Annotated in this window: 49 protein-coding genes (1 of these 49 cut by a window edge); 15 read left to right on the top strand and 34 right to left on the bottom strand. The window is 74.9% G+C overall.

Features of this window, described 5'->3' with window-relative positions:
• Nucleotides 1–27: 27 nt before the first annotated feature.
• The 3 genes from AC2TEW_RS04085 to AC2TEW_RS04075 form a co-directional block, all read right to left on the bottom strand.
• A complete protein-coding gene (locus AC2TEW_RS04085) occupies nt 28–243 on the bottom strand; it encodes a hypothetical protein (protein WP_033821493.1) in 216 nt (71 codons plus the stop codon).
• Nucleotides 244–820: 577 nt separating this feature from the next.
• Nucleotides 821–1,630 (bottom strand): ABC transporter permease, encoded by an 810-nt coding sequence (locus AC2TEW_RS04080; protein WP_484621884.1) that lies wholly within the window; start codon nt 1,628–1,630, stop codon nt 821–823.
• A gap of 3 nt (nt 1,631–1,633) precedes the next feature.
• A complete protein-coding gene (locus AC2TEW_RS04075) occupies nt 1,634–2,617 on the bottom strand; it encodes an ABC transporter ATP-binding protein (RefSeq protein WP_484621883.1) in 984 nt (327 codons plus the stop codon).
• 490 nt (nt 2,618–3,107) lie between these two features.
• On the opposite strand from AC2TEW_RS04075, the gene AC2TEW_RS04070 reads away from it, so the two are divergent.
• Together AC2TEW_RS04070 and AC2TEW_RS04065 are read left to right on the top strand one after the other, a co-directional pair.
• Complete coding sequence (locus AC2TEW_RS04070) at nt 3,108–4,274, top strand: 4-hydroxybenzoate 3-monooxygenase (RefSeq protein WP_484622053.1); 1,167 nt, start codon at nt 3,108–3,110, stop codon at nt 4,272–4,274.
• A gap of 67 nt (nt 4,275–4,341) precedes the next feature.
• Nucleotides 4,342–6,075 (top strand): methyltransferase, encoded by a 1,734-nt coding sequence (locus AC2TEW_RS04065; protein WP_484621882.1) that lies wholly within the window; start codon nt 4,342–4,344, stop codon nt 6,073–6,075.
• 225 nt (nt 6,076–6,300) lie between these two features.
• Here AC2TEW_RS04065 and AC2TEW_RS04060 read toward each other — a convergent pair whose 3' ends face one another.
• Both AC2TEW_RS04060 and AC2TEW_RS04055 read right to left on the bottom strand, forming a co-directional pair.
• Nucleotides 6,301–7,011: a response regulator gene (locus AC2TEW_RS04060; RefSeq protein WP_484621881.1), complete on the bottom strand. Its 711-nt coding sequence runs from the start codon at nt 7,009–7,011 to the stop codon at nt 6,301–6,303.
• Nucleotides 7,008–8,393 (bottom strand): sensor histidine kinase, encoded by a 1,386-nt coding sequence (locus AC2TEW_RS04055; protein ID WP_484621880.1) that lies wholly within the window; start codon nt 8,391–8,393, stop codon nt 7,008–7,010. Before AC2TEW_RS04055 ends, AC2TEW_RS04060 begins: the two co-directional genes overlap by 4 nt.
• A 331-nt stretch (nt 8,394–8,724) precedes the next feature.
• On the opposite strand from AC2TEW_RS04055, the gene AC2TEW_RS04050 reads away from it, so the two are divergent.
• Nucleotides 8,725–10,935: an MMPL family transporter gene (locus AC2TEW_RS04050; RefSeq protein WP_484621879.1), complete on the top strand. Its 2,211-nt coding sequence runs from the start codon at nt 8,725–8,727 to the stop codon at nt 10,933–10,935.
• 106 nt (nt 10,936–11,041) lie between these two features.
• Here the strand turns inward: AC2TEW_RS04050 and AC2TEW_RS04045 are convergent, their stop codons facing one another.
• Nucleotides 11,042–11,461 carry a hypothetical protein gene (locus AC2TEW_RS04045; RefSeq protein ID WP_484621878.1) on the bottom strand — a complete coding sequence of 140 codons (420 nt, stop codon included), beginning with the start codon at nt 11,459–11,461 and terminating at the stop codon, nt 11,042–11,044.
• 308 nt (nt 11,462–11,769) lie between these two features.
• Here AC2TEW_RS04045 and AC2TEW_RS04040 point away from each other — a divergent pair, with 308 nt between their 5' ends.
• Nucleotides 11,770–12,255 carry a hypothetical protein gene (locus tag AC2TEW_RS04040; protein ID WP_484621877.1) on the top strand — a complete coding sequence of 162 codons (486 nt, stop codon included), beginning with the start codon at nt 11,770–11,772 and terminating at the stop codon, nt 12,253–12,255.
• Nucleotides 12,256–12,449: 194 nt separating this feature from the next.
• Here the strand turns inward: AC2TEW_RS04040 and AC2TEW_RS04035 are convergent, their stop codons facing one another.
• The 4 genes from AC2TEW_RS04035 to AC2TEW_RS04020 are packed head-to-tail and all read right to left on the bottom strand — an operon-like array spanning nt 12,450 to nt 14,939.
• A complete protein-coding gene (locus tag AC2TEW_RS04035) occupies nt 12,450–13,199 on the bottom strand; it encodes an SDR family NAD(P)-dependent oxidoreductase (RefSeq protein ID WP_484621876.1) in 750 nt (249 codons plus the stop codon).
• A gap of 14 nt (nt 13,200–13,213) precedes the next feature.
• On the bottom strand, nt 13,214–13,351 hold the full coding sequence (locus tag AC2TEW_RS04030; RefSeq protein ID WP_484621875.1) for a hypothetical protein: 138 nt from the start codon (nt 13,349–13,351) through the stop codon (nt 13,214–13,216).
• Nucleotides 13,348–14,328, bottom strand: coding sequence for a sporulation-delaying protein SdpB family protein (locus AC2TEW_RS04025; RefSeq protein ID WP_484621874.1), 981 nt, complete (start codon nt 14,326–14,328; stop codon nt 13,348–13,350). Before AC2TEW_RS04025 ends, AC2TEW_RS04030 begins: the two co-directional genes overlap by 4 nt.
• 32 nt (nt 14,329–14,360) lie before the next feature.
• A complete protein-coding gene (locus AC2TEW_RS04020) occupies nt 14,361–14,939 on the bottom strand; it encodes a hypothetical protein (RefSeq protein WP_484621873.1) in 579 nt (192 codons plus the stop codon).
• 177 nt (nt 14,940–15,116) lie between these two features.
• Between AC2TEW_RS04020 and AC2TEW_RS04015 the strand changes: the two genes are divergently transcribed.
• A complete protein-coding gene (locus AC2TEW_RS04015; RefSeq protein ID WP_484621872.1) occupies nt 15,117–18,302 on the top strand; it encodes an AfsR/SARP family transcriptional regulator in 3,186 nt (1,061 codons plus the stop codon).
• A 75-nt stretch (nt 18,303–18,377) separates the two neighbouring features.
• On the opposite strand, the gene AC2TEW_RS04010 is transcribed toward AC2TEW_RS04015, so the two are convergent.
• The 15 genes from AC2TEW_RS04010 to AC2TEW_RS03940 form a co-directional block, all read right to left on the bottom strand.
• Complete coding sequence (locus AC2TEW_RS04010) at nt 18,378–19,823, bottom strand: amidase family protein (RefSeq protein ID WP_484621871.1); 1,446 nt, start codon at nt 19,821–19,823, stop codon at nt 18,378–18,380.
• Nucleotides 19,816–21,507 (bottom strand): HAL/PAL/TAL family ammonia-lyase, encoded by a 1,692-nt coding sequence (locus AC2TEW_RS04005; protein ID WP_484621870.1) that lies wholly within the window; start codon nt 21,505–21,507, stop codon nt 19,816–19,818. The genes AC2TEW_RS04010 and AC2TEW_RS04005 overlap by 8 nt, the downstream gene beginning before the upstream one ends.
• Nucleotides 21,504–22,664 (bottom strand): 3-deoxy-7-phosphoheptulonate synthase, encoded by a 1,161-nt coding sequence (locus AC2TEW_RS04000; protein ID WP_484621869.1) that lies wholly within the window; start codon nt 22,662–22,664, stop codon nt 21,504–21,506. Before AC2TEW_RS04000 ends, AC2TEW_RS04005 begins: the two co-directional genes overlap by 4 nt.
• 28 nt (nt 22,665–22,692) lie before the next feature.
• Nucleotides 22,693–23,994, bottom strand: a complete 1,302-nt coding sequence (locus AC2TEW_RS03995) for an ATP-grasp domain-containing protein (protein WP_484621868.1) — start codon at nt 23,992–23,994, stop codon at nt 22,693–22,695.
• A 3-nt stretch (nt 23,995–23,997) separates the two neighbouring features.
• Nucleotides 23,998–25,296: an MFS transporter gene (locus AC2TEW_RS03990; RefSeq protein ID WP_484621867.1), complete on the bottom strand. Its 1,299-nt coding sequence runs from the start codon at nt 25,294–25,296 to the stop codon at nt 23,998–24,000.
• Entirely contained in the window at nt 25,289–26,611 is a 1,323-nt protein-coding gene (locus tag AC2TEW_RS03985) for an ATP-grasp domain-containing protein (protein ID WP_484621866.1), read from the bottom strand. The genes AC2TEW_RS03990 and AC2TEW_RS03985 overlap by 8 nt, the downstream gene beginning before the upstream one ends.
• Nucleotides 26,608–27,957, bottom strand: coding sequence for an amidase (locus AC2TEW_RS03980; RefSeq protein ID WP_484621865.1), 1,350 nt, complete (start codon nt 27,955–27,957; stop codon nt 26,608–26,610). Before AC2TEW_RS03980 ends, AC2TEW_RS03985 begins: the two co-directional genes overlap by 4 nt.
• A complete protein-coding gene (locus AC2TEW_RS03975) occupies nt 27,957–29,144 on the bottom strand; it encodes a phenylacetate--CoA ligase family protein (protein ID WP_484621864.1) in 1,188 nt (395 codons plus the stop codon). Before AC2TEW_RS03975 ends, AC2TEW_RS03980 begins: the two co-directional genes overlap by 1 nt.
• A complete protein-coding gene (locus AC2TEW_RS03970) occupies nt 29,141–30,100 on the bottom strand; it encodes an acyl-CoA synthetase family protein (RefSeq protein ID WP_484621863.1) in 960 nt (319 codons plus the stop codon). The genes AC2TEW_RS03975 and AC2TEW_RS03970 overlap by 4 nt, the downstream gene beginning before the upstream one ends.
• Nucleotides 30,097–30,396: an acyl carrier protein gene (locus tag AC2TEW_RS03965; protein WP_484621862.1), complete on the bottom strand. Its 300-nt coding sequence runs from the start codon at nt 30,394–30,396 to the stop codon at nt 30,097–30,099. The genes AC2TEW_RS03970 and AC2TEW_RS03965 overlap by 4 nt, the downstream gene beginning before the upstream one ends.
• On the bottom strand, nt 30,393–30,791 hold the full coding sequence (locus AC2TEW_RS03960) for a hypothetical protein (RefSeq protein ID WP_484621861.1): 399 nt from the start codon (nt 30,789–30,791) through the stop codon (nt 30,393–30,395). Before AC2TEW_RS03960 ends, AC2TEW_RS03965 begins: the two co-directional genes overlap by 4 nt.
• A 28-nt stretch (nt 30,792–30,819) precedes the next feature.
• Nucleotides 30,820–32,553: a prenyltransferase/squalene oxidase repeat-containing protein gene (locus AC2TEW_RS03955; RefSeq protein WP_484621860.1), complete on the bottom strand. Its 1,734-nt coding sequence runs from the start codon at nt 32,551–32,553 to the stop codon at nt 30,820–30,822.
• Nucleotides 32,550–33,863 carry a phenylacetate--CoA ligase family protein gene (locus AC2TEW_RS03950; RefSeq protein ID WP_484621859.1) on the bottom strand — a complete coding sequence of 438 codons (1,314 nt, stop codon included), beginning with the start codon at nt 33,861–33,863 and terminating at the stop codon, nt 32,550–32,552. Before AC2TEW_RS03950 ends, AC2TEW_RS03955 begins: the two co-directional genes overlap by 4 nt.
• Nucleotides 33,860–35,254, bottom strand: coding sequence for a KamA family radical SAM protein (locus tag AC2TEW_RS03945; protein ID WP_484621858.1), 1,395 nt, complete (start codon nt 35,252–35,254; stop codon nt 33,860–33,862). Before AC2TEW_RS03945 ends, AC2TEW_RS03950 begins: the two co-directional genes overlap by 4 nt.
• A 149-nt stretch (nt 35,255–35,403) precedes the next feature.
• Nucleotides 35,404–36,867 (bottom strand): APC family permease, encoded by a 1,464-nt coding sequence (locus AC2TEW_RS03940; RefSeq protein ID WP_484621857.1) that lies wholly within the window; start codon nt 36,865–36,867, stop codon nt 35,404–35,406.
• A 374-nt stretch (nt 36,868–37,241) separates the two neighbouring features.
• Between AC2TEW_RS03940 and AC2TEW_RS03935 the strand changes: the two genes are divergently transcribed.
• On the top strand, nt 37,242–39,383 hold the full coding sequence (locus AC2TEW_RS03935; RefSeq protein WP_484621856.1) for an alpha-galactosidase: 2,142 nt from the start codon (nt 37,242–37,244) through the stop codon (nt 39,381–39,383).
• A 70-nt stretch (nt 39,384–39,453) separates the two neighbouring features.
• Here the strand turns inward: AC2TEW_RS03935 and AC2TEW_RS03930 are convergent, their stop codons facing one another.
• Nucleotides 39,454–40,344, bottom strand: a complete 891-nt coding sequence (locus AC2TEW_RS03930; RefSeq protein ID WP_484621855.1) for a Rossmann-fold NAD(P)-binding domain-containing protein — start codon at nt 40,342–40,344, stop codon at nt 39,454–39,456.
• Nucleotides 40,345–40,446: 102 nt separating this feature from the next.
• Here AC2TEW_RS03930 and AC2TEW_RS03925 point away from each other — a divergent pair, with 102 nt between their 5' ends.
• From AC2TEW_RS03925 to AC2TEW_RS03915, 3 genes are all read left to right on the top strand, one after another.
• Complete coding sequence (locus tag AC2TEW_RS03925) at nt 40,447–41,358, top strand: LysR family transcriptional regulator (protein ID WP_484621854.1); 912 nt, start codon at nt 40,447–40,449, stop codon at nt 41,356–41,358.
• Between the two features lie 132 nt (nt 41,359–41,490).
• A complete protein-coding gene (locus AC2TEW_RS03920; protein WP_484621853.1) occupies nt 41,491–42,726 on the top strand; it encodes an NAD(P)/FAD-dependent oxidoreductase in 1,236 nt (411 codons plus the stop codon).
• Nucleotides 42,723–43,643, top strand: coding sequence for an RNA polymerase sigma-70 factor (locus AC2TEW_RS03915; RefSeq protein WP_484621852.1), 921 nt, complete (start codon nt 42,723–42,725; stop codon nt 43,641–43,643). The genes AC2TEW_RS03920 and AC2TEW_RS03915 overlap by 4 nt, the downstream gene beginning before the upstream one ends.
• Before the next feature lie 40 nt (nt 43,644–43,683).
• Here AC2TEW_RS03915 and AC2TEW_RS03910 read toward each other — a convergent pair whose 3' ends face one another.
• The 3 genes from AC2TEW_RS03910 to AC2TEW_RS03900 form a co-directional block, all read right to left on the bottom strand.
• Nucleotides 43,684–44,565: a hypothetical protein gene (locus AC2TEW_RS03910; RefSeq protein ID WP_484621851.1), complete on the bottom strand. Its 882-nt coding sequence runs from the start codon at nt 44,563–44,565 to the stop codon at nt 43,684–43,686.
• Between the two features lie 238 nt (nt 44,566–44,803).
• A complete protein-coding gene (locus tag AC2TEW_RS03905; protein WP_484621850.1) occupies nt 44,804–45,685 on the bottom strand; it encodes an SDR family NAD(P)-dependent oxidoreductase in 882 nt (293 codons plus the stop codon).
• 183 nt (nt 45,686–45,868) lie between these two features.
• Nucleotides 45,869–46,447 (bottom strand): TetR/AcrR family transcriptional regulator, encoded by a 579-nt coding sequence (locus AC2TEW_RS03900; protein WP_484621849.1) that lies wholly within the window; start codon nt 46,445–46,447, stop codon nt 45,869–45,871.
• 186 nt (nt 46,448–46,633) lie between these two features.
• On the opposite strand from AC2TEW_RS03900, the gene AC2TEW_RS03895 reads away from it, so the two are divergent.
• A complete protein-coding gene (locus AC2TEW_RS03895) occupies nt 46,634–47,398 on the top strand; it encodes a VOC family protein (protein WP_484621848.1) in 765 nt (254 codons plus the stop codon).
• A gap of 20 nt (nt 47,399–47,418) precedes the next feature.
• Here AC2TEW_RS03895 and AC2TEW_RS03890 read toward each other — a convergent pair whose 3' ends face one another.
• Nucleotides 47,419–48,153, bottom strand: coding sequence for a hypothetical protein (locus AC2TEW_RS03890; RefSeq protein ID WP_484621847.1), 735 nt, complete (start codon nt 48,151–48,153; stop codon nt 47,419–47,421).
• A 333-nt stretch (nt 48,154–48,486) separates the two neighbouring features.
• On the opposite strand from AC2TEW_RS03890, the gene AC2TEW_RS03885 reads away from it, so the two are divergent.
• The 3 genes from AC2TEW_RS03885 to AC2TEW_RS03875 all read left to right on the top strand — a co-directional run bounded on the left by AC2TEW_RS03885 (nt 48,487) and on the right by AC2TEW_RS03875 (nt 50,487).
• Nucleotides 48,487–49,203 carry a DUF1275 family protein gene (locus AC2TEW_RS03885; RefSeq protein WP_484621846.1) on the top strand — a complete coding sequence of 239 codons (717 nt, stop codon included), beginning with the start codon at nt 48,487–48,489 and terminating at the stop codon, nt 49,201–49,203.
• Nucleotides 49,204–49,207: 4 nt separating this feature from the next.
• Nucleotides 49,208–49,522, top strand: coding sequence for a hypothetical protein (locus tag AC2TEW_RS03880; protein ID WP_484621845.1), 315 nt, complete (start codon nt 49,208–49,210; stop codon nt 49,520–49,522).
• 101 nt (nt 49,523–49,623) lie between these two features.
• Entirely contained in the window at nt 49,624–50,487 is an 864-nt protein-coding gene (locus AC2TEW_RS03875) for a tetratricopeptide repeat protein (RefSeq protein ID WP_484621844.1), read from the top strand.
• A gap of 284 nt (nt 50,488–50,771) precedes the next feature.
• Here the strand turns inward: AC2TEW_RS03875 and AC2TEW_RS03870 are convergent, their stop codons facing one another.
• Nucleotides 50,772–52,019, bottom strand: coding sequence for an ankyrin and HEAT repeat domain-containing protein (locus AC2TEW_RS03870; RefSeq protein ID WP_484621843.1), 1,248 nt, complete (start codon nt 52,017–52,019; stop codon nt 50,772–50,774).
• 234 nt (nt 52,020–52,253) lie between these two features.
• Here AC2TEW_RS03870 and AC2TEW_RS03865 point away from each other — a divergent pair, with 234 nt between their 5' ends.
• Complete coding sequence (locus AC2TEW_RS03865; RefSeq protein WP_484621842.1) at nt 52,254–52,937, top strand: hypothetical protein; 684 nt, start codon at nt 52,254–52,256, stop codon at nt 52,935–52,937.
• Nucleotides 52,938–53,176: 239 nt separating this feature from the next.
• Here the strand turns inward: AC2TEW_RS03865 and AC2TEW_RS03860 are convergent, their stop codons facing one another.
• From AC2TEW_RS03860 to AC2TEW_RS03850, 3 genes are all read right to left on the bottom strand, one after another.
• Complete coding sequence (locus AC2TEW_RS03860; protein WP_484621841.1) at nt 53,177–54,106, bottom strand: DUF6891 domain-containing protein; 930 nt, start codon at nt 54,104–54,106, stop codon at nt 53,177–53,179.
• A gap of 66 nt (nt 54,107–54,172) precedes the next feature.
• Nucleotides 54,173–54,625, bottom strand: coding sequence for a DUF2871 domain-containing protein (locus AC2TEW_RS03855; protein ID WP_484621840.1), 453 nt, complete (start codon nt 54,623–54,625; stop codon nt 54,173–54,175).
• 151 nt (nt 54,626–54,776) lie between these two features.
• Nucleotides 54,777–56,546 carry an RICIN domain-containing protein gene (locus AC2TEW_RS03850; RefSeq protein WP_484621839.1) on the bottom strand — a complete coding sequence of 590 codons (1,770 nt, stop codon included), beginning with the start codon at nt 56,544–56,546 and terminating at the stop codon, nt 54,777–54,779.
• Between the two features lie 289 nt (nt 56,547–56,835).
• Between AC2TEW_RS03850 and AC2TEW_RS03845 the strand changes: the two genes are divergently transcribed.
• Nucleotides 56,836–57,309 carry the start of a YdcF family protein gene (locus AC2TEW_RS03845; protein WP_484621838.1) on the top strand. 534 nt of this gene lie beyond the right edge of the window, so only the first 474 of its 1,008 coding nucleotides appear in the window; the start codon lies at nt 56,836–56,838; its stop codon lies off the right edge, out of view.

Genomic DNA, 57,309 nt, shown 5'->3' with positions numbered 1-57,309 from the left:
TCACCGGGTGGTACTGACGGCCCGGTGTCACTGGCTGATGTTGATGACCTGCTTCGCCTCGGAGTTCGCCAGCGAGTCGCGGGAGTGGTCGTTGACCGCGAGCGAGTTGTTCTCGGCGTGCACCGTCGCGGTGTGCTTGGTGACGGTGGTGGTCTTGTGCAGGTTGAAGCTGAAGCGGCTCAGCGCCTCGCGCTTCGGGAGCAGCTCGGCGGTCTCGGACTGGAGCTGCGACAGGTTGATCATTTCTATTCTCTTCCTTCGTGGCATTCGGGATGAGGCCGATTCGCTGGCGCGTTGCCGGCCCCGCCAGGCGGCTGCCTGACGGGGCGAGACATTACGACCATGCCGCGACGGAATGCAAGGAACCGACTACGCTGCGTAGCCAATTCTCGTGATCAGGCCCCCGCTATGCGCCGGAATTCGGCATCGGAACGCAGCGGAATTGAGTCGACAGGCCTTTCGAACGCGCGCTTCTTCGTATCCGAGGCTTTTCCCCGCGGCGAACTTCGGGAACATCACCCGGTCGGAGCAGGGTTCGACCGGGCATTCGACCGGACGGCCCGCGCATTCGGGCCGTTTCGAATACCTCTCCCCCGCCGGGGTGATAGCGTGCTCACCCTCTCGCGGCGCCGCGGGCGCCACCGGTTATCCCCGGACCGCTCGTCGGCCGACCGTGGACCCGCCCGTGGGCGGGGTACGGCGGCCCGGCCGGCCGCGTCCGGGGTGTCCCGTGCGCTGAACAACGACCGGTCGGCGCCGAGGACACTGGCGGCGCCCGGGAATCCGACGGCGCCTCGCGGCAGCAGCACGCTCCGCGGCGTTACACGTCGCGGCGCGAGACCGCCACGTAGGCGGCCGCGAGGAGTGCGGCCGTCAGGCCCGCCAGGAAGCCGAGCTGCTGCCAGCCGTTCACGTCCGGGTCGAGCCCGTTGCCGAACAGCGAGGCCGAGATGCTCACCGGGGAGTAGGTGATCAGGAACCGGCCCACGGTGTCCCCGGCGAAGAGCCCGAGGATGGTCGGCAGCAGGACGAAGCCGAGCATCGCGCTGATGGCGCCGGCGCTGTGCCGCAGCAGAGCACCGACGGCCAGCGCCATCAGTCCGATGACGGCCAGGTAGAGACCGCCGCCGAGGACGGTGCGCAGGATGGCTTCGGCGGGCTGGGCGCCGGCCCGGCCGCCGAGCACGGCGAGCGCGACGAGGGCGAAGGCGCCGATCGCCGCGGTGCCGAGGGCCAGCGCGAGCGCGGCGAAGACCAAGGCCTTGGCGGTGAGGATCCGGGCCCGCTGCGGGCAGGCGGTCAGCGTGCTGCGGATCATTCCGGTGCCGTACTCGGAGCTGATGGTGAGGACGCCCAGCGTGATGACCGGGATCTGGCCGACCATGAACCCGCCGAGGCCGAGCCCGAGGATGTCGTCGCCGGGACGGGTGTTGTCCTGCGAGAAGGTGACGGCCAGTGCCCCGACGCCGGCGACCAGGGCGAACATCACGCCCAGGGACCAGACGGTGGACCGCAGGCTGCGGATCTTCGTCCACTCGGAGGCCAGGGCGTGGCCGAGGCGGGCGGGCCGGACCGGTACGGGCGAGGTGAACCGCCGGGCCGCGGGGTCGGGTCGGGTGGTGCTGGACACGGATCAGACCTCGCTCGGGTGACGGTGGGGGTGGTGACGGTCGGGGTGGTGACGGTCGGGGTGGGGGTCGGCGGCCGGGCCGGAGCGGTACTCCACCGCGTGCTGGGTCAGTCGCATGTAGGCCTCCTCCAACGAGGCGTGGTGCGGGGAGAGTTCGTACAGCCGGACGCCGTGCAGGTGCGCCAGGTCGCTGATCCGGGGCAGGTCGAGGCCGGTGACCTTGAGCGCGCCGTCCCGCTCCGGCTCGGTACCCGCACCCGCGTCGGCCAGCGCCCGGGCGAGCAGGTCCCGCCCGGCGCCGTCGGGGGTGCGGACCCGGGCGTAGCCGGCCGAGTGGTGGGTGATGAAGTCGCCGACGGGCATGTCCGCGAGGAGCCGGCCCTGGCCGATCACGATCAGGTGGTCGGCGGTGATCGCCATCTCGCTCATCAGGTGCGAGGAGACGAACACCGTCCGGCCGTCGGCCGCCAGTGCGCGCATCAGGGTGCGGACCCAGTGGATGCCCTCCGGGTCGAGGCCGTTGACGGGTTCGTCGAAGAGCAGCACCTCGGGATCGCCGAGCAGCGCGGCGGCGATCCCGAGCCGCTGGCCCATGCCCAGCGAGAAGCCCTTGGTGCGGCGCCGGGCCACCTCGGCCAGGCCGACGATGTCCAGCACCTCCGACACCCGCCGCCGCGGCACGCCCGCCAACTGCGCGATGCAGAGCAGGTGGTGGTACGCGTCGCGGCCGCCGTGCACCGCTCGGGCGTCGAGCAGGGCGCCGACCGTGCGGGCGGCGTTCGGCAGTTCGCGGTACGGCTGTCCGTCGATGGTGACGGTTCCGGAGGTCGGCGTGTCCAGGCCCAGGATCATCCGCATGGTGGTCGACTTGCCGGACCCGTTCGGCCCGAGGAAGCCGGTGACGACTCCGGGCCGCACCTGGAAGGACAGTTGGTCGACGGCGGTGGTGGAGCCGTACCGTTTGGTGAGGCCGCGCGCCTCGATCATGGAGGACGTCCCTGCTGTGGTCGATATGGCCCGCCGGTGCCCGGGTCCGGGGTGGTACGGGCTCCCGCGGGGGCCCGTACCGGTGCGTACGGGTCCGTCCGCGAAGACGATCATGGCCTCGCGGCGGTTGCACCGTGCGGCCCGGCAGCGGCGGACCGGGGCCCGGCGGCCCGCACCCGACCGCGTCAACCCCGGTCCGTGCCGTCATCCTCCGGAGTAGGAAGCCGGGGCGGTGCCGTTCGGGGAGCGGCGCGGCCACCGGCCCCGGACCGGCACATCGTGGTCGTACGATCCCCTCCCCCGGCGGCTGCGCCCGGCATCGGCCCCGCCGCCGGGCCGGCGCACCGGGCGTGCGACGGGGGCGCCCGCCGACTCCTTCCGGCGCGCGCGTACGGGTGAACGCCGGGACCCGCGGCCGGTCACCACTGCCTATGATCCACTTCTTGTGACGGAGAGTCAGATCGATCAAGTGGCAGTCGACACCACCGAGGTGGTGATCCTGGGGGCCGGACCGGCCGGGCTCGTGCTCGGGAACCTGCTGCAGGCCGCCGGGGTCGGGTGCGTGGTGCTGGAACGGGCCGGCCGGGAGCAGCTGCGGGCCCGGCAGCGAGCCGGGTTCCTCGCCGCGAACACGGTGCGGATCCTCGACCGGCACGGTCTCGCCGACGGCCTGCACCGGCGCGGGCGCACCCACGCCACCTGCGAGTTCCGCACCGAGGACGGCCGGTTCCGGCTGGACTACGGCGAGCTGGGCCGCCGGGAGCCGCACACCGTCCATCCGCAGCACCTGCTGGTGGACGATCTGTTGACGGTCTACCGGGCCCGGGGCGGCCAGGTGCGTTTCGGCACCGAGGCAGTGGCCGTGCAGGGCATGGACGGCGCCCGGCCCACCGTCACCGTGCGCGACGCCGACGGGCGCCCCGGCCGCTGGCAGGGCCGGTACGTCGCCGGCTGCGACGGCCGGCACGGCGCCGCCCGGCGCTCGCTGCCCCCGGGCGCGGTCCGCAACCACCACCTGGACCACGGTGTCTCCTGGCTCGGGCTGCTCGCCGAGGCACCGCCGAGTCTGGACGCCGTCGGCTACGCGGTGCACGGGCGGGGCTTCGCCGGACACATGGCGCGGACCCCCGATCTCACCCGCTACTACCTGCAGTGCGAGCACGGCAGTTCGCCCGGCGACCGCACCGACGAGCAGATCTGGGACGAGCTGGCGCTGCGGATGCGCGCCGCGGAGTACGGTCCGCTGCGCCGGGGCCGCTTCGTCGAGCGCTCGGTGGTCCGCCTGGAGTCCGACGTCCTCGAGCCCCTGCGGCACGGCGCGCTCTTCCTGGCCGGCGACGCCGCGAGCCTGATCAGCCCGTCCGCGGCCAAGGGCGCCAACCTCGCCGTCCTGGAGGCCGAACTCCTCGGCCTGGCCCTGGTCGACGACCTGCGGCACGGCTCCCCGGAGGGCCTGGACCGGTACTCGGCGCGGTGCCTGGACCACATCTGGCGCGCGCAGGAGTTCTCGCGCTGGATGGTCCGGCTGCTGCACGCGGCCCCGGCCGCGGACGGCGGGCCGCCGTTCCAGGAGCAGCTGCGCCGTTCCCGTCTCGCCTCGCTGCGCACGTCGCGCAGCTGCCAGGACTGGTTCGCCGAGCAGTACGTCGGCGTCTGACCCCCGTTCCGTCCGCACACCGAACCCGAACCCCCCTTGGACCCGAACCCCTTTGGAGGAGACCGCGATGACCGCGCCGAGCCAGACGGCCGCCAGCACGCTCCCGGACGCCGCCCGCTTACGCGGGACGGTCGAGTTCGTCCGGGAGCAGGACGCCGCCACCCTGTTGCCGCTGCTGCTGCCCGGACTGGACGCCCTGGAGCTGCGGGCCCTGGCGGACCGCTGCCGCTTCTCGCACGCCGCGCTGCTGGTCTTCCCGTCGGGGCCGGAGGAGCTGCGGGACCTGCTGGCCGGCTGCGGGCTGGCCGGGGACGTGCCACCGCGGCCGAGCGTGGTGGTCCGCGACCGGCTGGCCGCGCGGCACCGGCGCGACGCCGCCGGGCTCGAGGTGCAGATCCTGCGCCCGCCCGTGACCGGGCGGGACGGGGAGCGGCGGACGGTGGAGCTGTTCACGCTGGTCGTGCCGCCGGGCTCGGAGCTAGCCGCGCTCGCCGGCCACGAACGCGCCCGGGAGCACGAGGCGCACCTGGCCTTCGAGGTCGACCGGCCGGACCCGCTGGTCCTGCGCGGCATGTGTGCGCTGTTCGCCCGGCACGGTGCGGTGGCCGACGGCGGCGGGTACAACCCGCACGAGGACGGCACGGTGTTCTACTTCACTGCGCCCGCCGGGGCGAAGGCCGGGTACCGGCGGATGGAGCTGTACGCGCCCGGTGACCACCGGGACGTCCTCGCCGCCCACCTGGCGGAGCACCGCACCCGCCGGTCTGCCGAAACGCTCCTGCGCCTGATGACCGGGGCGTGGACCACGCAGGCGCTGGCCGTCTTCGCCGAGTTGCGGGTGCCGGACGCGATGGACCCGGAGGCGGTCACCGACACCGGGACGCTGGCGCGCTCCGTCGGCGCGGACCCGGAGAGCCTGACGACGCTGCTGCGCTACCTCGCGATGCTGGGCGTGGTGGCGGGCGAGCGGGACGGCTTCCGGCTCACCGGGCTCGGCGCGCTGCTGCGGGCCGACGCCCCGGAGTCCATGCGGCCGCTGGCGCTGATGTACGGCGGCCCGTTCTACCGGTCGTTCGGCGCGCTCGGGCACACCGTGCGGACCGGGGAGGCCGCGTTCGACCACCTCTTCGGCGAGAACCACTTCGACCACTTCGCCCGCGACCCCGAACTCGCCGACCTGTTCGACCGGGCGATGGCGGCCGGCGCCCGGATGTTCGAACCGCTCGCCGCCCACCCGGTTATCACGGCCGCGGCCGACCGGCCCGGGCCCGCCACCGTCGTCGACGTCGCGGGCGGCAACGGGGCCCTGCTCGGCCGGATCCTCACCGCGCACCCGCGGCTGCACGGTGTCCTGCTCGAACGTCCGCACGTCGTCGAGGCCGCCCGCCGGTCCCTCGACGCCGCCGGGTTCGGCGGGCGGTGCAACTACCGGGCGGGCGACTTCGCGGCCGTACCGCCCGGCGGCGACGTGTACATCCTGTCCCGGATCCTGCACGACTGGGACGACGAGCGGTGCCGCGAGATCCTGCGGCACTGCGCCCGGGCCATGCCCGCCGGCGCCGACCTGCTGATCGTCGAACGGGTCCTGCCCGCCGACGACTCGGTCTCGCTGGCGACCGCCTGGGACCTCCACATGCGGTGCAACGTCGGTGGCCGCGAACGGCGCGCCGACCACTACGGCCGCCTCCTCGCCGACGCCGGGCTCGCCCTGGTGGGCTGCGCGCCGCTGCCGCTGGAGGGCAGCGTGCTGCACGCGCGCAAGGCCGGACCGGTGCCCGCACCGGCCCGGCCCGGGCGGTAGGCCCCCGTCGGGTGGATCCGGCCGGACCGGCGTGCGGCTCCCCCGGCGTGCGGCCGGGAGGTACCCCCGGGCGCCCGTCCGGGCGTGCGCCCGAGTCGGCCTCGTCCTGGACGTACTCGGGCGATCCGGGCGCGCGTCCAGGCGGGATGATCCGTCGTCGGGGGCCCGGCAGGATCCGCCGGACGGGCCCGGGCGGGCGCCGCCGCCCCCGGTCCCGGACCGGCCCTAGCGGCCGGGCCGGGGCGCGGCGGCCGCGGAGCCGGCGGTGACCAGTCCCGATTCATAGGCGGCGATGACCGCCTGGGCCCGGTCGCGGACCGCCAGCTTGTCGAAGATGCCGGTGATGTGGTTCTTGACGGTGGAGGCGCTGATGTCCAGCGCGCGGGCGATCCCGGCGTTGTCCAGGCCGGTGGCCATCAGCCGCCACACCTCGATCTCGCGGGGCGTGAGCCCGTCCACGCCGGTCAGGACGGGCGGCGCGCCGCGGGGTGCCCGGACGTAGGTGGAGATCAGCCGGGTCAGCAGGCGCGGTGCGACGACCGCCTCCCCGGCGTGGACGGTGCGGATCGCCGCGCCGAGCTCCTCCGGGGAGCTGTCCTTGGGCAGGAAGCCGTACGCCCCGGCGCGCAGCGCGCCGACCACGTACTCGTCGAGGTCGAAGGTACTCAGCGCCAGCACCCGGCAGCCCGGTACGGCCTCGGCGAGCTGTTCGGTCGCGCCGACGCCGTCCAGCACGGGCATCCGGATGTCCATCACCACCACGTCGGGCCGCAGCCGACGGGCCAGCGCGACGGCCTGCGCGCCGTCCCCGGCCTCGCCCACCACCTCGAAGGCCGGGTCGGGCGACAGGATGAGTGACAGGCCGCGCCGGACCAGCGGCTGGTCGTCGGCGATCAGCACCCTGATCCCCGGTGGTGTCGTCCCGGTCGCGCTCACCGGCGGGCCCCTTCGTACTCGACGTCGGTCTCGATAGCGGTCTCGACACCGGACCCGACGGCCGCCACGCCCGGCACGCCCGCCACGCCCGTCTCGCCCGCCTCGGCCGCCTCCGCCGCCTCGGCCGTCTCCTCGGCGCCGAGCGGCAGTTCGGCCGTCACGGCGAAGCCTCCGCCGGGCCGCGGACCGGCCCGGAGTGTGCCGCCGTGCAGGGCGACCCGCTCGCGCATCCCGATCAGGCCGTACCCGCCGGGGCCGGTCGCCGCCGCGTCCTGCGCGGGTGCGCCGCCACCGTCGTCCTGCACCTCGACGGTGACGCGGTCGGCGCGGTAGGTCAGCCGGACGCGGGTGGGGGCGCCGCCGGCGTACTTGCGGGCGTTGGTGAGGGCTTCCTGGACGATCCGGAACACCGTGAGGCCGAGGGTCGGCGGCAGCGGGCGCGGCGGCCCGTCGACGGTGAACCCGGTCGGCAGTCCGGCCTGCCGGGATTCGGCCACCAGCCGGTCGAGGTCCTCGGCGCCGGGCTGGGGCCGCGCGGGTTCGGTCTCCGGTTCGTCGCCCGCCCGCAGCACGTCGAGGAGCTGGCGCATCTCACGCAGCGCGAGCCGCCCGGAGGACTCCAGGGTGACCAGGGCCTCGCGGACCACCTCCGGCCGGGCGAGGTTGGCCCGGGCACCGCCGGCCATCAGCTGCATGGTGGTGATGTGATGGGCCACGATGTCGTGCAACTCCCGTGCGATGCGGCGTCGTTCGTCGGCGACGGCGCGGTCGGCGAGGAGCCTGCGGTTGGCGGCGACCTCGCGCTGCCAGCGGTTCACCCCCAGCGCGGCGGCCACCACGAGCGCCGTGGACAGCGGCGTGGACACGGCGAGCTGCCAGGGCGGCGTCCGCCCGGCGCACTGGCTCGCCAGCGTCACCGCCGCCGTCGCGGCGGCCGCGACCGCCGTCACCCTGCCGGGGCGGGACCGGGCGACCGAGTACAGCGCGACGATGAGGACGGCGCCGAAGTGGGTGGGCAGCGCGACGGCCCGGGTGGCCGCCGCGTCGAGTGCCACCACGCCGGCGAGGGCCGCCACCGGGTGGCTCCGCCGGGCCAGCAGCGGCACGGCCGCGAGCGCGACCAGGAGGAAGCCGGTCACGCTCGCCGGCTGCCGGCCGTCCGGGTCGGTGAGGAGCACGTACCCGAGCAGGTCGAGCGCGCAGGCCCCGGCGGTCACCAGCGAGTCGCCGCGCGACCACTGCCGTACGGCGCCGCCACCGGGCACGACGTGCGGGCTGCCGGACGGGTCCGCTCCCCCGATGCCCGCGACGCCGGTGTCCGGCCCTCCGGTGTCCGGCCTTCCGATGTCCGGCCCTCCGGCCGCGGTCCGTCTGCCGGCCATGGTCCTGCCCCCCTCATCGCGTCGGCTCGTCGTGTCGAGTTGTCTTGTCGACTTGTCGTGTCGGCGGGCCCGTCCGGGTCCCGCCCCGGGACAGGGTTGCACATCGGCCGAGGTCGCAGCGGTGGTGGCCGCGGTCGGCAGCCGTTCGGCGGGGGTCCGGCAGGTGCCGGACCAGGAGCAGGGTCCTGGTCCGGCGCGGGGGGAGGACCCTGGGCCCCGGTCCGGATCATCCGCTGCCCCGACGCCCGCCGGCCACCCGCGGTGATGGTCTGGGAACCGGCCGGGAACCCCCGGCCGGCCCGCTCCCGACACCGTCCGCCGGAGGACACCCGTGATCCGCGCCCTGACCCGATACTCGACCGGCCACCCCTGGAAGGTCATCGCCCTCTGGGCGGTGCTGGGGTTCGCGCTGGCCGGCCTGGCCCCGACGCTGATCGCCCGCGTCACCGAACACCAGACCGGGAACTTCCTGCCCCGCGGCTACGACTCGGCGGCCGCGCTTCGGATCGCCGAGGAGCGGTTCGGGGTGGATCCCGATGCCACCACCGTGACGGTGCTGGTCGCCCGCTCCGACGGCCGGGCGCTCGGCGCGGCCGACCGGGCGGTGGTCGAGGCGGGGGCCGCGGAGCTGGCGCGGCGCCGGGTAGTGATGCCCCGTGAGGACGACATGCCGAGCTTCCTGGTCCCGGACCGCTCCCAGACGCCCCGGGTGGCGCCGGCGATGACGGCGCCCGACCGGAGCTTCGAACTGCTCTCGGTCCAGCTGGCCGGCAGCCCCGCCGACCCGGGCGTCCAGGGCGTCTACCGGACGTTCCGGGACGGCGCCCGGGCGTACTTCGCCGAGGCGGGGATGCGCACCGGGTTCACCGGCCCGCTCGCCGACACGGTCGACAGCACCGACGACAACCGGACCGCCGCCATCGTCGGCGGCGCCCTGGTGACCGGCTTGATCGTGCTGCTGAACGTGCTGGTGTTCCGCAGCGTCCTGGCCGCCGTGCTGCCGCTGCTCGCGGTCGCGATGATCGGCGGGGTCGCGGGCGGCGCCGTCGCGGGCGCCGCGATGCTGACCGGGCGCAAGCTCGACCCGGGCACCCCGGGGCTGATCAACGTGGTCCTGCTCGGCATCGGCATCGACTACCTGCTGTTCCTGCTGTTCCGCTTCCGCGAGCAGCTGCGCGCCCGGCCCGAGCAGCCCGCCCGGGAGGCCGCCGCGCAGGTCGCACGGCGGGTGGGCACCGCGATCACCTCCGCCGCGCTGACCATCGTGGCCGCGTTCGCCACCCTGGGCCTGGCGACCTTCGGGCAGTTCCGCTCGCTGGGGCCCGCCATCGCCGTCGCGGTGCTGGTGATGCTGCTCGGCAGCCTCACCCTGTTCCCCGCGCTGCTCGCGGCGGCCGGACGCAAGATGTTCTGGCCGTCCCGCTCGCTGCGCCGCGAGGTCCGCGACGGCCGGGCCGCCCGCCTCGGGGAGCTGGTCACCCGCCGGCCGGTGGCCGCGGTCGCCGCCTCGCTCGCCCTGCTCGGCGTGCTCACGGCCGGGCTGACCGGCATCCGGATGGACTACGGCCAGGGCGGCTCCGGCGGGCGGACCGCCGCGGCGGCGACCGCCGCCGAGATCTCCCGCTCGCTGCCCGCCGGGGTGTCGGACCCGACCGGTGTTCTGCTCACCGCCACCGACGGCGCCGAGCTGACCGCCGCCCGGCTCGAGGGCCTGTCCCGGGCGCTGCGGGAGGTCGAGGGGGTGGGCCAGGTCGCACCGGCCGTGCTGAGCGGGGACCACCGGGCCGCCCGGATCGACGTCTACCCGACCGCCGACCCGCAGAGCCCGCAGGCCCGGGACCTGGTCACCGGGCCGATCCGGGCCGCGGTCGCCCGGTCCACGCCCGCCGGGGTGGCCGGTCACGTGGGCGGGACGGCGGCGGTCCTCGCCGACGTGTCGACCGCCGTCGACCACGACCTGGCCGTCGTCCTCCCGGTCGCGGCCGCGCTGATCGGGCTGATCCTGCTGCTGCTCCTGCGCAGCCTGCTCGCGCCGGTGGTGCTGCTGCTGTCCGTCGGGCTCGGCTTCGCCGCCACCCTCGGGGCGGCCACCCTGCTGTTCCAGCACGCGCTGGGCCGGCCGGGGGTGAGTTTCACGCTGCCGCTGGTGCTGTTCCTGTTCGTGGTGGCGCTGGGCACGGACTACAACATCCTGATCACCGACCGGATCCGGGAGGAGATGCGGCGCCCGGGTCCGGCCCGCGTGGCGGTGGCCCGGGCGGTCCGCCACACCGCACCGGCGGTCGCGACGGCCGGGCTGGTACTGGCCGGGTCGTTCGCGACGCTGGCCACCAACCCCGGCAGTGAGCAGGTCGCGTTCGCGATGACGCTCGGCATCCTGCTCTCGGCGCTGGTCCTGTCGCTGGTGCTGGTCCCGGCGCTGGCCGCGCTGCTCGGCCGGGGCCTGTGGTGGCCGGTCCGCCCGCGGCCCGCGGTGGGCGACGCCGCGGCGGGGCGTACGGCCGCGTCCGGCGCGGAGCCCGGCCGGGTGACCGTGTCCTGAGGCCGGCCGGGCCGGGTGACCGCGCGCGCCGGACGGGTGGCTCCCGTCCGGCGCGCCTCGGCTACCTCGGCTACCTCGGCGGCCTCGGCGGCCTGGTGACGACGGGTCAGCAGACGATGGTGATCGAGAACGGCCGGTCGCTGTCGACGGCCGCACTGCCGGCGCTGGACGGTGTCGCGGTGCGGATGAAGAGCGTGTTGGAGCTCACCTTGCCGACCAGGATGGACGAGCTGCCCGGGCCGGGGTCGCTGCCGCCGTTGGTGTTGACGGTGCCCAGCAGGGCGCATTCGCCCAGGTTGGCCGTGGTGGTGATGTTGTAGCGGCCGTTGCCGAAGTGGCTGACGCCGGTGACGCCCGAGCCGCCGAGCAGTGTCCCGGTGGCGCTGACCTTGGCCCAGGCCGTGGTGGTGGCCGTGATGCCCGTCGGCGCCTGCGGGGCGGCGGACGCGGACGACACGGCGAGCGTGCCGCCGATCGCGAGCGCCACCGCGGCGGCCGCGAGGGCCGGCTTCCTGAATCCGTTCACGGTTGTCTCCCTGCCGAAGAAGGACTCGGTACGGGTGAACCCGCCCCGGGCAGGGGCTCACCGGGCAGAAGCCTCCCCTGTCGCGGCCGCTCGCGGGAGACCGTACGGCTCGGACACCGCAGGACAACGGACCGCCGGGCCGCGGCCCGTGGCCCGGTTGGGGGATTTCCCCTCCCACTTCTTGGCAGGTACGCATCATTTCCAGCCGCGTGGGGTAGCGCGGCCCGAACCCCGCAGCGGACACCGTGGCGCACAGGTGACGGCCGATCGGCCGTCCCGCCCCGGGGCCCGCGTGGCAGACTCCCCGGGTGACCAGTGCGATCCCCGTGACCCCTGTGACTCCGGCCGTTCGTCCCACCGTCCGCAGCCCGGCCGAGCGGATGCTCGGCTACGCACGGGTGAAGGAGGCCCGCGGTGCGGACGTTGCTCCGCGGCGGCTGCACGAGCTCGCCGTGGACGAGGTACGTCCGGTCCGGGTCTGGGCCGCGCGCAGCCGGGCGGCAACGCCGGAGGTGCTCGCCGTGCTCGCCGTGGACGAGGACTCGGCGGTGCGGTGGGGCGTTCTGCTGAACCTGCGCTGCGACGACACCGTCCTGCGGCTGCTCACGCAGCGGGAGCGGCTGGAGTGGGGCGGGCGGAGCATGACGGTCCGCCGGTACACCGTCCACCATCCCGGCGCGTCCACGGCGTTGCGGCGCGAACTGACCGCGGAGGGCGCGTGCGCATGCCCGGGCCAGTGCAGCGTCGAGGTGTGGCGGACCGTCCTCGACCGCGAGGCGTCCACGTCCTCCTGAGGCACGTCCGGGAGTTCGCGGCGGATCGGCGCGCCCGGGTGGGGGCACCTCGTGGCCGGAGGGCGGGGAGCCCGGCGCGCCCACCGGCCCTCGCACCCGGGGACCCGCCGTCGGCGGTGACGGCGGACCCGGGCGGCGGCCCGGCCCCCGCGGTGGGGGGCGGCGGGCCGCCGCGGGGGTGCGTCGGCGGGGCGTCAGCCGCGGCCGAGGAGGGCGCCGCCGTTGATCTGGAGGATCTGGCCGGTGACGAACCCGGCCTCGGGCGAGGCCAGGTAGCCGGTCATGGCGGCGATCTCGGCGGCCTGCCCGGCCTTGCCGACCAGGGTCTGGGAGATCCGGGCCGCGTGGCCGGCCGGGGTCATCCGGTCGCCGAAGAACTCGGTGGCCTCGATGTAGCCGGGCGCGATGATGTTGGCGGTGATGCCCGCGGCGCCCAGCGCGGTGGCCTGTTCGGCGTTCCACGGGTGGAGCGCCGCCTTCGCGCCGCCGTACGTCCCCGGTCCGCGCAGGGCGGCGATCGAGGACAGCGTGATGATCCGGGCGCCCGGCCGGGTGAGCTGCGGGAGCAGCGCCTCGGTGAGCAGGACCGTCGGCAGGACGTTGCCCTCGAAGTTGGCCCGCCACTGCTCGGCGTACCCCGCCAGGGTGTCGGGCTGGTCGAGGCCGTAGAAGCCGCCGGCGTTGTTGACCAGGACGTCCACGGTGCGGCCGCCTTCGGCCAGCTGGGCGGCGACCTGTTCGACCTGCTGCGGGTCGCTGAGGTCGGCGGCCCGGTGGGTGAGCCGTTTGGCGTCGAGTTCCGCGTTGATCGCGTCGGCCGCCGCCGCGAGGGTTTCCTCGCGGCGGCCGAGGATCAGGACGTCGTCGCCGGCCTGGGCGAAGTGTTCGGCGACCGCCCGGCCGATGCCGCTGCCGCCGCCGGATACCACTACGAGTCGGGACATCCCGGCTCTCCTTCCTAGCAGGGCCCGATCGAGGGGCACGGGTCCGAGGCCTGCTGCCGGTGCACGACCGGCTGCGAGGAGCCGGGCTGGGACACGATGGTGACGGTCGCCACCAGCGCGATGACCACCATCACGAGCCTGGTCGGGTTCATTCCGCTGATTCCCCTTGTATCCGCATCTGTTCACTGCTCCGGTCGAGTGTGGGTCGGACCGCCGCGCGAGCGGTCCTCGACCGGTCCTCAGTGTGCCCGCCGGTTACATCGGTTGTGCATCGGCGCTCCGCGGCGGCGGCCAGCACCAGTGCGATCATGGTCAGGCCGAACCCGAACAGGCCCATCAGGGCGATGATTCCGGCGTGCAGCGCGACGGCTCCGGGGACGGCGGCCCGGCGGGCGGCGGCGGGCAGCAGCATGCCGGCGGCGAGGGCGAGTTCGAGCGCGATGACCGACCAGCCCAGCAGCCGGACCGACCAGCCGTGGTCGACCAGCGGGTCGGTGAACGGGCGCAGGGCCGCCGGGGCGCCCCAGTAGTGGCTGTGCAGGGTGTAGTACATCGCGGCGCCCTGGCGCCACACGGGGTCGAGCAGTTTGGAGAGGCCGGCCTGTCCGTAGATGATCAGGATCTGGGCGCGGAGCAGGAGATGGGCCGCGTAGCCGGCGCCGCGCCACTGCGGCGGGAGGGTGCCGGGGGTGCGCCGCCAGTGCCAGCGGCGGGTGTCGCCGAGCAGGATCACGGCCAGCAGCAGGGTGGCGATCCGGGCGGCCATGTCGCCGCCGTCGGCGAGGCCGGTGGCGGTGGTGAGGCTGAACGTCAGGTACCAGTGCGGCAGGCAGGTCCAGCGGGGCCGGTAGCCGGAGGCGATGACGGCGAGCGCGAGGGCGGCGACGGCCCGACGGGCCGTCATGGTGCCGTCGGCCGGGCCGAGGCACCACAGGCCGAGTGCCCGGGAGCCGTCGCAGTACGGGGCGAGGGGGCCGTAGCCGCCGTGGGCGAAGAGCGCGGCGTCGGGGGTGCCGAGCAGGGTGAGCAGCTGGGTGAGGGCGAGCAGGCTGCGCCCGGCCGCGATGCCGGGGCCCGGTGCGAAGCCGGCCAGGCCGGCGGCGAGCCGTCGGCGCAGCACGGTGGTCACGGGCCTCACGGGTCTCACGGGTCTCACGGGTCTCACGGGCACTCCACCCGCAGGATCGCGGCGTCGTCGATCCGCCAGTGGCCGGCGTCGGGGGTGCCCCAGCGGGCGAGCGTCTCGCGGGTGAGGGCGATCGGCCCGCACAGGGTGGGGTGGGCGGCGGGGTTGCGGACGGTCGGGGTGGTGGGCGGTGTCGCCGTGGCGGGCGGCGGGGTGCAGTCGGTGAGGGTGGCGGCGTGGCAGGGCTGCCAGGCGTCGGCCGGCAGGAGGTCGGCGAGGGCTTCGATCTCGCGGGCCTGGGTGCGGGGCGAGCGGTCGGGGCCCCAGCGGGTGGTGAGCGGGGCCTGCGGGGTGGTCAGGGCGCCGGTCCAGCCGGCCGGGCCGGCCCGGTAGGCGGCGAGCTCGGGGGCGTACTGGCCGTTGTCGAAGAGGTTCCAGCCCTGGGGCCAGAGCAGCCAGGCCGCGTCGCGCGGGCGGGAGCCGGGGGCTGCGCCGCCGCTGCCGGGCGGGAGTTGGGCCAGCAGGGCGAGCAGCAGGACGGCCGTGAGCAGCGCGGCGGTCTGCCGGAACGCGCGTTCGGCGGTGGTCCGGGGGTCCTCCGGTCGGTCGTGCATGGGTGGCGCGGTGCCTTCCGTCGGCCGGGTTGCTGCGGTGCCGTTGCGGGGTGGTTGCGGGGTGGTTGCGGGGTGGTTGCCAACTGCGGCCGGGTTCACCGGAGTTCCGGATCAGTGTTATCGACTGCTGATATACATGCTTCCAGTTGTCCACCGCTACTCGAAGGACAGGGCCCCGTGAGCGACGAGGAGTGGGGAATCCAGCTGCTCGGCCCGCTCCGGGTCCAGGTCGGCGGACGGCAGCTGGACCTGAGCGGCCCGCGCCAGGAGAAGGTGCTGGCCGTCCTGGTCCTGGACGCCGACCGGGTCGTCCCGTTCGACACCCTGGTCGACGCGCTGTGGGACGACGCCCCGCCGGACACCGCCCGGCGCCAGGTGCACAACGCCATCGCGGCGCTGCGCCGCTGCCTCGGCCCGCTGCGCGACCTGATCGTCACCGACGGACGCGGCTACCGCGCCGACCTGGCCGGCGCCCCCGGCGGGCGCGAGCGGGTCGACGCCCACCGCTTCCTGCACCTGGTCCGCTCGGCCGAGACGGCGCTCGCGACCGGCCACCGGGCCGGGGCCGTCGGCGCGCTCGCCGACGGACTGGCCCGCTGGAACGGCCCGGCGCTGGCCGGACTCGACGGCCGCGCGGTACGGATCCTGGCGGGCCGCCTCGACGAGCAGCGCCTCACCGCCCTGGAGCGGCTGTTCGACCTGCGCCTGGACGAGGACGCGCCGGGATCGCTGGTCCCCGCGCTGGCCGAACTGGTCGCCACCCACCCGCTGCGCGACCCGTTCCGCCGCCAGCTGATGCTGGCGCTCCACCGGGCCGGCCGCCAGGCCGACGCCCTCGAGGTGTACGAGCAGGGCCGCGCCCTGCTCGCCGCCGACCTGGGCCTGGACACCCGTGCCGAACTGCGCCTGCTGCACGAGCGCATCCTGCGCTGCGATCCCGCCCTGGACCGGCCCGCCGCGGGACCCGGCGCACCGTCCACCGCCCCCACCGCTCCCGCGGCCGTCCCGGCCGCCGCTCCCCCGCCGGCACCGCCCGCGTCCGCCGCGGCCGTCCGGCCCGCCCCGGCGGGCGGCGTCTTCCGCGCCCACCAGCGCCGCTTCCTGCCGTACGACGTCACCGACTTCACCGGCCGCGGCGAGGAGTTCCACCGCCTGGTGGCCCTCGCCGAACAGGCCGCCCGGCCCGACGGCCCGGACGGCGCCGGGAGTTCGACCCTGGTGGTGACCGCCGTCGACGGGATGGCGGGCATCGGCAAGACCACCCTCGCCGTCCGGGCCGCCCACGCGCTGGCCGACCGCTACCCGGACGGCCAGCTCTTCGTCGACCTGCACGGCCACACCCCCGGGCAGGAGCCGATCACCCCGGCCGCCGCCCTCGACCGGCTGCTGCGCCACCTCGGGGTCAGCCCCGAACGGATCCCCGACGGGGTCGAGCAGCGGGCGGCCGCCTGGCGGGCCGCGCTCGCCGGGCAGCGGGTCCTGGTCGTGCTGGACAACGCCCGGGACGTCGGGCACGTCCGGCCGCTGCTGCCCGGTGCCGGCAGCGCGCTCGTCCTGATCACCAGCCGGCGAAGACTCACCGCGCTCGACGGCGCCGTCAACCTGTCGTTGGAGGTCCTCACCCCCCAGGACGCGGTGGAGCTGTTCGTGCGCATCGTCGGCGCGGACCGCGCCGAGGGGCGGCGCGCCGAGGTCGAGGACGTGGTCGCGCTCTGCGGCTGCCTGCCGCTGGCCATCCGGATCGCCGCCTCCCGGCTGCGGCACCGCCCCGCCTGGAGCGTCGCCCACCTCGCCGACCGGCTGCGCGACCGCCAGCGGCGCCTCGCCGAGCTGGTGGCGGGCGACCGCAGCGTCGCCGCCGCCTTCGAGGTCTCCTACCTCCAGCTCGGCGAGGCCCAGCAGCGGATGTTCCGGCTGCTCGGCCTGCACCCCGGGCACGACTTCGACGCGGCCGGCGCCGCCGTCCTCAGCGGCTGCACGGTGGCCGAGGCGGAGGTGATGCTGGAGGAGCTGTTCGACACCCACCTGCTCGGCCAGCACACCGTGGGCCGCTACTACTTCCACGACCTGATCCGGCAGTACGCCCTGACCAAGGCCGAACACGAGGAGCAGCGGACCGGCCGGGAACAGGCGCTCGGGCGGCTGCGCCGGCACTACCTCAACCTGGCGCGCTGCGTCGCCGAACTCTCCGATCCGGGCCGGCCGCCGGTCCGGACCCCGGAGGCGCCGCGCGCCGTCCCGGGGCTGCGGACGGTCGCGGACGCGGCGGACCTGCTGGCCGCCGAGCGGGCCAACATCGTCGCGGTGCTGGCCTGCCCCCCGGCCGGCGACGGCCTGGCGGAGCTCTGGCGGCTGGCGGTCGCGGTCGGCCCGTTACTGGTCCGCAACGGCTACGTCGAGGAGGCGCTGACCGGCTACCGGCACGCCCTGGACGCCGCCCGGGCCGCCGGCGACCCGCACGGCCAGGCCGAGGTGCACACCAACCTCGCGCTCGCCTACCGGGCGCTGGGCCGCTACGACGGCGCCGTACGGTCGCTCGGGACCGCACTGGAACTGCACCGCGCCACCGGCGACCGCTACGGCGAGGCCCGCACGCTGTGGACGCTCGGGCACGTCGGCCTGCTGCGCGGAGACTACCCGACGGTGCTGGAGCAGTACCGGGCGGCGCTGGAGATCTTCGAGCAGGTCGGCGCCGCCCGCGACCAGGCCGCCGTCCTCGGCAACATCGGCGTGGTGTACGGCTACCTGGCCGAGTACCGGCAGGCGCTGGCCCACCACCGGCGGGCGCTGGCACTCAGCCGGGAGCTGGACAACCCGTTCCGGGAGGCCGTCGACCTGCTGAACGTCGGCTGGGTGCTCTCCCGGCTCGGCGACACCGGGGAGGCCTGGAGCTGCCTGGAACAGGCCCTGGCCAGGACCCGGGAACTCGGCGCCCGCGAGGTGGAGGCGCAGGCCCGCTGGGCGTTCGGCGACCTGCTGCACCACTGCGGCGACCAGCCGGCGGCGCTGGAGCGGGCCCGGGAGGCCTTGGTGCTGGCCAGGGAGATCGGCAGCCGGGACCTGGAGAGCCAGACCCTCAACCTGATCGGCGCCGTGCACCGCGCCCTCGGCGCGCCCGAGGCGGCCCGGGACTGCCATGAACGGGCGCTGGCGCTGGCCTCCGAACTGGGCCTCAGGTTCGAGCAGGGCGTCGCCTGCGAGGGCCTGGCCCGGCTGGCGCTGGACGCCGGCGAGCGGCAGTCGGCCGAGGACCACTGCGACCGGGCGGTGGCCCTGTTCTCCCGGATGCACCCGCACCGCGCCGAGCTGCTGCGGGCCGACCTCGCCCGCGAGCGCCGCCCCGAGCCGAGCGGCGCGCTGTAGCGGGCGGCCGCAGCTGCCGGGCCGCCCGCCACCGGTCCCGGCCGGCCACGTCCGGGCCGGTCACGTCCCGGCAGCTCAGGGGCGGGCCGGGTCGCCGGCCGTCCGGGCCGCCTCGCGGGCGAGGCCGATCAGCACCCCCTCGCCGCCGGGCCGTCCGACCAGTTGGACCGCCAGCGGCGCCGAGCCGTCCGCGGTCCGGCCGACCGGGAAGGTGAGCGCGGGCAGTCCGGCGAAGCTCGCCACCGGGGTGTAGCCGATCTCCCGGTCGTAGTCCGGGTGGCCGGGGGTGACCAGGGAGGAGGCGGCGCGCTGCGCACCGACCGGGCGGGGCACGTCCGGGTCGAGCGGCAGCAGCCAGACGTCCACCCCGGCGTCGGCGAACAGCCGCGGCACCGCGGCCCGGGTCCGGACCAGCTGCTGCTCGATCTCGCGGTGGCGCAGGTCGCCGATCGCGGCGCCGGAGTCGACGGCCCGGCGGGTGGAGGGTGACAGTTCGTCGGTGATCCGCGGGTCCCAGCCGTGGCTGCCCTGCCAGGCCTGCCGGGCGCACAGCTCCCAGGCGGCGCCGCGCAGGTCCCACAGGCCGCCGAGCCGGGTGGTGGCCACCCGGTGCCCGTGCGCGGCCAGCAGCTCGCCGGCGGTCTTCAGCGCGTCCAGGATCTCGGGTTCGGCGCCGCCCTCGGCGACCTCGGCCACCACGCCGATCCGCAGTCCCCGGTGGTGTTCGGCACGCGGGACCGGCAGGCCGGACACCTCGGCCAGCAGCGCCAGGTCGTCGGCGGTGCGGGCGACCCAGCCGGGGGCGTCCATCGCGGGGCTGAGCGGCAGCATGCCGCGCAGCGCGGCCGGGTCGTGAGTCATCCGCAGGCCGACCACGCCGCACCGGCCGGCCGGCCAGCGGACCGAGCCGAGGACGTCGGTGCCGAGCGCGAGGTCGCAGATCCCGGCGGCGACGGCGACGCCGCAGCCGGTGCTGGAGCCGGCCGGGTCGATGGCCGGGAACCTGGGATTGCCGCAGCCCGAGCCGATGCCGATGTTGAGCTCGGTGGTGACCACCTTGGCCACGGTGGCCAGCCGGTGGCCCTCGGTCAGAACGGCGGCGCTGCGCTCGGGGTGGTGGCGGTAGCGGCGCAGCCCGAGCCGGGTCGCGAACCCGGCCACGTCGACGGTGTCCTTGACGCCGAGCCGCAGCGCCGGCGCGTGCGGGCCGCCGGGCCGCAGTTCGGCGCAGGCCCGGTAGCGGTGGTCGGCCTCGCGGGCCCAGCCGTCGGCGAGTGCGTTCCACTCGGGGAGGGTGAGGGCGCCGTCGTCGAGCAGGGCGAGGCGTTCGCGCAGCGGCAGGGCGAGCAGCGGCGGCAGGGGGTCGGGGGCGACGCCCGGGCCGGTGTCCTGGCCGGTGTCCTGGCCGGTGTTCTGGCCGGTGTCCTGGCCGGTGTCCTGGCCGGTGTCCTGGCCGGTGTCCGGGCCGGTGGGGCGGTCGGCGGCGAAGTAGGCGGCGACGGCGTGCGCGACGTCAGACATGGGTGTCCTCCGTGATCCTGGCGGGCGGGCCGTCCTGGGCTGCCGCCGCGGGTCCGGGTGCGGGTACGGGAGCGGGCGCGGCGGTTGCTGCGGCGGTGGCTGCGGCGCCCGAGGTGCGCAGTTCCTCGGCGAGGGCGGCGAGTTCGGTGTCCAGGCGGCGGTCGGCGGGCATGAACGCGAGGTGGCGGCGGACCTGCCGGTACACCGCTGCGGTGCCCGGGGCGAGCCGGTGGGCGCCGCGCAGGTCGGCGGCCTGGCACAGGGCCGCGAGCTGGATCGCGGCGGCTTCGTGCACCAGGGTGGTGACGGTCCGGGTGGCGCGGGCGCCGATGGTGGCCATGCTGACCTTGTCCTGGTTGTGGGCCTCGGTCGAGCGGGAGAACGCGGTGGCGGGCATGCCCAACGAGAGCGCCTCCGCGACCAGCGCGGAGCAGGCGATCTGGGCGCCCTTGAAGCCGTGGTGCAGTCCGGCCGCGGGGTCGCCGTCGGCGGTGGGGGCGGTCAGGCCGGCGGTCAGGCCGTTGCTGAACTTCTCGTCCACCACGCAGGCGAGCTGACGGTCCAGCAGGTCGCCGACGCTGGCGACGGCGACCCGCAGGCTGTCCATGGCCAGGCCGACGTGGCCGCCGTAGAAGTTGCCGCCGTTGTGCACGCGGTCGCCGTCCGGGTCGAACAGCGGGTTGTCGTTGGTGGAGTTGATCTCGGTGTCGAGCCACCGGTCCACCCAGTCGAGGGTGTCGTGCAGCACGCCGATCACGTGCGGGGCGCAGCGCACCGAGTACCGGTCCTGGATGGGGTGGTCGAGCCGGCGGTAGCCGTCCGGGCGGTCGCCGTCCCGGCCGTCGTCGGGCCGGTTGTCGCTCAGCACCCGGGCGTGGTCGCGGGCGAGCTGCGAGCCGTCCAGCAGGGTGCGGATCCGGGCGGCGGAGCGGACCTGGCCGGGGTGGGCCTTCTGCCGGTGGATCAGCGGGTGGTAGTGGTCGCGGTTGCCGAGCAGCACCTCGACGGCGAGCGCGGTGCAGGCCTCGGCGGTCCCGGCGAGGCGGCGGGCCTCGGCGGCGGCGTGGACGGCGAAGGCGGCCATGAAGGAGGTGCCGTTGATCAGGGCGAGCGCCTCCTTGGGCTGGAGGGCGAGCGGTCGCAGTCCGGCCGCGGCCAGTGCCTCGCGGGCGGGGCGGCGCCGGCCGCGGTGGACGGCGGTGCCCTCGCCGATCAGCAGCGCGGCCAGGTAGCAGAGCGGGACGAGGTCGCCGCTGGCGCCGACCGAGCCGCGTTCGGGGATCACCGGCAGCAGGTCGTGCCGCAGGCAATCCAGCAGCAGGTCGACCACCTCGGGGCGGACCCCGGAGTAGCCGCGGGCCAGGCAGTTGGCGCGGATCAGCAGGGTGGCGCGGACCACCGGGGCGGGTGCCTCGGGGCCGCTGCCGACCAGGTGGTAGCGGATCAGGTGGTGCTGGAGTTCGGTGGCGTGCTCGGCGGGGATGTGGCCGATGTTGCGGTCGCCGAAGCCGGTGGTGACGCCGTAGAGCGGCTCGCCGGAGGCGACCAGGCGTTCGCGCAGGGCGACCGAGCGGCGCATCCGCTCCGCGGTGGGCCGGTCGAGGCCGACGGCTTCGCGCAGCGGGCCGCCGGTCAGCCGGGCGACGGTGGCGGGGGTGAGTTCGCCGGTGCCGAGGCGGATCATCCGGCCTCCTCGGTGAAGGCGGTGACGGCGAGGCGGGCCTGTTCGGGGTTGAGCCGCGGGTCGCAGGCGGTCCAGTAGCGGGGCTGGACGGCGGGGTCGTGCCGGGCGCCGACGCATTCGGTGACGTCGTCGGGGGTGAGTTCGAGGTGCAGGCCGCCGGGGTGCTGGCCGAGGCGGCGCAGGACCCGGACGCAGGAGCGGATCTCGGCGAGGACGGCGGTCATCCGGCGGATCTTGCGGCCGGCGGGTGAGCGTTCGGTGTTGCCGTGCATCGGGTCGCAGATCCAGGCGGGCCGCAGGCCGGCCTCGGTGGCGGCGTGGACCAGCCGGGGCAGCACCGGTTCGACCAGGTCGGCGCCCAGCCGCAGGATGAAGGAGAGCCGGCCGGGGGTCCGGTCGGGGTCGAGGGCGGCGGCCAGCGCGGTGAGGTCGGCGGCGGTGGTGGTGGGGCCGAGTTTGACGGCGACCGGGTTGGCGGTGCCGGCGAGCGCGGCGACGTGCCGGCCGGCCGGGTCGCGGGTGCGTTCGCCGATCCACAGCAGGTGGGCGGAGCCGAGGTGGAGCTGTCCGCCGTCGGTGCGGGTGAGCGGGAGTTCGTAGTCGAGCAGCAGTGCCTCGTGGCTGGTGAACACCGGGCGGCCGCCGGCGGCGCGTTCGGCGTCGAGGTGGCGGTGGATCTCGGCGGACAGCCGGTGCGCGGTGAGCAGGCGTTCGGGGTCGGGGGTGCGGGCCTCGGCGGTGGGCCGGGTGTCGTTGACGGCGTCACCGCGGTAGACCGGCAGGCTCTCGCCGTAGGGGCCGGGCTCGAAGGGCTGGGAGCGGGGTTTGGCGAACTGGCCGGCGATCCGGCCGACGGCGGCCGTCTCGCGGCCGGTGCCGCCCTCCACCAGGTCGGCGAGTTCACCGAGTTGGGCGGCCTTGCGGCGGACGGTGTGGGCGGACACCTCGGCGAAGAGTTCGGCGCAGTCACCGCCCTGGATCAGGTGGGCGCGGCCGGCGGCGACCTCGGCGAGGCGCCGGCGCAGGTCGAGGCAGTCCGCCAGGGCGACCAGCGGGGGCTGTTCGCGCAGCCGGGCGGTGACCTGGTCGACGGCCGCCCGGTCGGGCCACCCGGCCTCGGGGGCGGGCGCCGTCTCGGCGGTGAACAGTGCTGACATAGCAGGGTGCCGTCCGTTCGGTGTCGGGTCAGTCTCGGGTCCGCAGGGCGATCGCCGCGAGGCAGTGCTCCTCGATCGCGTCCAGTTCGCCGGGGGTGGCGGCGTCGACCACGAACATCGCGGCCCGGTCGCCGGACTGGCGGATCGGGGCGAGCCGGGTGCCGGCCGGTTTGAGGGCGACGATGCAGCGCAGCGCGGCCGGGTCGCCGGGGGCGGCGCAGCCGGCGACCTGGGCGCGGACCTCGGCCGGGTCGAACCACTGGGGTTCGGTGGCGAGGCCGGGCCGCACGTCGAGGCCGGCCAGCTCGCCGGGCCCGTGCGGGAGGTAGACCTGCCGGGCGTAGCGCTGCGGGCGGGCGGGGCGGGGCCGTTCGCCGAGGGCGACGGCGACGACGGCGTCCTCGAGCGGGGCGAGGGTGGCGAGCCAGTGCAGGGCCATGATGCTGTCGCCGGGCGGGCGGGCGGCGATCTCGATCAGGGCGATCCGCCCGTCGGGGCCGATCCGGTACTCGGCGTGGGCCATGCCGGTGTCGAAGGCGAGCCGGTCCAGGACGGCGCGGTGGACGGCGTGCAGCCGTTCGCGGGTGGGGTCGTCGAGGCCGGGGGCGGGGGTGGTGTGGCCCATTTCGACGAAGTAGTCGCTGGTGACCTCGGTGGTGCGTTTCTCGGTGGTGCCGAGGTACTGGACCTCGCCGTGCAGGCTGAGCGATTCGACGGAGTACTCGGGTCCCTCGGCCCGCCGTTCGAACAGCAGGGTCTCCTCGGGTCCGTACGCGTCGAGGCTGTCCAGCAGCGCGGTGCGGTCGGCGACCAGCCGGACCCCGGAGCTGGCGAGCCGGCCGACCGGCTTGACGACCAGCGGGAAGCCGTCCCAGGCGGCGGCGGTGGCGGTGCGGCGGTCGGCGGGGACCAGGGTGGATCCGGGGCTCCAGTCGGCGAGGTAGCGGCGCTGGAGGTGCTTGTTGCGGCAGACCCGGGCGGCCCGCAGGCCGGGTGAGCGGACGCCGAGCAGGTCGGCGACGACGGCGGCGCCCTCGACGTACTCCTCGCGCAGGCAGCACAGGCCGCGGATGTCGTACTCCCGGGCCCAGGCGGCGGCCCGGTCGGCGAGGGCGGCGTGGTCGTCGGCGTCGGTCAGGGCGGCGTCGGCGATCCGGGCGAGCGGGTGGCCGGGGGTGTCGCGGCCGGCCAGCAGGGTGGCGGCGTGCGGGCCGGGTGCGTCCAGGACCAGCAGGTCGAGGCCGCGGGCGCGGGCGGCGTCCAGCCAGCGCTGGTTCCAGGCCACGGTGAGTCCGCCGAGCAGCAGCAGGGCGGGGCGTCGGTTCGGCACGGGTTACCTTCCGGTTCCGGCGGGGGCGAGTTCGGGTTCGTTCTCCGGGGGGCGGGACTCGACCCGCCGGACGATGGTGCTGGTGGTCATCACGATGCCGAGGACCAGCACGGCCAGGCCGCAGCACAGGTAGATCAGCCGGAGCGTCAGGGTGGAGACGAAGGCGGCGAGGACGATGTACACGCCCATCCGGCAGATCCCGACGGTGGTGATCAGCAGGGCCATCACCCGGCCCTGGATGTCGACCGGGACCTGTTCCTGGACCCGGGTGCGGAAGATGTAGAACGCCTGGAAGTTGATGCCGGCCAGGGCGTAGAAGACCATCGGCTGGGCGAGTCCGTCGGCCTGCCAGAGCAGGATCAGGGTCAGGCCCATGCCGATCAGGCCGTAGCAGGCGAGCCGGTCGCGGTTGAAGCGGGCGGTCAGCAGCGGCAGGGCGAGTCCGCCGAGGATGGCGCCGACGGCGAACATCGCGTCGATGAAGCCGAGGCCGTCGGCGCCGACCTCGAGCACGTTCTCGGCGTACGGCGCGACCAGGGTGTTCATCATGTACAGCACGGCGAACAGCACCAGCAGCATGGTGTACGAGGGCAGGGTCGCCGGGTGGGTGCGCAGGTAGGTGAAGCCGGCGGCGGCCCGGCGGACGGTCTCGCGCCAGCCGTCGCCGCCGTCCTGGGTGATGGTGCGGGTGCCCTTGACGCCGGAGACGAACAGCGCGGAGACGGTGAACGACACCAGGTTGATGCCGAGCACCCAGGTGACCGAGGAGGCGGAGATCAGGAAGCCGCCGACGGCGGTGCCGATGACGTTGCCGATCTGGACGGCGACGCCGGTGGTGGCGTTGGCGGCGAGCAGCTTCTGGACCGGGACGATCTCGCGGACCATGGTGGTGCCGGTGGGTACGGCGGTGGACTCGGTGAGGCCGAGCACGAAGACCATCACGAACACGTGCCAGGTCCTCAGGTGGCCGGTGGCCTGGAGGGTGACGGTGGTGGCGAGGGTGAGGACGGAGACCACGTCGGCGCAGACGAACACCCAGCGCCGTTCGAACTTGTCGATCGCCACGCCGATCAGCGGGCCGAAGAAGACGCCGGGGATGGCCGCGGTGAGCAGCACCAGGGCGACCGCCCGGGGGCTGTCGGTCATCTGGAGCACCAGCAGGCAGTTGGCGATGAACTGCATGCCGTTGCCGACGTTGGTGACCAGCATGGCGGCGGCGATCCGGCGGTAGCCGGGCGGGCGCAGCGGGTCGAGGCGTTCGCGGACCAGGCCGCGCAGGGTCTGGGCGCGGGAGTCAGCCACGGGGTTCGACCTCCACGGTCAGGGCGGCGTCGACGCGGGCCTGCAGGGCGTCGAGTTCGGCGGGGGTGGGGGCGTCGATGACGTACATCGCGGAGCGGTCGGAGGAGGCGCGGATGGCGGCGAGTTCGTCGCCGCGGGAGCGGCCGGCGACGATCATGTGGACGGTGCCGGGCTCGTCGTCGAGGGGTTTGACGGCAGGCCACATCCAGCGGTCGGCGAGCCAGCTGACCTCGGTGTCCAGGCCGGGGGCGGTGATGTCGCGCAGCACGCCGGGGGTGTGCTCGGGGTAGACCTGGCGGACGTAGCGGCGCGGTTCGGGGTAGCGGGTGGGCTCGCCGAGGGCGACGGTGAGCATCGCCTCCTCGAGGGGGGCGCCGGTGGCCAGGTGGTAGAGGGTGAGGATGTTGTCGCCGCCGGCCCGGGCGGCGATCTCCATCAGCCGGACGGTGCCGTCGGGGGCGATCCGGTACTCGGCGTGGGCGATGCCGTCGCGGAAGTCGAGGCGGCGCAGGACGGCGGCGTTGGCCTCGAGCAGGGCGGCGCGGGTGGCGTCGTCCAGGTCGGGGTCGGGGACGGTGTGGCCGAGTTCGACGAACCAGCGGGCGGCGCCGTCCTCGCCTTCGTTGGTGCGCTTGCCGGTGACGGCGGCGAAGACCGGTTCGCCGTGCTGGACCAGGGATTCGACGGAGACCTCGTGGCCGTGGGCGAGTTCCTCGACCAGCAGCGGTTCGGCGGTGTCGCGGTCGGCGAGGACGGCGGCGAGCGCGGCGGGGTCGTCGACCCGTTCGACGCCGGAGCTGGCCTGGCCGTCGAGCGGTTTGACGACGGCCGGGTAGTGGGTCCAGGCGGCGGCGCGTTGCTCGCGTTCGGCGGGCGGCAGCAGGACGGAGCGCGGGCTCCAGTCGGCGAGGTAGCGGCGCTGGAGCAGTTTGTTGCGGCAGACCCGGCCGGCCCGCAGGCCGGGGGCGGGCAGGCCGAGCAGGTCGGCGACGACGGCGGTGGCCTCGACGTAGTCCTCGCCGAACGGGACGACGGCGCGGATGGTGTGTCCGGCGGCCTGCCAGTCGAGGATCTGCTGGACGATCTCCTCGTGGCGCTCGCCGGGGAGCCAGGCCAGTTCGGCGAGGCCGGCCAGCGGGTGGTCGGGCTGCTCGCGGCGGGCCTGGTCGAAGCGGCGGGCGCGGGGGGTGTCGGCGTCGATGCCGAGCACGGTCAGGCCGCGGCGCCGGGCGGCGGGGACCAGTTCGGGGTAGCGGCCGCCCAGCATCGCGCCGAGCAGGACCACGGTGCCGGTCTCGGTCGGTGTTGTCGTCATGCGTGTGCCGTCCGTCTCATCGTGTGGGCGATCGCCCCGGCCAGGTCTTCGAGGGTTTCGGCGACGGTGACCAGCAGGTCGTCGTGGCCGGGGGCGGCCAGCACCTGGACGCCGAGCGGGGAGTCCTGCTCGCTGAGGGCGAGCGGGATGGCCAGGACCGGCAGCCGGGCGTAGTTGGCGATCAGGGTGAGTTCGCCGCCGCCGGGGGCGGTGCCGTCGAGGGTGCTGGCGGTGCGGGTGCCGGGCGCGGGCGGGCCGGCCAGGTCGGGCAGGCCGGCCTCCAGCGGCAGCACCAGGATGTCGAGTTGCTCGGTGAGCAGCTCGGTGAGCTGCTTCTCGGCCCGGTCCTGGCCGTCCTTGAGGGCGGCGTGGCGGGTGTCGTCGGTGGTGGCGCCGCGGCGGATGGCGGCCAGGGTGTCGGGGCCGACGGTGACGCCGGGGGCGTCGAGGACGGGGGCGTAGCTGTCGTGGGCCTCGCGGGCGAGGAGTTCGCCGGCGGGGGCGCGCAGCGCCCAGACGGTGTCCAGGTTGTCGGGGGCGACGGGCCGGTGGCCGTGGTCGGCGAGGACCCGGTGGACGGCGTCCAGCAGGGCGGCGACCTGCGGGTGCAGGGCTTCGCCGGGGGGTGCGGCGGCGGCGTACCGCAGCTGCCGGGGCGCGGTGGCGGGCGCCACGCCGAAGCAGTCGGCGAGGGCGTGGTGGCGCCAGAGCCAGCCGAGGTCGGCGGCGGTGCGGGTGACCAGGCCGACCGATTCCATGCTCGGCGAGACGGCGTGGACGCCGGCCAGCAGGGCGGGGTCGGGGGTGGCGCGCAGGGCGGTGACGCCGCAGTAGATCGCGGGCCAGCGCAGCGAGCCGCCGGAGTCGCTGCCCACCGAGACGTCGCAGAAGCCGGCGGCGACGGCGACGGCGGAGCCGCAGGAGGATCCGGCGGTGGACACGTGCGGGTGGCGCGGGTTGCTGCTGGGTTTGGTGGTGCCGAGCGCGCACTCGGTGGTGGTGACCTTGCCGACGCAGCTCAGGCCGCGGGCGGCGAGGCGGGTGGCGATCTCGGCGGAGTGGGCGGGGTACTCGCGGTAGCCGCTGCGGATGCCGAGCCGGGTGGGGCGGTCCGCGATGTGGATGGTGTCCTTGTAGCTGACCGAGGTGGTCCCGGGGAGGGGTGCGTCGGCGGGCCGCCAGTCGGTGAAGGCGCGCACCAGCGGGTCGGTGCGGCGGATGTGGTCGAGCAGGGTGGCGCGGTGGGCGGCGGGGTCGAGGGCGCCGGCGTCGAGGCGGCGGCGGCGTTCGGCGAGCGGCAGCAGCAGGTCGGGCGGGACGGTGAGCGGTCGGTCCTGGGTGGGCATCAGCCGGCCGCCGCCCAGAGCAGGTCCGGGGTCTTGCCGGTGCGCGGGTTGGCGCTCAGCTGGTCGGCGCGCCGGATCCGGAACTCCTCGTCGTCGCCGCGCAGGGCGAATCCGAGGTCGATCTGCGAGGCGAGCAGGTGGGCGCGGACGCTCTCGTCGGTGACGGCGGCGTCGGCGACGACCCTGACCTCCAGCTGCTCGGCGATCCCGGCGGCGCCGGTGAGGACGATCTGGGCGGCGTGCACGCCCGGCAGTTCCTTGGCGATCTGCACCAGCTGCTGCGGGCTGACCAGGGTGCCGGCGAACTTGACCAGGGAGCTCTCCCGTCCGGCGATCCGCAGGGTGTCGCCGGTGCGGCCGCAGCGGCAGGTGACGGGTTCGGCGCGGTCGCCGATCCGGTAGCGGATGACGGGGGCCACCGCGCCGGGGTGCAGGGTGGTCACCAGGACGGCGCCGTCGACCAGTTCGACGTGCTGGTAGGGCACCAGGTGGAAGGTGTCGGTCGGGCAGTCGGGTCCGTTGTGGCCGATCACCCAGGTCTCGGTGGAGCCGTAGTTGCCCCACAGGCCGAAGCCGGGGGCGACGCGGTCGCGCAGTTCGGGCAGGGCGGGGTCGCAGGGCTCGCCGAACCAGATGCCGGCCCGCAGCGTGCTCGCGAACCGGTGGCCGGTGCGCTCGCAGTACCGCAGGATCCGCAGCAGCTGGGAGGGGGTGCCGGCGACGGCGGTGGTGCCGTGCCGGGTGAGGAAGTCCAGCCACTGGCCGAGTTCCTCGTCGGCGATGTAGCCGAGGCCGATGACGTCGGCGCCGGCCAGTTCGGCGAGCCGGTTGTAGCAGTAGTGCGCGGACCAGAGCCGGCCGGGGCTGGCGAGGTTGGCGAGGACGTCGGTGGGGCCGAGCGGCTGCCAGTGCCGGGTGAGTTCGCCGAGGTGCATCTCGGTGGGGATCCAGGCGAGCTTGGGTTCGGCGGTGCTGCCGCCGCTGGTGAACAGGTACGCGGAGGCGGGGCGGGGGCGCTGGGCGGCGGCCTGTTCGGCGGCGGCGGTGACGTCCTCGCGGGTCATCTCGGGCAGCGCGGTGACGTCGAAGTCGCCGGTCAGGTCGAGCGCGCGGTACTTGTCGCGGAAGTGCGGGAACCTGGTGGCGGCGCGGGCCAGGGTGCGCAGGGCGGCGTCGGTGTCGTTCATCGGACCTCCCGGGTGGGTGGGGCGGGCGCGGGGAGCGGGTGCAGGGCGCGGGGCTGTTCGGCGGCGGGCAGCGCGCGGACGGCGGCGGCGAGGCGGGCCAGCAGGCCGGGGTCGTCGGTGGCGGCGTGCACCGAGAACCATTCGCCGCGCAGCGGGTCCGGTTCGGCCCGGCAGGCGAGGGCGACGCCGGGGACGGCTTCGGCGAGGCGGGCGGCGAGGTGGTCGAGGTCGACCCGGACGCCGTTGACCTTGACCAGGCGGCCGGCCCGGCCGTGCCAGTGGAAGGTCCGTTCGTCGGGGGTGGTCACCAGGTCGCCGGTGGCGGCGGCAGCCGGGGTCTCCTCGCCCGGGCGGCGGGCCAGCCGGGGGCTCGCCACCCGCAGCAGCCGGCTGCCGTCCGGGCGGCGGTCCGGCGCCTGCTCCGCGGCGAAGCGGGTGTCCTCGGCGAGGGTCCACTCCCCCGTGCCGCCGGTGCGGGTGGCGATCAGTCCGGTCTCGGTGGAGCCGAACAGCTCGACCAGCCGGGCCCGTTCGCCGAGCGCGGCGACCAGCTCGCGGGCGCCGGCCGGCAGTACGGCGCTGCTGTGCACCAGCACGATCCGCTCGGCGCGGGCCAGTTCGGGCAGGCAGCGGGCGAGCACGGCGAACGCGGCGGGCACCGCGGCGACCAGCGGGCGGCGCCAGCGGGTCGCGGTCCCGGCCAGCGGCGCGGTCAGGCCGGCCTGCAGGCAGGGCACGTCCAGCAGCCGGGGGACGGCCAGGCCCATCAGGTGCCCGTACAGGTGCCGGGGTGGTGCGTAGCTGAGGACGCCGTCGATGCCGCCGTCGGCGCACAGGGCGGTCAGCAGGCGTGCCTCGGCGTCGATCTGGGCGGGGTCGCGCAGCCACTGCTGCGGGGGTCCGGTGGAGCCGGAGGTGGCGAACGCGACCGGTGCGTCCGGCCGGCGGACGGTCACGGGAGCAGTCCGAGGACGGCCGCGTCCCGTTGCTTGCGTTCGATCAGGGCGGCGATGCTGGCGACGCTGAAGAAGGTGGAGCGCAGGTCGTCGACGACCAGGTCGACCGTGACGCCGAACTCCTTCTCCACCAGGCCGACGGCGTCCAGGACGCCGAGGCTGTCGTAGCGTTCGGGGACGATCTCGGCGAGCGAGACCTCGTCGTCGGCGGCGGCCAGCGGGTGGCCCAGCAGGGTGGCCAGGGCCTCCCGGAGGCGGTCGCGCAGGGTGTCGGCGGTGGCCGGGGTGGCGTTCACTGGGTCTCCTGGGTGGGCTCGGCCCAGGCGGTGCCCGGGGTGAAGTGGTCGGCCGGGTCGGTCGGTTCGAACGAGACGAAGATCCGGTCGACCGGGATCCGGGTGCTCAGCGCGGCCCGGACCGCGAGGGCGTAGCTGCGCCGGAAGGCGGCGTCGCGGTCCTGCGACACCACGCAGGTGACGAGGGCGAACAGGTTGGTGGCGAGGTCCTCGCCGGGGGCGCCGCCGAGCGGGAACGGGCCGCTGAAGACCCGGTGGCCGGGCAGGTCGGCGAAGCGGGTCAGCACGTGGTTGAGTTCGACGCCCTGCTGGCGCCACCAGAAGCTCAGCCTCTTGGCGACCTCCCGCTCGAACAGCGGATCGGACAGCGGGGTCTCGACCTTGGTGGTCGGCACGGTGGGACTCCCCTTCGGGTCGTCGGGGTCAGAGGTTGAGCCGCAGCAGGCGGGCGGGGGCGGCGTCGCTGGCGGCCAGCGCGGCGAGCTGCTCGCCGAGGCAGGCGGCGAGCAGGCCGGCCGGCTGGCGGCTGAGCGGGCTCCAGGCGAAGCCGGAGCCGACCCTGACCTTGGCCAGGAAGCGGCGCAGCCCGTCCAGGTCGACGGGCAGGCCCAGCACCCGCTGGGTGAGCACGGCCTGGTAGGTGGAGAGCAGGTCGGGCAGGCCGCGGGCGGTGGGGCCGAAGCCGCCGAGCGGTCCGGCCCGGTCGGCGAGGCCCGCGCCGAGGTCGCGGGCGGGCCCGTGCTCGCCGAGCAGGTCGAGCACCCGGGCGGCCTGCGCGGTGGCGGCCAGGGTGGGTTCGGCGCCGGGGACCTGGCCGTAGCCGTCCGGGTGGCGGCAGCTCGCCAGGAAGCGCAGCACCGCGGGGGCGTCGGTGCGGGCGGCGGGGTCGAGTCCGGCGGCGGCCAGCGCCTCGACGGCGCTGACGGTGGAGACCAGGTCGGAGCCGCGGCCGAGCCAGTACCCGAAGCCGCCGTCGGTGTTCTGCAGGCCGTGCACCCAGCGGCCGAGGCGGTCGGTGTCCAGGCTCTCGCCGACGGCGGCCAGCGCCTCCACCGCCCAGAGCGTGCAGCGCACCTCGGCGCCCCGGCCGGGCATGTACATCACGCCGTCCTCGTACGGCAGGTGGGCGCCGCGCAGCCAGCGCACCAGGCTGTCGGGGGTGCCGGGGCCGCCGGCGGGCCGCAGCGCGGTGAGGATGGTGACGGCGGCGGTGGCGAGGCTGTCGCCGGCCCGGCCGGGGTCGGTGTAGGTGAATCCGGAGCCGGGCAGCTGGCAGCCGCGGACCTGGTCGGCGATCTCGGCCCGGTGGTCCGGGTCGATCGGGTCGCCGAGCGTCTGGAGGGCGCCGACCACGCTGAACGCGGACCACACGTCGGCCCGTCCGTAGCCGGCCCAGCGTTCGTGGCCGCCGCCGGGCAGGCGGCGCTCCGCCAGCCAGCGGCGCAGCCCGTCCGGGTCGCGGGGGGCGGCCCCGAGCGCGTCCAGGGCGCGGACGGCCCGGAACGCCGCCCAGGCGCACGGCTGGGAGGTGGGCCCGAAGCGGAAGCCGCCGCCGCCGTCCTGCTGGTCCTGGAGCCAGCCGGTGAGCGCGGGGGTGTCCCAGGGGCCGGCTGCGTCGCCGGCCGCGGCCCGCCAGGCGAGGGCGCCGTAGTAGCCGGCCCGGACGTCGGGGGTGCGGCTGCCGGGGCTCCAGCCGAGGCCGCCGTCGGGGTGCTGGGTGGCGGCGAGCCAGCGGCCGAGCGCCTCGGTGGCGGGGACCGGCTGGCCGAGGACCTCGCGGTGCACCCGGGTGGCGTAGTAGACGGCCCAGATGTCGGCGCCCTGGCCGGGGGTCATGGCGAAGCCGCCGTCGGCGGTGCGGGTGCCGGCCAGCCAGTCGGCGAGCCGGGCGGGGTCGGGCAGCGGGTGGCCGAGGTCGCCGAGGGCCTGGGCGCAGTAGTAGGTGGCCCAGACGTCCGAGGGCAGGCCGCGCTGCCAGGCGAAGCCGCCGTCGGCGTTCTGCCGGGAGGTCAGGAAGGCGACGGTGTCCTCGGGCCGGGCGGGTTTCTCGCCGAGCCAGTGCAGGGTGCGGACGGCGGCGTAGCTGCACCACAGGTCGGCCTCGCCCTGCCGGGCGCCGCCGTCGGCGAGCAGCGGGGGCGGGGTGGCGGGGCTCACCGGGCGACCATCACATTGGTGCGCTTCCAGTTCTTCTGGCTGCCGCCGGCCTTGGTGACGGCGGGCAGCTGGCTGACCACCAGCACGTCGTCCCAGTGGATGCCGGTGCCGGCGAACCGTTCGCGCGCGTCGGCGGCCAGCGCGTCGTCCGGGTCCTCCACGTCGACGTCGCGTTCCAGGACCAGCCGGGCGGCGGGGGCCTGGACCTGGATCAGGTAGCCGGTGACCCGGTGGTCCTGGTAGACGATCGAGCCGATCAGGCGTTCGTCGACGGTGGTGCCGCCGATTTCGACCCGGTCGGAGCTGCGGCCGTGGATGTGCACGGTCGGCAGGGCCAGGCCGCAGGGGCAGGGTTCGGCCGCGATGTCGGCGACGTCGCCGGTGGCGAGGCGCAGCAGCGGGCGGGCGAAGTTGTTGAGCGGGGTGTCGACCAGTTCGCCGGTGGCGCCGGGCTCGGCCGGGACCAGCTTGTCGCCGTCCCGCAGTTCGAGGATGTGGCCGTGCGGGAGCAGGTGCAGCCGGTCGCGTTCGCAGGTCGCGGCGATGGTGCCGGTCTCGGTGGAGCCGTACGAGGCGTCGAACACCTCGGCCTGCCAGTCGGCGGCCAGTTTGGCGCGCTGGGCGGGCAGCGAGACCTCGCCGAGCAGCATCACGGTCCGTACCCGGGCGCGGACGTCGGCGAGCGCGCCGCGGCTCTTGAGCACCCGGGTCCACTGGGTGAGCACGCCGGGGGCGGCGAACAGCACCTCGGGCCGGTAGCCGGCGAACAGCCGCTCCAGCCGGTCGAAGTCGCACATCCCGGTGGTGAACGGGTAGCAGCGCAGCGCGGCGTGCCCGAGGTACTCGCAGACCCCGGCGACGAAGTCGGCGACCGGGACGATGTCCGAGGGCAGCAGGACGGCGACCCGGCGCGGGTCGGCGCCCAGCGCCCGCCGCCACAGCGGGGCGACGCCGACCACGTTGTGGATAATGTCCTCGGCGAGGCGCGGGGTGGGGGTCGGGGTGCCGGAGGAGCCGGAGCTCTCGTAGTACTTGACGACCCGTTCGAGGCCGGGGCGCTCGAAGTCGGCGGGGCCGGCCTTCAGCCGGTCCTTGGCGGTCGGCTCGACCGCGTCCAGGTCGCGGGCGGCGACGCCGGGGGCGTCCCGGTAGTAGGGCGCCTCGGCGGCGCGGTCCCACAGCAGCGCCAGCTTCTCCCGCTGCACCTCGCGGACCAGCTCGGGCGCGAAGGCGCCGGCCTCCAGTTCCTGGAGCCGGCCGTGTGCCGCGGTGAAGGCGGCTGCGGCGGCGGGGTCGTTGAACAGCATCATGAGCTGCGCTCCAATACCGAGAGGACGGGGTCGAACCGGCTGCGCCAGTGCTCCCGGCCGGACTCCGGGAGGCTGTGCATGGGGTCGTGGTACTCGTGGAGCCGTTCCAGCGCCTGCGGGTCGTCGGCGTCCAGCAGGGTCAGGAAGTGCTTGCGCCAGTACGAGATCCCCAGCTCGCGGTCGTAGCGTTCGACCTGGTGCACCCAGCGCTTGCCGGCGTACGGGACGTCGCAGACCAGCCGGGGGGTGGCGAAGCCCGGCAGGTAGCCCATGATGGCGTCCTGGAGGCGCTGCGCCTCGGCGAGCGAGGTCCGCCAGTGCTCGCTGTTGGGGATGATGTCGCAGAGGTAGAAGTAGTACGGGGTGATGCCGCCGCCGTCGAGGAGGGCGAAGCACAGGTCGAGCAGGGCGGGCGCGCTGTCGTTGACGCCGCGCAGCAGGACGCCCTGGTTGCGGACGTCGCGGACGCCCGCCTCCAGCATCGCCCGGGCGGCCTCCTGGACCGAGGCGGTGACCTGCTGGGCGGCGTTGGCGTGGGTGTGCACGGCGATGCTGACGCCGCGGCGGAAGGCGAGCGCGGCGACCCTGGCCATCCCGGCCCGGACGTCGTCGGCCAGCCAGTGCTGCGGCAGGCCGACCAGGGCCTTGGTGGCGATCCGGATGTCGCGGATGTTCTCGATGTCGAGCAGCCGCAGCAGGAAGGCCTCCAGCCGGGGCCAGGGCAGGTTGGCGGTGTCGCCGCCGGAGACCACCACGTCGCGGACGGCCGGGGTGGCCCGCAGGTACTCGACGATCCGGTCGAGGCGGTCGCCGGGCTTGAGCGCGAACCGGTACTTGGGGGTGGCGGGGGTGGCCGGGCCGACCAGGTCCATCCGGGTGCAGTGGCCGCAGTACTGCGGGCAGGTGGCGACCACTTCGGCCAGCACCTTGGTGGGGTAGCGGTGGGTCAGGCCCTCGGCCACCCACATGTCGGCCTCGTGCAGCGAGTCCCGGCTGGCGACCGGGTGGCTGGGCCACTCGGGGTCGCGGTCGGAGGCGGCCGGGAGCATGTAGCGCCGCACCGGGTCGGCGTACAGGGCGTCGGGGGTGGGCGGGCCCTGCGGGCTCATGGTGTTGATCACGTGCGGGGGCAGCAGCAGCGACATGGTCGCGAACTGCTCCTGGTCGCGGGCGACGTCCTGGTAGAACGTCTCGCCCGCGCCCGGGCCGAGCGCCTCCCGCAGCTGCCGCACGTTCTTGACGCAGTGCGCGCGCTGCCACTGCGGGTCGCGCCACTCCTCGGCGGTGACCTGGCTCCACAGCGGGAACCGCCGCCAGTCCGGCTCGATCAGCTCTCTGCGCCGGTACTCGTACAGCACGGTCGAGTTCCCGGCGGGGGTCGTCGTCGTCACGGCGCCCAGCCTCGAACGCTCGAACATCCGTCCTGCATCGCCGCCGCACCCGCGGTGCATCCCGGCTGCATTCCCGCTGCATCGGTGCTACATCGGTGCTGGAACGGCGCTGGATCGGGCCGCCTGCGGGCCACCGGCAGCGCCCGGGGTCAGGGCGCGGCCGGGCCGTCGTCCTCGGGCAGCGCCTCCAGCGCCCGGCCGCCCGCGGCGAGCATGCCGAGGAAGAACAGGCCGCCCAGCAGGAGCAGTCCGGCCACGATCACCACCGAGGTCAGCGCGTCCTCGGGGGTCACCAGCACGAAGAGCGCGATCAGCGTCCACATCAGGGCGCTGACGGCGACCGGCAGTTCGAGGCGCCCGAGGTCGAAGGCGCCCGCCCGGCGGTCCAGGCGTCCGCGCACGGCCAGGTAGAGCACGATCGTCGCACCGTAGATCAGCGCCGGCAGGATCGTCGACGAGGTGATCAGCTGCAGCAGCGCCGCGCCCGGCAGCGCGACCATCAGGACCACACCGAGCGCGAGGATCAGCAGGGTGGCCGGGACCGGGGTCCGGGTGCGGGGGTCGACCCGCCGCATCCAGCGGTGGGCGGGGAACCGCGCGTCGCGTGACATCGCGAAGATCAGCCGCGAGCAGGCGACCATCACCACGGTCCCGGCGCCGAAGAACGCGAACGAGACGGCGACCAGCAGCGTCTTCTCCGCCACCGGTCCGAGCCGGGCGTGCATGATCGCGGCCACCGGGGAGCCGTCGGTGCTGATCCGGGGCAGGTCGTCGATGGCGACGGTCAGCGTGATCAGGAACAGCAGGCCGAGGATCCCGGCCGCCACCACCGATCCGACGATCGCCCGCGGGACGCTGCGGAACGGGTCCTTCGCCTCCTCGGCCAGGTTGGCGGCGGAGTCGAACCCGACCAGGGTGGCCAGTCCCATGATCATCGACAGCATCAGCCCGCCGCCGACGGCGAAGTAGTCCGGGGAGCCGGCGGCCACACCGCGGGAGACCAGGTTGCCGGGCGAGCCGTCCCCGGTCACCAGCACGACGACCACCAGCGCGACCGCGACGACCACGACCAGCGTCAGTTCCAGCCCCACCGCGGCCGAGTTGATCCAGCTGACCAGCCGGGTCGAGGCGATCGCGACCACGGCCTGGACCAGCAGCACCGCCAGCGTGATCAGGCGCGCGGTGTCCTCGTCCGCCGCGAGGCCGGCCAGCGGCATCAGGGCCTGGCTCGCCAGCGCGTTGTCGATCGCCACCACGGCGATCGCCAGGTAGCAGAACGTCAGCCAGCCGAACCACCAGCCGACCCTGGGACTGCCGAGCCGCGACGCCCACTGGTAGGAGGAGCCGCTGAGCGGGATGCGGGCCGCGAACTGCGCCACCACCAGGGCCACCAGGGTCTGCCCCACCGCCGCGACGATCCACAGCCAGATCCCGACCGGCCCGGCCGTCTGCAGCACCTCGTCGTAGGTCGCGAAGATGCCGACCGCCACCGAGATGAACGCGAACGAGATCGCGAAGACCTGGAAGGAGCCGAGCGAGCGCCTCAACTCCTGCCGGTACGCCGACCCCTCGGCGCCGGCGGCCTGCGGCCCGCCCGTCGAAGCCTCCGCCACCCCGGACACCCCTTCCGCCGCCGCTCCGCCCCGCCCCGGCGCGGTGCAGGCCACCGCCAGTCTGCTCCCCGGGCCGCCGACACCCCGGCCGGCCGGGCCCGGCACGCGCGGCGATGACCCGGACGGCCGCGTCCGCCACCGCCGGACGGCCGCGAGACCGCACGAGGCAAGCAAACACAATCCAGCAGGACCGCACAGAATTCAGCGCGACCCCTATTGTCATGTCGCATGTGCAATTACACTCCACCCAGCAAGCCTCCGTCAGGAGCGTTGTCCCGCAAGCAATCCGACCGACACCGGAGCACGCAAGCGGCCAGGCGACCTCCTGTTGGTTTCTGTCGCCCCGCCCTCCCCCACCTCCCCGGAGTGCCCGCATGCCCTCTGCACCCCCGGTACGGCGCCGGACCAACGCCCTGAGAAGCGTCCTCCTGACGCTGGCGCTGGCCGCCCCCTGTCTCGCCGTCACCTCCGGCGCGTCCGCCCAGGCCGCACCGCCGGCCCCGGCCGCGTCCCCCGCCCTCGCCCCTGCCCTGGCCAACGGCACCGCCCTCACCCCGCCGATGGGCTGGAACTCCTGGAACGCCCTCGGCACCCAGGTCGACCAGCAGCAGGTCGAGCAGACCATCGACTTCATGGCCGCCAACGGCCTGGCCGCGGCCGGCTACGACACCGTCACCATCGACGACGGCTGGTCACTGATGCACCGCACCGGGCAGAGCACCGACCTGGTCCGCCACCCCGACGGCTCGATGCAGCTCTACGACGCCGCCGGCAACCCGGTCAGCGGCACCGACGGCGGCGGCCTCGACCCGACCACCGGCCACCTGATCCCCGACCCGCGCAACTTCCCGTCCCGCACCGTCGACGGACGGACCGTCAACGGCATCGAGTACCTGGCCCGGTACGCCCACGCCAAGGGCATGAAGTTCGGGCTCTACAGCACCGACACCTACACCACCTGCCAGGGCCACCCCGGCAGCCTCGGCCACGAGAGCACCGACGCCGCCGACTTCGTCGCCTGGGGCGTCGACTACGTCAAGTACGACGACTGCCCCTACGGCCCGCAGATCATCGGCCCCGACGGCCACAACTACTGGACCCAGGGCGAGGGCAAGGAGCTGACCCGCTCGATGTACGCCCGGGTGCAGACCTTCCAGCGCGAGCTCGACGCCGCGTCCGCCGCCCAGGGGCGCCCGCGGGTGACGCTGAGCGTCTCCGCGCAGCCCGTGCACTCCGGGGTGCCGTACCTGCTGGCCGCCGACGACCCGGCCCGCACCGACCCGGTGATCCTGGCCGCCGGCACCCCCGCCTTCCAGGCGCCGGGATACGCCCCGACCGGGGTGTGGTGCGGGCAGGTCGCCAACCTCTGCCGGATCGGCGGCGACCGCGACAGCGAGATCGACGGCGTCCTGTACAACGGCCAGCTGCGCACCGCGCTGGACTACCCGGCCAATGTGCGCCCGGGCAGCTGGAACGACATGGACATGATGTTCACCGGCTGGAAGTACGCCTACGCGCTGTGGGGCACGCCCGCCGACACCTGCGTCTGCCACAAGCCCTTCACCGACGACGAGTCCCGCACCGAGATGTCGGTGCTGTCGATGATGGCGTCACCGCTGATCTCCGGCGCCGACCTGCGCACCGCCGCCCAGACGGTGCAGAACCGGGACGGCTACACCTGGTCCACCGGCATCTCGGACTCCGCCCTCACGGTGTACAAGAACCGCGACGTCATCGCGGTCGACCAGGACCCGCTCGGCAGGCCCGCCACCCTGGTCGGCGCCCCGCCGAACCGCGCCACCGACCCGGTGGTGCTCAGGCGCCAGCTGGCCGGCGGCGACCTCGCAGTCCTGCTGCTCAACCAGGACGGCGGCGCCGCGCGGACGGTCTCCACCAGCCTGTCCGCGATCGGCGCGGGCGGCCCCGGCTACTCGGCGAAGGAGCTGTGGACCGGCGCGGGCGCCGACGTGACCACCGCGGGCGGCGGCACCCTGAGTGCGTACCTGCCGCCGCACGGCGCCGCGCTGTACCGGCTGTCCCCGCTGCCCGCCACCGTCCCGTCCGAGCTGGTCGGTGACGGCCGCTACCACGCGCTGTCCGCCGGCGGCACCGGCGGACAGGTCCTGGAGGTGGAGGGCACCTGCAGCTCCCCCGTGGGCTCGGCGGCGGACGTCAACACCTGGTGGCCGACCCACACCTCCGAGATGTGGACCTTCACCGCCAACCCGGACGGCACCGTGCGGATCAGCGACAACTGCTACACCGGCACCCATGTGCACACCGTGCTCGCCGCGGGCACCGCGCCGGGCAACAGCGCCTACCTGCTCGACTACTCGCCGGGCAACCCCTGGCAGGAGTGGCGGGTCGTCCGGTCCACCACCACCGGCGCACTGACCATCACCAACGTCGCGACCGGCCTGGTGCTCGACACCAGCGGCTCCGGCGCCGGGTCACGGGTGGTGACCAACACCGCCAACACGGCCGCCCCGGGCCAGTCCTGGACCGCGGTGTCCTGACAGCCGCAGCCGCAGCCGGGCCCGGCGGCCCGTCCCCCGGTGGTCCCGGGCGACGCGTCGCCGGGCCTCCTCACCTCCGGGCCTCCTCGATGACCTGGGGCAGCCAGTCGGGGACCGACGAGAACCGGAAGCCCAGGCGGGTCGCACGGCCGGTGTCCATCGGATAGCAGGTGTCGAAGGAGAACGGCGAGACCTCCTCCCCCGCCCCGACGGCCAGCACCGGCTCCGCACCGACCACCTGCCCCACCGCGGCGGCCAACGCGCGGGCGTCCAGCGTGCCGTGGGAGGCCGCGTTGACCGGTCCGGTGAAGTCCGCCGCGGCCGCCCAGGCCAGGAAGCGGGCGATCTCCGGCTCGTGGACGAAGGACGCGGGCTGCGGCTCGGCGTGCACCACCACCGGCAGGCCGCGCTCGATCCGCCCGACGTAGTGGGCCAGGCGCCCGGTGAAGTCGGCACCGCCGAGGACGTGCGCGGTGCGGACGGCGGCCACCTCGAACGGCGCCTGCCGGGCGAGCAGCGCCTCCGCCTGGCGCTTGCCCTCGGCATAGTGGGCCGCCCGGAACCGCTCGTCCGCCCAGGGCAGTTGCAGATCCACCGGCCAGGCGGCCGGATCCACGGCCGACTCGGGGAGCGGCGCCGCGGCAGGCCGGCCGGGCCCGGCGTAGACCTCGACCGTGGAGGTCAGCACATAGCGCCGGGTGCGGCCGGCGAAGACCCGGGCGGCGATGGCGGCCTGGTGCGGCGAGTAGCAGACCTGGTCGACGACCGCGTCGAAGGACCGGCCCGCGAGCGCCGCGCGCAGCGCCGCCTCGTCGTCGCGGTCGGCGATCAGCCGGGTCACACCGTGCGGCGCGGGCGACGAGCCCCGGTTGACGACGGTCACGGCCGCCCCCGAGTCCCGCAGGTCCCCGATCAGCCTCCGCCCGAAGTGGCGGCTCCCGCCGATCACGCACACATCCATCTCACAACCTCGTTCCCGTCCCGGCGCCGTCGGTGATCAGTCTGCGCCCGGCCGGTCCACAGCAGTAGTGTCGATCTCCGCGCCCCATCCCAAGGAGAACTGTTGATCGACGTCCAGCGGCTGGCCGTGCTGCGCGAGGTCGCCCGGCACGGCAGCTTCAACCGGGCGGCGCAGGAGCTGCACTGCACGCCGTCGGCCGTCTCGCAGCAGATCGCCGCGCTGGAGCGCAGCCTCGGCGTTCCTGCGGTCGAACGGTCCACCCGCGGCGTGACGCTCACCGACGCGGGCCGGCTGCTGGTCGAGGCCGCGGACGCGATCGCCGCCGAACTCGCCGACACCCAGCAGCGCCTGGACCGGCTGACCGCCGAGCGGACCTCGCTCACCGTCGCCACCTTCGCCAGCGCCGGCCGCCGCCTGCTGCCCGCCGCACTGGCCGGCTTCCTCGCCGACCACCCCGAGGTGGCGCTGACCGTCCTGGAGGCGGAGCCCGAGGAGAGCCTGCCCGCCGTCCGCCAGGGCCGGGCCGACCTCGCCCTCGCGTACCACTTCGACGGCCCGCCGCCCGCCCGGCCCGGCGACCGGTCCGGCCTGGACTGGACACCACTCGGCGCGGACCCGCTCCACGTGGTCCTGCCCCGCCGCCACCCGCTCGCGCTCGCCGCCGGGTCCCGACCGCCGACGCTGGCCGAACTCGCCGACCAGCGCTGGATCCTCGGCTGCCGGGCCTCGGCCGCCCAGGTCACCCGGTACGCCGAGCTGGCCGGCATCGACCTGCAGATCTGCTGCACCGCGACGGACTACGACTTCGCCCAGTCACTGGTCCGGGCCGGCGCCGGAATCGCCCTGATCCCCGAACTCGGCCTGACCCGCCACCCCGGACTCGTCGCCCTCCCCCTGGCCGGGCCGGGCCCGTGCCGCCGGCTGGGGCTGGCCCTCTCCCGCCGCCGACGCGGCCCGGCGGCCGGGCTCGCCGAGGACCTGGCCGCCCGGATCCTCGACCGCACCGCGACCTGATCCGGAGCCGCTTCCCCACCCCGGCCCCGGCCCCCGCGGTCCTGTGGCGCGCGTCACATCGGCCGGATGTCACGAACGGCACCGCATCTTCCATCCCGTGGTCATCAGCAGCAGCCGGAGGAAGGCGGAACGATGAACGAGCGACGCACCACGGGGACCGAGACCGTGCACCGGGTGGTGGTCCTCGGCGCGGGCTACGCGGGGATGTCCGCGGCGGTCCAGCTCGCGGCCAGGACCCGGGGCCGGGCGGACGTGCAGGTGACGGTGGTGAACGCGCAGGAACGGTTCACCGAGCGGATGCGGCTGCACCTGACCGGCACCGGGCAGCAGCTCGCCCGCCTGAGCATCCCGGAGCTGCTGGCCGGCACCGGCGCACGGTTCGAACGCGGCTGGGTGACGGCCGTCGACGCGGACGCCAGGACGGTCCGGATCGACGACGACCGCGTCCTGCCCTACGACACCCTGGTGTACGGACTGGGCGGGGTCGCCGACACCATCCCGGTACCGGGCGCCGACGAGTACGCCCACACGCTGAACAGCGCCCAGGACGCCGAGGTGCTGGCCGGGCGGCTGGCGCAGCTCGACGGCGGCAGCGGTGAGCACGGCGGGAACGGCGGCGGCACGGTGGTGGTGGTCGGCACCGGCCTCACCGGCATCGAGTCGGCCGCGGAGATCGCCGAACAGTACCCGGGCCTGCGGGTCGTGCTGCTGGGCCGGACCGAGCCGGGCGCGGCCATGAACCCGAAGGCCGGGGCGTACCTGCGGGCCGCGCTGGTCCGCCTCGGCGTGCGGGCGCGCAGCGGGGTCGAGGTGGTGAAGGTGCTGCCCGGCGCGGTCGGGCTGGCCGGCGGCGAGAGCGTGCCCGCCGACGCGGTCCTGTGGACCAGCGGTACCCGGGTGTCGCCGCTGGCGGCGGCCGCCGGGCTGAGCGTCGACGAGCGCGGCCGGATCGTCACCGACGAGGCGCTGCGGTCGGTGTCCCATCCGGAGGTGTACGCGGTGGGCGACGCGGCGGCCGTCCGCCAGCGGTACGGCGTCCTGCACGGCACCTGCCAGGGCGGCATGCCGACCGGGGTGCACGCGGCGGTGTCGGTCCTGCGCGAGCTGGCGGGCCGGCGGCCCCGGCCGTTCCGTTTCGGGTACTACCACACGCCGGTGAGCCTCGGGCGGCACGACGCCGTCGTCCAGTTCACCCGGCCCGACGACAGCCCGCGCCGGGTCCATCTGACTGGCCGTCGGGCGGCTTGGTACAAAGAGGTGGTGACTGCTGCACCGTGGCCGACGTACGGCCGGATGAGGAAGATGCCCGCCTCGGGCGCGCTCTGGCCGCGCGGCGGCCGCTTCACCCGGATCGGGCGGCAGCGGTGACCGGGCCGTCCGCCGACCCCGGCCAGCAGGTGTTCCTCCAGCACCGCGCACTGCTGTTCTCGGTGGCCTACCGCATCCTCGGCACCGCGGCCGATGCCGAGGACGCCGTCCAGGACGCCTGGATCAAGTGGTCGGCCGCCGACCGGTCGCAGGTGGCCGACCCCAAGGCGTACCTGGCCCGGATCGTGTCGAACCTGGCGCTGGAGCGGCTGCGCTCCACCCGCCACCAGCGGGAGACCTACGTGGGGCCGTGGCTGCCGGAGCCGGTGCTGACCGGCGGGGACGCGGCCGACGCGGCCGTGGACGCCGAGTCGGTGTCGATGGCGATGCTGGTGGTGCTGGAGACGCTGAGCCCGCTGGAGCGGGCGGTGTTCGTGCTCAACGAGGTCTTCGGCTTCCGGCACGCGGAGATCGCCGAGGCGGTGGAGCGGTCCGAGGCCTCGGTCCGGCAGGCGGCGCACCGCGCGCGTGCGCACGTCCGGGCGCGCCGACCGCGTTTCACCGCCGACCGGGGACGCCAACGCGCGGTCACCGAACGGTTCTTCGCCGCCTCGACCGGCGGGGACGTCAACGCCCTGCTGGAGGTGCTGTCCCCGGACGTCACGCTGTGGACCGACGGCGGCGGCAAGGTCCGCCAGGCGATGCGCCCGGTCGTGGGGGCGGCCACGGTGGCGGCCTGGTTCGCCGCCATCGGCACCGTCACCTACCAGGGCATCGAGCCCGCCGACATGGACGCCGTCCTGGTCGAGCTCAACGGCGGCCCCGGGATCCTGTTCAGCGGCGGCGGCCGGGTGGTCGCGACCGTGACCTTCGACTTCGACGCCGAGGGCCGCATCACCACCATCCACAACGTCGCCAACCCGGACAAGCTCCGGGCCGTCGCCGCGGGCACCGCCCACCGGCTCGGGACCCGCTAGGACAGGTCCCGGGCCGGCCGCGGCGGGTCGGCGAGGTCCCTCAGCCGCAGGCGAGGAGCCAGAGGAAGACGGAGGCCGCGCGGACCAGGTCCTCCGTCTCCTCGGTCTGGGTGAGCAGCGGGCCCGGTACGTGCAGCAGTTCCCAGCCGGCCGGGTCGGCCGGTTCCTGCGGCTCGGCGGCCCACAGGTGCTGGACCTCCTCGAGGGCGGTGGACAGCAGGGCGCACGCACCGGCCACGGCCCCGAGGACCTGGGCCGCCGGGCCGGGCTCGCCGTCGCCCTCACCCGGCAGGGCGTCGGCGGCGGCGGACAGCCGGGTGGCGAGGTCGACCAGGTACGCGGCCCGCGCCCGCCAGGTCGCGGTTCCGCGGGCCGGTGCGCGGTCCAGCCGGAGCCGTCCGCAGCAGTCCCGTTCGGCGGCGGTGGGGTGCCGGATGCCCCGGTCCCGCAGGTCCTCCGCCCGCTGCATGGCCCGGCGGGCCCGGGCGAGGGCGGCCGGCCAGTCGCCGCCGTCCCAGTCGGGTGTCGCCCGCAGTTCGCGGACCCGGTGGCCGAGCGTCAGCCGCGTCCCGGCGGGGCGCGGGTGTGGGAGGTCGGCCGTGAGGTGGGCCCGCAGGACCGGCCCGACCGCCGCGACCGACTCCGGGCTGCCGAAGCCCACACCGCCGCCGAGGCCGGCGTCGGGCAGCGGGCCGGCCGCCGGCGGGCCGGATCCGGGACCGCAGCGGCGGACGGCGTCGGCCAGCGGGACCTGGTCGACCAGGATCCCGGCCTCGCACGCGGTCTGCCACAGCACCAGGGCGACGGTGTGCGGGCCGCTCCCCCAGGGCCACTTCGGCCGGGATCCGCGCCCGGCGGACAGCCCCTGTCGGGTGGCGGCGCCGCCCAGCGGGTCCTGCTGCCCGTACCAGGCGGTCAGCACCGCGCCCTGGGCGCAGGCCCGTTCCCACGCCCCGCACCCGTACGCGGCCCGGTGCCGCGACTCCCACCCGCTTGCATCCGTCCCCGCTTCCTTCCCCGTAGCCGTCCCCGCATCAGCTCCCGTAGCCGTCCCGGCTTCCGTCCCCGCTCCGGTCTCCGCAGTCACGGCATGCACCGTACCGGGAGCGGCAGCGGCCCGCCCGGACACCGCCGTACGGAGGCCGGGGCCGCTCGGGCGGTCACGCGGTGGCCGGGACGGGCGCCAGTTCGCGGCTGAGCCTCAGTACGTCGTCGACCGTCCGGCGGTCCGTGCTGCCGCGGAAGGCGGGGACGGGCCGGACGTCGGGGCCGATGAGCAGGCCGGTCCGGCCGTCGAGGGACGGGTCGGTGGCGGCGAAGACCGACGGCCGGGCCGCGGCGGACGCGGGGCCGGCGGTGGACCGTTCGAAGGTCCGCCGGACCAGGGGCCACAGCAGGCGCAGCCCCGGGGAGACGATCCTGGGTGAGGTCATGGTGCCGTTGGTCATGTCGGTCGCGGCACCGCCGGGGTCGGCCGCGAAGACCGTGACCCCGGTGCCGCGCAGGCGCTCGGCCAGGTCGAGGGTGTACGCGAGGTTGGCGAGCTTGGCGCGGCCGTACCAGTGGAAGCCGTAGTAGCCGCCGGGCGGTTCGACGGCGTCGAAGGTGCGCTTGGCGACCCGGATCGCGCCGGAGCTGACGTTGACGATCCGGCTGGGTCCGCCGGCCCGGAGCCGGTCCAGCAGCAGTTCGGTCAGCAGGTACGGCGAGAGGTGGTTGACGGCGAAGGTCGCCTCGATGCCGTCGACGGTCCGCTGCCGATCGGCGAACATCGCGCCGACGTTGTTGATGAGGACCTTCAGCGGACCCTCGGCGGCGAGCCGGCTGGCGAGGGCCCGGACCTCGGCGAGCGAGGCGAGGTCGGCGGCCAGGAAGCGGGGTTCGGCGCCGGTGGCGGTGGCCGCGATCCGTTCGAGCGCGCGGGCGCCGCGCCCGGCGTCCCGGCCGACCACGGTGACGGCGAGGCCGCGCTCGGCCAGCGCGACGGCGGTCTCCAGTCCGATGCCGCCGGTTCCCGCCGTGATGACCGCTCGTTGTTCCATGGCCCCGCCCTTCTTCGCCGCATCCACAGAAAGCGGATACGAATCCGTTTCGATGGCAGCACGCTAGCACAATCGGATACCTATCCGTTTAACTGCCGCAGCCGCCCCCGGCGCCGCACACGGCGGACTTCGACGGGGAGGCGCTCGGCCAGGAGGGTTCGGCGAGGACGGGCCGGCGGGGGTTCAGCGAGGGGGGCGCAGGCCTTCGAGCAGGACGTCGAGGTAGACGTCGGCCCGGGCGGAGTCGTCGTCGCCGGAGCGGACCGCGTGCTCGATGCCGCACAGCAGCCGGCGTACGTCGCCCGCCCGCAGGCCGGGCCGGATCACACCGGTCAGCCGGGCCCGGTCGAGCAGGAGGGCCACCGCGTCGTCGAGTTCGGCCTTCATCGCCGAGGTGTGCGCCTCGGCGTCGTTGGCGGATTCGAGCACGGCGGCGAAGCCGGTGTCCGCCAGCGCACGGGACAGCGTGAACCGCAGGAGGCGGCCCAGCCCCGCGAACGCGTCCTCGTCGGCCGCGGCCGCCCGGGCCTCCAGGACCAGTTCCTGGAACCGCTCGGCGGACAGCGCCTCCAGCAGCGCGTGGCGGTTGGGGAAGTGCCGGTACACGGTGCCGACCCCGACGCCGGCGAGCCTGGCGATGGCGTTCAGCTGGAGCGAGTCGTCACCGGCGGCCAGCTGCTCGCGGGCGATGCGCAACACCAGCGCCCGGTTGCGGGCCGCGTCCGCGCGCAGCACTGGCCCCTGCTCGGATCTCGGTGTCACCCGCCCAGCATACGGGCCCGCCGGGCGGTCCCCCGAGCCGGGCACCCGCCGCCACGCCGTCCCGCGGGCCACCACGGAACCGTTAATCGGTTGACGGCGTGACGCCGCCTCGGCAGGCTCCAGCGAGCACCCGCGGGCGCTAGTCAGTACCTGCCCAACTGCCCCTGTGATCGGAGATGTCCGGGGATGACGTCGCACCTCCACGCACTCTGCTTCGACGCGAACGACCCGCTCCGCCTCGCCCGCTTCTGGTCCGACCTGCTGGGCCGCGAGCTGACCGGCGACTCCCCCGGCGGCCCCGCCGGCGGTCTCACGGTCCTGCCGGACGACGACACCGGGTTCCCGCTCCGCTTCCTCCCGTCCGAGGAGCCCAAGACCGTCCAGAACCACATGCACTTCGACCTGACCAGCACCTCCGCGGACGACCAGCAGGCGGTCGTGGACCGGGCGCTGCGGCTCGGCGCCCGGCACACCGACGTCGGCCAGCGCCCGGAGGAGGGACACGTGGTGCTCGCCGACCCCGAGGGCAACGAGTTCTGCGTCATCGCGCCGGGCAACAAGTTCCTCGCCGGGTGCGGATTCCTCGGCGCGCTCGCCTGCGACGGTTCGCAGGAGGTCGGGTACTTCTGGAACCGGGCGCTCGGCTGGCCGCTGGTCTGGGACCAGGACCAGGAGACCGCGATCCGCTCGCCGCTCGGCGGCCCGAAGCTCACCTGGGGCGGCCCGCCCCTGATGCCGAAGGCCGGGCGCAGCCGCCTGCACTTCGACCTCGCCGTCCCCGCCGACGCCGACCCGCAGGCGGAGGTCGCCCGCCTCACCGGCCTCGGCGCGACCCTGCTCGACGGCGGCCCGGGCGTCGGCGGCCCGGGCGTCGGCGGCCGGGCCCTGGCCGGCCGGGTGGCGATGGCCGATCCGGACGGCCGCGAGTTCTGCCTGCTGCTCCCCCGCTGACGCCTGCGGGCCGGGGCGGATCAGACGTTCTTGAGGTAACCGCTCTTGAAGCCGTAGGCGTTGGCGGTGACGTGGTGGCGCTTGTCGATCTCGATGCCGAAGCCCCGGTAGATGATCGACCCCTCCCAGATCACCTCGCCGTTGGCCTCGCCGCCGTACAGCGACGCCTTCGGGACGCTGTGGCTGATGGAGACGGCGGCGTTGAAGTTCCGCTTGGCACAGTCGGCGTGGTCGACCTTGGTGATCCGCGATCCGTTGGTGTAGTAGTCCACCCACAGGCTGAACTTGGTGACGGTGACACCGAAGATCTTCTGCTTCACCGTGTAGGTGGTCTCCCACCAGCCCTTGCTCAGCCTGCCGCCCGCCGCAACCGCGTCACCGTCGGCGGCGTCCGGGTCCGGCGTGAACTTGGCGTCGCCGTCGGTCTCGAGCTGGACGTCGCCGCCCTTGAGGTTCAGCAGCCGGTGGACGCCGGTGCCGGGCGCAGGGGCGTCGGCGACCTCCTCCAGCAGGGCCTTGAGGTTGTCGGGGTCCTCGGTGTGGTCGAGGTACTTGACCTGCTGCTCGCGGGAGAGCGCGTCGAACTGCTGGAGCGTCTCGGCCGCGCCGGGCTCGGTGCTGCTCCTGAGCGTGTTCTCGTAGCCCGCGATCCGCAGGGCGTCCCTCGAGATGATCGACGCGTTCGCGGTTCCGGTTCCCAGAAGTGCAGCGGCGGCCAGGCCGGCGACGACGGTGGTGGCGATGCGACGGGTCATGGGTGTGGACATGGTGTGAACGAATCCCCCTTGTGCGAATGCCTTGTGATGATCAGTCAAGTAGCATGCGAGGGTCGTGTGCCTCAAGGGAAGCTCAGACTTTTGATCGACCTTCGACAACGCCGGACCGGCTCAACGAGTGGCGTTCCCGGCCCCGACCGGCGCGCTGCGGCCGCCGCCCCGGGCGGCCCGGTATCTCTGGTACCTCACCTGACACGGCGGAGGGCCGGACACCATGGCTGCGACACCGAGGTTCCTTCCGGCGGGGGCGACGGCCGACGGCGGTGGCCCCGGCCGGCCGGGCACCGCGCCGCAGCCCGGCCCCGGAACGCCATGAGGACCGCTGCGGAGCGCCGGCCGCGCGGTCACCCGCCCGGGCGGCGGGCCGCCGTGACGCGCTGCCTGCTGGTGCTCGCCGCGGGAGCCGCGAACGCCTTCGGCTTCCTCGCCCTGGGCGGCGTGTTCACCAGCGTGGTCACCGCGAACTCCGCCCTGCTGGGCGTGTACGTGGGCACCGCGCACTTCGGCGCGGCCCGCTCGGTCGGCGCGACGCTGCTGGGTTACGTGTTCGGGGCCGCCGTCGGCACCCTGCTGGCGGCGGGCCGGGGCCGCCTCCCCGGTTCCGGCAGGCGGGGGCTGCTCCTCGAGGCCGTACTGCTCTGGCTCGTGGTCGCGGGCTGGCTGATCTCCGACGGCGACCCCGACGCCGCCCGCCGCACGACGCTGCTGGTCCTCACGGCGGCGGCGATGGGCTGCCAGAACGCCGGCGTCCGCGCCACCGCGGGCGGCGGCTCCCCGACCGCCTTCCTGACCGGCCTGCTCACCTCGACCATCGCCGAGTTCGTCGGCCGGGGGCGCCTCCTCGCGGGCAACCTCGCCGTGGTCGGCCAGTTCATCACCGGCGCGGCAGCCGCCGGCGCCGCCTTCCGCTGGCTCCACCCGGCCGCCCCCCTGCTGCCGGCCCTGCTCGTGTCGGCCGCCCTGACGGTGTTCGACCCCACCGACGGCCCGCCTCCCCGTACGACGCCCGCCACTCCGCCGACGTCCTAGCGCTGTGACCGCACAGGTTCACCGGGTTTGCGGTTTCGCGGGCCGTCCGAACCGGCTGGCTGCGATCTACAAGCGCTCCCACGATGCGGCGTACTTCCACAGCCGCGCGCCGGAACAGCGCCTTGGTCCACGTGACAACGCCAACGCCCGCCGCCCCGACCTCCTGCCCGCCCGACGCACCGAGCGCGCCCGCAGCCGCAGCCGCAGCCGCAGCCGCAGCGAGAAGACACCTCCCGATGCCAACGTGTCGAGCCGCAGCGTCACATGGCAGGCCTTGCCGAACAGGTTGTGTGATGGGTTCGTCCGTTCCCTGGCCTGACGGCGGTTCGGTCGGGCCTGCGGAAGGGGCCGCCGACTTGGAGAGAAGGGTCTTCTGCTTGAATCGGCGGATCGCCAACTCGCACCACCCGGGAGCCGATTGTGACCTCCGCCGGACCTGCGCCCCGGTCGGCGCGGATTGAGGAGTTCCTCGTTGCCGGCCGGGAGGAGGCCGACGCGGGACGGTGGCTGGCTGCCGGGCTCGCCTGGCTCGAGGCGGCGAAGCTGGGAAGCCTGGACGGTGCGAACGCGGTCAGCCGGGTGGCGGCGCCGCGCATCAGACCGCTCGCGGATGCGGGAGACCCTGATGCTCAGGCGCTGATGGCGGGCATCCTGATGGACTACTTCACCGAGGCCGCCCTTCCCATGGCGGTCGGTTATGCCGAAGCCTCGGCCGCGGCCGGCCACGCCGCCGGCCTTCGGACGTACGGCTTCATGCTGATCAACGGTCAGGGCGTGGAGAAGGACCAGAGCCGTGCCTTGGAGCTGTTCCGGGCGGCGGCCGACAAGGGAGACGGCTACGGGGCGTTCAACGCCGCAGCCGTCCTGCGTGAGGGCGCCCGAGGCGCCAATCGCGGTGAATACATCCGTTTGCTCACCCAGGCCGCCGACAGCGACATCCTCCCGGCAGCCGCGCTGCTGGGCGACGAACTGGCCGCCGACAACCGCACCGAAGAAGCCCTGAGCTGGTACGTCCGGGCGGCCGAGCGTGAGCACGACGGTGCGGCCGATGTCGCGGCCGACTGGTACCGGGACGGCATCGGGACCGCTCCCGATCTTGTGCAGGCCATGCGGTGGCTCCTGGTGCTGGCCGCAAAGTTGAACGTCGATGCAGTCCACCGAGCGCACCAGATCGGCGAACGGATGACGGCTGAGGCGATCCTTGAGGCGGGCCGACTCGCGAACCGGCCCACCGAGGCGAAGGCCGTGATCGCGACGCTCGCCAGAAGCCGCTCACGCGAATGACAAGGTCGAGACGCCGCCCGCGCTGTGCCGCCACCACGTCTGGCACGTCTGGCAGCAGCAATGAGCCGGGCGCGGAAGGCCAGGGCTTCGCCAAACGGGATGTGCTTCTGCAGGCAGTGGTGGAGCCGGCCGAGCGTTCGGCGGCAGCGTGCCGGTCTCCGGCCTCAGGGCGGCGGTCGTGGTGGGCCTCGGCGCCCGGTGGACGTCGCAGGGCGGAAGAGCCCACGGGTAGTCGGCGTGGTCGAGCCGGTCGGTCTTGACGCAATGGCAGCGAGCCGATCGGTTCAGCCGTCACGGCGCCGTTCGTAGCGCGACACCGCATCGAGCAGCCAGGTGTCCTGCCACTCCGTACGATCGACCGGGCCGATCAGGCGGGCACCCTCCAGACAGCGGGGGTCGTCGGCGTTGGCGAGGCCGCTGGCGGCCTTGATCCGGACCAGCTGGTCGTCCTCGTGGATGAATCCGGCAAGGATGTCGGCAATGGCAGGGCCGCCGCCCGTGAATTCGTAGAGTTGCTCGCACACGGCCTCGCGGACGCCGGCGTCGGGGTCACGGGCCAGTGCGGCGAGCACATTCAATGCCTCGGGATGTGTGTAGGCGTACCGCGTCCTGCACAGAAACCTCGGCACCTGGATGCGCACCCGCGGGTCGGAGTGCGCGCGGTAGGCCAGGCCCACCTCCTCGGTCCTCGGATCGTCGAGCTCGGCCAACCCGCGGAGCACCGCCACGAGCACCGCTGCGTGCGTCTCCTCCACGGCCCACGGGAGGAGGACGTCCAGCGCCCGCCCCTCGAAGGGGTACGTCCCTGAGAGGATCGGACGTTCGGCGATGGCGAAGAGCCAGACGAGATCCGCAGCGAACAGCCGGTGCAGGGGATCAGGGTCGAAACGCAACGCCAGGGCGGCCTCCCAGGTCTCCTCGTCGAGTCGGCCGGCGAGCACGGCCGTCGCCGACCACCAGTCGGCGTGTCTCGCGTCGGCGCGGACGAGTGCCCGGGCGAGCAAGTCGTCGAAGGACCGATGCACCCCGAACTCCGCCTCCAGGCGCATGAGAACAGCGGCGTGACCGTCATACACGCTCACCCCTGCGAGCGTTGTCACGTCGTACTCACTCATGCTGTACCGGTCCGCGATCCTGCGGGTTTCGGCCGGGCCGGTGGCGCCGGTCGCGTGGCGGAGTCCGGCTTCGACGCCGGAGCCGCACCAGTGTCGGGCACAGGCCAGGAGGTCTGCCTGCTCCTCCTCGGTGAGCCGGTTCGCAGTATGTCTGAGCATGCTGGTGGTGAGGCCGGCATAGCCGGACGCAACGGCCCGCCGCAGTGGTGTGCTCCCGTCGGGCAGCGGACGGAGCGGGTCGGCGCCCGCGTCGAGCAGGGTTTCCGCCATGTAGCCGTCGAACGCGCCGACGGCGAGGCACAGCGCCGGAACCCCGTCAGCGTCCACTGTCTCCGGGTCAGCCCCCGCCCACAGGAGTTCCCGAACGATGTGCGCCCGGCCGGCGCGCACTTCCTCGATCAGCGAACCTTCCGCCACCTGCTGCTCCCCCGGCTCCGGCGCCCGACCGGGCCCCTGCGGAGAGGATAGTCGGCAGAGATGATCAGATGCGCGGCCGGGTTCCCACACCTGCCATCGCCACCCCTGCGAACCAACACGGCCACAGCACTCACCACCCGCCGGCCGTTCCCGGCCGACCAGGGCTTCGGGGGGGAACGGCGCCAGGTTCTGTCCGGCGGATCTTGGCACGTGACACCGCAGTACGCTGGGGCGGTGTTGCTCCCTACCGTCCCGCGCATCCGCCTGTCGTCCGCCGTTCAGCCGACTATCGACACGCCATTCGGCTCAATGGCCTTCGCCACGACGATCGGGAACACTGGCCTCCCGCTGCTGCCCGATGAGCTGTTCCAGCTGCCGGGTGACCGTACGCTTGCACGCTGGCTGACTCCCGGGGCCCGCGTCGAGCTGCTGCTGACCCCGTACGATCCCGAGCTCGACTCCGAGAACTGGGGGCCGCTGACCGGCTGCCGCGCGGCAGTGTGGCGGATCGACGCCACTGCGCCGCTCGGGCACGTTCGGTTCTCGGCAGAGCTTCCGGCGCGGCTTCCGGAGGGAGCCGACGCGGGGTGGGACGGAGGGCAGGCGCTGGCTGCTGTCACGGTCGAGGACGAGACGACCCGGCTCACCGTCGGAGGCAACGACGAGGAGGCGATCTGCGGGGCCGCCCACGCGGGAGAGGCGCCCCGGCGGTGGGCGGCGCTGAGCAACGAGGTGTACGACCGCTCGTTCAGCACCTGGGGTGTGGACTTCGGCCGGTACCACGGCATGACCTGGACGCTGCCTCCGCTGGCGGCCGGCGACCATTGTGAACTCCCGTGGTGGCAGCGTGGGCCCCGGCCGCCGACGAGAGCGCGAACACCTGGTACGCCGTCATGCCGTCGCCAACGGTGCTGCTGAGTCAGATCACCGCCGAACTGGCGAAGCGGGCCGACGCTCCGGACGAGGGCTGATCACGGTCCGAGGCAGAGGCGTATCGACGCGACGGTGACGGTGCCGTGGAAGACGTAGGCACGCTTGTCATACCGTGTCGGCAGATGTGGTGCCAGTTGCACCCCCTGGTCGTTCGTCAGATCGCCCCGCCCCACGACCAACACGATGGTCCACGCGAGGCGATCACACGATCCGCCGGACAGAACCTAGCCGACCAGGCGGCGGCGCCACTCCAGCGGGGCGACGGAAATCGCCCGGTCCGGGTCCTGGTCCCATGCGGTGGGTAGTCCGACTGCCTCGAGCGCGGCGACGATCTCGTGGCCGATGGCGCCGGTGGTCGCGGCCGAACCGTCGAAGCCGCCGTAGAGGAGCATCAGGCCGTGGCCGGCCGCGGCGGAGTCCGTGCACCGGGAGTGGAAGTAGACGAAGCCGCGATCGTGGGGACCGGCCTCGGCGGCGATCTCCGCCTGGCCGCAGCTGCGGCAACAGGTGAAGTCCTCGCGGGCGGTGATCCCGGCGTCCCGCAGGGCGGAGAACGCGCGGGTGAGCCGCTCCGGATCGGTCTCGCCCTGCCACCCGGCCTGCTCCGCCACCCGCTCCAGCCACATCAGGTCGGCCAGCGCCTCGGCCTGGTCACGCGAGACGGGCCTGCGGTCCCCCGTGACCAGGTACTCCTCGGCGAGTTCGGCCAGTTCGGCGCGGGTGACGTACCCGCCGACCAGCGCCGTCCGGAGCCGCTGCACCAGTGCCTCGTGCTCCTCCGCCTCGAGCGCCGGCGGTGCCACCCAGCCGACCGGCCCCGGCCCCGGCCCCAGGTCCAGCAGCGACCAGGCGAGGCCGGCATCCCAGCCGGGCTCCCGGCATGCCCACCCGGTCAGCGCCGCGGTCACGGCCTCGGGGTCGGCGGCCACCGCCTCGAAGTGCCGGTCGGCGGCGCCGGCCCGGTACTCCAGCGTGTACTCGCCACCGGCCCGGTACAGGACCTGGGCGAAATCGTGCGGCAGGTCCGGTATCCGCTGGACCACCAGGAACCTGTCCCCGTCGCCGCCGAGGCGCCGTACCAGCCCGGCCGGCTCCGCCACGGACACGCGCACGTGCCGCTCCTGGCTCTCCGTCCGCACCACGATCTCCAGCATGCGCAGATCATGGCAGGCGGCACCGACAGCCGCGGGCCCGGGCCCGCGGCGGGACGGGCGGTCCGGTCAGGCCGAGGTCTGCGCGGGCTCCGGCCCGGTCGCGGCGGCCGTCGCGGCGGGCTCCTTGAGGCGCTTGCCGAGCAGGACGAACAGCAGGATCAGCCCGACCGTGAGCAGGATGTGCCCCAGGCCCGCGATCAGCGGCACGGCTTCGGGGACCCGGTCGGCGAGCACGGTCTCGGTGCCGTGCACGAACATCATCGCGACGCTGACCGAGATACCAGCGTTGTAGAACCAGAAGAAGGAGGTGAACAGCTTGGTGCCGGACAGCTGGAACTGCTTGTCCAGCGCCAGGACGATCAGGAAGCCCAGCATCCCGAGCGCGAGCAGGTGGGTGTGCATGAGGGCCAGTTGGGTGTCGCCGGTGAAGTCGTGGGCCTTGGTGAACTCCCGGTAGTACAGCCCCGACACGACTCCCAGGATCATGTAGACGTGCGCTGCGTAGTACGACTTTCTCATCCCCGTTGCCTGCTTCCATCTGATCAACTGTCAATCCGATGGGGGACATTGAAGCACCCTCCGCCGCCCGCCGCCGAGGCCTGCGACGGAGGCCGCCGACGGACCCGGCCGGCGGCGGACCCGGTCGGCCGCCGGTCAACCGGTCAGCCAGTCAGCCGGTCGTGAAGACGAAGGCGTCGTCGTTGTAGTAGTTGGGCTGCTGGACGATGGGCGATCCGATCGGCGGGGGCGCACTCCCCGACCAGTCCTTCGGGCCGAGCAGGTGCGAGCCGTAGTCGCTCCCGGCGACCTGCGGGGCGAACCACAGCCGGAAGGTGGTCGGCGTCCTGTCCACGGCGAACCGCCACAGCTGCTCCGGGTACTGCCCGGCCGGACGGCAGGGCCGCAGAGCCACCGCCACCACGTTGCCCGTACCGCTGGTGCCGTCGAGGCACAGCCCGTTCTCGGCGTTGCGGAGTTGGTAGAGGTCGTTCCCCACGGCGAATCGCTGCCAGGCCTGTGACCGGTCAGCGGTGCAGGGCAGCAGGGCGAGCGCCGTCGCGGTGTCGCCCACGCTGCCCACGCAGAGCCCGCCCGCGACGTCGATGAGGCGGAAGGCCCCCGGCAGCGGCCCCGGCGACGGTGCGCCCCCACCGGACGTTCCGGCGGACGTACCGGCCGACGTACCCGCTGAGGTGGCCGCCGACGCGCTGCGCGAAGCGGCCGACGAGCCGGGGCCGGACGCCCCGGGCGAGGCACCGTCCGATGCGGAGGCCTCGGCCGACGGCAGGGTGCTCGCGGACGGGGACTCGGACGGGGTCACCGACACCGGCGGGCTCACCGGCGCGACGGGCGAGGCGGGCCCGGCCGGAGCGGGAGCGGCGGCTCCCCGGTCCGGTGCGTGGTCCGTTGCCGTGGTGGCGGCGGCGATCCCTGCCAGCGCGGCCACCAGGAGGACCACGCCGACCGCCGTACGGGGCGGCACGGGCACGCGGCGACCGGCGGCGGCCGCCGGAGGAACCTCGGGGTCCGCGACCCGGGGAAGGACGACGGTCGCTGCCGCATCCGCCCCCGGCGCAGGCTCCGCCGCCGTGTCCCCCGCGTCCGGGCCGGCCGACGGGCCGTCGGTCCACAGCAGCAGCCCCCGCCGGAGCGGCCCGCGGTCCCAGTCGCGGATGGCGGCGAGCTCGGCCCTGGCCGCGCTGCAGGCGGCGCACCCGTGCAGGTGGCGCGCGAGGCCGTCGTCCGCGGCGATGACGTCGCGCCGCACGGCGTCGCCCAGCCTGGCGACCAGTTGGCGGCAGGTCCGCGAGGACGTCCGCGACACGTATACCTGCTGGTACGTGTCGAAGAGCGCGTCACGCGCGGGCGCCGGGGCGGGGGCCGGGGCCGGGAACAGGGCCGGGGCGGTCTCCTCCCCCTCCGGCCCCTCCGGGCCCGCCGGCGAACCGCCGCCCGGACGCTCGGCGGCCGGTTCCAGAGACCGCCACAGCTCGGCCTGCCACGGCTCCCACAGCTCCCGGAACGCCCGCAGCAGCGTCGACGCCTCCTCGGCCGCGGCCAGCGCGTCCGCCGCCGAGCTCCCCGGTTCCACCCGCGGCAGCGACCGCAGCCGGGCCGCGAAACCGGCCGACAGGGCGGCCTCCCGCCCGGTGTCGGCCCAGTGTGCCGCGTGCCGTCGGGCCGTCTCCACCAGCCGGGGCCGCCAGGCGTGGGACGGACCGCCCCCGGCGCCGACCGCCGCGAACACCTCGGCGAAGGCCTCGTCCGCGAGTTCCTTGGCGCTGCGGCCGCCACGGCACCACGGCCGGGTCCGGGCGAGGACCGCGTCCGCGTGACGGCGGAGGATCTCCTCGGCCGCCGGCAGGTACTGCTCCCCGCCCGCCCGGATGCGACCGGCGAGGTCGGCATCCGTGGGCGTGGCCGTGGCTGGCTGTGACACCGGTGTCCCTCCGAGGAACTCGTCCGAACTGCTGGGATCACGCCCCTCGCGGCCGCGCGGTGATCCCCTGCCACCCCAGGAGATCCCTCGGGCCGGCCGGGATAACGGAAAGCCCGGCCCTGTCCGGATGATGGACGGACACCCACCGGGCACCGGGAGCGGCAGCGGGCGTCCCGGCCGGGAGGGCGCCTTCCAACGACCCGCCGCCCCGCCGCCCTCCGCCCAGCCGCCCCGGCGCCCGAGGCGCGGCACCGGCCCGCGGGGCAGCGTCCCTGCCTAGGATGCGCGCATGCCCGCCTACGCTCTGGCCGTCGCGTTCCTCGTGGTCTTCGCCGTCGGCGTGCGCCGCGACCGGCGGCGGTTCGGCAACGCCGTCCTGCTCGGGCTGTCCGTGCTCTTCCTCGCCGCGGGGGTCCTGGGCGAACTGGCCCGGCTCCCGGCCGTCGTGGTGGACACCGCCTCGGCGGCGATCCCCGCGGCCGCGGGGGTCGGCCTGCTCGCGGTCGCGCTCTTCCTGCTCGCCAACGGCGTCACCATGCTCCGGACCGAGGGCGGCCGACTCGCCAACCTGCTTCCGCTGCTGCTCGGCCTCACCCTGCTCGCGCTGCTCGCCCTGCTGCTCGCCGCCGTGCACATCGACTCCCCGGCGCTGCGCGCCGTGGCGGGCGGCACCCTGCTGGTCGCCGGGTACTTCGGGTTCCTGTTCGTCTGCTTCCTCGGCTACGCCTTCCTGTACGGGCGCCTGACCACCCGCCGGGACGTC

The sequence above is a fragment of the Kitasatospora sp. NEAU-CNBT7 genome, from assembly GCF_057220535.1.
Note: the sequence above shows the minus strand (reverse complement) of the source record. Positions and strands in the feature narration are given on the sequence as shown.

Coding starts and splice junctions, on each gene's coding strand:
- AC2TEW_RS04085 (WP_033821493.1), bottom strand. CDS start 243: ATGATCAACCTGTCGCAGCTCCAGTCCGAGACCGCCGAGCTGCTCCCG.
- AC2TEW_RS04075 (WP_484621883.1), bottom strand. CDS start 2,617: ATGATCGAGGCGCGCGGCCTCACCAAACGGTACGGCTCCACCACCGCC.
- AC2TEW_RS04065 (WP_484621882.1), top strand. CDS start 4,342: ATGACCGCGCCGAGCCAGACGGCCGCCAGCACGCTCCCGGACGCCGCC.
- AC2TEW_RS04055 (WP_484621880.1), bottom strand. CDS start 8,393: ATGGCCGGCAGACGGACCGCGGCCGGAGGGCCGGACATCGGAAGGCCG.
- AC2TEW_RS04035 (WP_484621876.1), bottom strand. CDS start 13,199: ATGTCCCGACTCGTAGTGGTATCCGGCGGCGGCAGCGGCATCGGCCGG.
- AC2TEW_RS04030 (WP_484621875.1), bottom strand. CDS start 13,351: ATGAACCCGACCAGGCTCGTGATGGTGGTCATCGCGCTGGTGGCGACC.
- AC2TEW_RS04020 (WP_484621873.1), bottom strand. CDS start 14,939: ATGCACGACCGACCGGAGGACCCCCGGACCACCGCCGAACGCGCGTTC.
- AC2TEW_RS04010 (WP_484621871.1), bottom strand. CDS start 19,823: ATGTCTGACGTCGCGCACGCCGTCGCCGCCTACTTCGCCGCCGACCGC.
- AC2TEW_RS04005 (WP_484621870.1), bottom strand. CDS start 21,507: ATGATCCGCCTCGGCACCGGCGAACTCACCCCCGCCACCGTCGCCCGG.
- AC2TEW_RS04000 (WP_484621869.1), bottom strand. CDS start 22,664: ATGTCAGCACTGTTCACCGCCGAGACGGCGCCCGCCCCCGAGGCCGGG.
- AC2TEW_RS03985 (WP_484621866.1), bottom strand. CDS start 26,611: ATGACGACAACACCGACCGAGACCGGCACCGTGGTCCTGCTCGGCGCG.
- AC2TEW_RS03980 (WP_484621865.1), bottom strand. CDS start 27,957: ATGCCCACCCAGGACCGACCGCTCACCGTCCCGCCCGACCTGCTGCTG.
- AC2TEW_RS03975 (WP_484621864.1), bottom strand. CDS start 29,144: ATGAACGACACCGACGCCGCCCTGCGCACCCTGGCCCGCGCCGCCACC.
- AC2TEW_RS03950 (WP_484621859.1), bottom strand. CDS start 33,863: ATGATGCTGTTCAACGACCCCGCCGCCGCAGCCGCCTTCACCGCGGCA.
- AC2TEW_RS03935 (WP_484621856.1), top strand. CDS start 37,242: ATGCCCTCTGCACCCCCGGTACGGCGCCGGACCAACGCCCTGAGAAGC.
- AC2TEW_RS03930 (WP_484621855.1), bottom strand. CDS start 40,344: ATGGATGTGTGCGTGATCGGCGGGAGCCGCCACTTCGGGCGGAGGCTG.
- AC2TEW_RS03920 (WP_484621853.1), top strand. CDS start 41,491: ATGAACGAGCGACGCACCACGGGGACCGAGACCGTGCACCGGGTGGTG.
- AC2TEW_RS03905 (WP_484621850.1), bottom strand. CDS start 45,685: ATGGAACAACGAGCGGTCATCACGGCGGGAACCGGCGGCATCGGACTG.
- AC2TEW_RS03895 (WP_484621848.1), top strand. CDS start 46,634: ATGACGTCGCACCTCCACGCACTCTGCTTCGACGCGAACGACCCGCTC.
- AC2TEW_RS03890 (WP_484621847.1), bottom strand. CDS start 48,153: ATGACCCGTCGCATCGCCACCACCGTCGTCGCCGGCCTGGCCGCCGCT.
- AC2TEW_RS03885 (WP_484621846.1), top strand. CDS start 48,487: ATGAGGACCGCTGCGGAGCGCCGGCCGCGCGGTCACCCGCCCGGGCGG.
- AC2TEW_RS03860 (WP_484621841.1), bottom strand. CDS start 54,106: ATGCTGGAGATCGTGGTGCGGACGGAGAGCCAGGAGCGGCACGTGCGC.
- AC2TEW_RS03855 (WP_484621840.1), bottom strand. CDS start 54,625: ATGAGAAAGTCGTACTACGCAGCGCACGTCTACATGATCCTGGGAGTC.